Origin of the sequence: Campylobacter bilis (assembly GCF_016806695.1) — a bacterium.
Classification (GTDB): domain Bacteria; phylum Campylobacterota; class Campylobacteria; order Campylobacterales; family Campylobacteraceae; genus Campylobacter_D; species Campylobacter_D bilis.
In genome coordinates this window covers 1-57,671 of the sequence record NZ_WUED01000009.1, presented here as the reverse complement: position 1 = coordinate 57,671, position 57,671 = coordinate 1, and the positions used below count along the sequence as shown (strand labels likewise).

Sequence of the window (57,671 nt, the reverse complement as noted above, 5' to 3'; positions counted from 1 at the left end):
CTCACCCAAATCTATGCCTTTAATAGCACTTAAATAAGTTCTTGTGATATCTGTGGTTTTATTGGTATTTTTATACTTAGCATTAGAATAATACTCTAAACCTAATTCTAATTGATCTAACCAAAAATCATCAAAATGATAGCCAAGTCTAAGACCTGGTGCATAACGATTGGCTATATTAAAATCACTTTGAAAATAATTATAATTTAAGGTTGGAGTAATTTCAAATTTTACATTGTTATCAGCGCCAAATAAAACACTTGTTAAACCTAAACATAATAATAACTTTTTCATATAAAAAACCTTTCATTTTTTGATAAACTAAAAATTATAGTCTTGGAAGTATATCATAAATATAAAAATAAAACATGGAAACTATAAAAAAATACAAAGGTGGACAAAGCCACCTAAGAAATTAACGTTTGGAGAATTGTGGGCTTCTTCTTGCTTTGCGGCGTCCATATTTTTTACGCTCGACTGTCCTGCTGTCTCTAGTAAGAAGTCCTTTAGGTTTTAATAAAGCTCTAAAATCTGCATCCATAGCAGCTAAAGCTTTTGAAATTCCATGTCTTAAAGCTTCAGCTTGTGCACTATAGCCCCCACCTAAAGTTGTCGCTTTAATATCCATAGAAGCTTCTTGTTTAGTTACAAGCAAAGGCTGCACTACTTTAAGCTTGATCGCTTCATGTCCACCAAGCCAAGTGTTTAAATCAACACCATTAACACTAATTTTACCACTACCTGGTTTTATCCATACTTTTGCAATAGCAGTTTTTCTTTTACCTGTTGCGTATATTGTTGCCATGATCATTTTCCTTCTTTAGCAATTTGTGCAGTGTGTGGATGTTCACTACCCGCATAAATCTTTAATTTTTTAAGCATTGCCCTGCCCAAATTTGTTTTAGGAAGCATACCTCTAACTGCTAATTTATATAATTTTACAGGATTTTTTTCAAGCAAATCACCTAATTTCTCACTTTTTACACTTCCAAAATATCCTGAATGTCTATGATAAAGTTTATCTTCTGCCTTATTAGCTCCTGTAAAAACAGCTTTTGAAGCATTAATGATAATGACATAATCACCACAATCAACATTAGGGGTAAAACAAGGTTTGTTTTTACCTCTTAAAATTGTCGCTACTTCAGTTAAAAGACGACCGAAGCGTTTACCTTCTGCGTCTAAAACAATCCATTCTCGTTTTACTTCGTTTGGCTTTGTTATCTTCGTCATAATTTCTTACCTTTGCCAAAAATTTAAAATGTGATTGTATAAAAAACAATATTAATTTTTACTTAATTTAAGAAATTATAAAGTTTATACTTCTAAAATTTGAATTTCATTTTCCAAACAATAGATTATAAAAGCCTTTATTTTATCTTTTTTAAGAATTTCTTTAATAGCGTTTTTATAAGTTCTTACTTGTTCTTTATGCTTATCTTGCATAGCCAAACCTGTTTTATAGTCTACAACCAAGGCTTCATTTTTGCTTAAAACAAGCAAATCTAGATGTTTAATTTCTCCATTAAAACTTAAAGCTTGTTCTTTTAAAAGCTCTTTATCTTTAATCAATGCTTGAAATTGAGGATTATTAAGCAAAATTTGAATTCTTTTAAAAAGTTTTTCAAATTCATGTTCTTCTAAAAAATGTCTGAATTTATTCTTGCAACTTTGAGTGAGTATTTGGAAATTTTCAGCTTTGGGAAGTTTTAAATTTTGCATAAAAAAATGAAAAGCATTTCCAAAATATAATTCCTTACCATCGAGTTTTTCCTCGCTTTGGATCTCTTGAGGATCAATTTTTTCAAATTTCTGCAAATTCTCGATTAAAGGCTCTTTAAAAACAAAATTTTGCTCTTTATGACATAAAATTCCTCTTTCTTGCGAAGCCAAATTTAAGAATTCTCCCTTAAAATAACTAGGATAATTTTTATTAACATGTTCTTCATTTCTTTTTATAATAATCAAACTTTCTTTAGCCCTTGTAAAAGCCACATAAAGTTTATTAATATCATCTTCATGGTCTGCTTGCATAATACTTTGCATAAATGATGTATAAACAGGCTCTTTAGTCATTTGCCTGATTTTGTCTTTAATGTGAAGCTGCCAACCTTGATCTATATCGTATTCAAACATAATAGTTTGATCATTTCTATGATTTTTAGAAAGATTATCAAGCAAAATTACATGTTCAAATTCTAAGCCCTTAGATTTATGCACACTCATGATGCTAATGCCTCTACTTTGCTCGCTCATTATTGGCAAAATGCAAGGTTCAAATAAAAGTTGCAAAAAATTGTCTTTAGTTTTAGCATATTCTATGAACTGGATTAAAGCTATATCATTTAAATCAAGTTTTAATTCTTTTATCAAAAAAAGCACATTTTCCATGACATTTTTAGAAAAATCAAGCATAATTTTTCTTGGCTTAAAACCCAAAAGCTCTTTTAAAAATACTAAATAAAACTCATCCCCAAAAATACAATATTTAGCATATTCTAAAACAAGCTTTACGCTAGCTTTATTTTCAAGCAAAACATTACTTTGAGTAAAAGCAGGAATTTTTTGTTCTTTTAAACACTCTAAAACCCTATCTGCATCATTATTTTTCCAACACAAAATACAAATATCATCATAAGAAACATTTTTAGTCCTTAAAAAATCAATTTGTTGAAGCAAGACTTTTAAAGTTTGTTCTTTGATTTCTTTAAAGTCTTGCTCTTTAGTTTCTATAACACGTATAAAACCGCCTTTTTTACTTTCTAAAGCAAATTGTTCCTTATAGTCTTTAATTTTATGTTTAAAAGTCTCATTTACAAAGGCAACTAAAAGATCTTTAGAACGATAATTTGTATTTAAACTACCGCTTTGAATTTGAGAAAATTCTCTTTTTAGCAAATCAAATAATTCTTTTTTACCTTGACGAAAACGATAAATGCTTTGTTTTTTATCTCCTACGTAAAAAAAAGTACGATTTTTTTTCACTCCTTCACCTGAAACAAGCTCAGCGATTAAAGGACGTAAAATCTGATATTGAATGACGCTAGTATCTTGAAATTCATCAATCAACAAATGCGAAATAAAACCATCTAAGCGAAAATAAATCATATCTTTAAAATCACTAGTAATAAGATCATAAACCCTTTTTTTAACATCATCAAAATGCAAAATATTATTGTCTTTATGGAATATATTTTTAGCTTTATTATAATGATTTAAAAGATTCATTAAATTAGCAATTTTATAATTTTCAAGTTCTATAGCATAGCAATTTAAAGCATTTATAAGCTCCTTTCTTTTTTTACTAAAACAGGGATCTTGATTTTCTAAATCTTGCAAATATTTTGTGCTTTCAAATTTTTCCATTAAACTTGATTTTATAAATTCTCTTAAATCTAAATTTTCATTTTTAAAGTTTTTACATAAATTAGCATAATGCTTTACATGGGTTAAACTCAAACAATAAGTTCTTAACTCACTATAAGCTTTATTGATTTCATTTTTAGAAGGATTAGTAATTTTAGGGCAAATTTTAAAATAGGCATTTTGATAAAAACTTTCAAGCTCATTAAAAAAATTCTCTTGCTCATCCATTAAATTAACATAATAAGCCAAATCTTTTAATTCATCTTTATTTAAAAGCTTTAGAAAAATCTCTCTTATATCAAATTTTTCTTCATTCATAACAAAATCACTACTTAAACCGGAATTTAATGCAAAAACACGCAAAATCTTTCCAAAAAAAGCATCAAAGGTATTGATTCTAAGATCGGTTCTTAAAAATTCTTCTTTTTTAATATCTCTTAAATAAATCAGCTCTTTTTTATCCAAACTTAAAAGTCTACAAAGCTCTTCACATTCGCTCATCTTGCTTTCTTTTTCTAAATTTAAAAAGGTCTCAACAATCCTTTTTTGCATTTCATTAGCTGCTTTTTTAGAAAAAGTTAAAGCTAGAATTTCATTAATCTTAGCACCTTTTAACACAAGTGCTACAAAACGCACACTTAAAGCAAAAGTCTTTCCACTTCCTGCACTCGCTTCTAAAGCTAAAAAAGGCTCAAACACACTCATTTTAATTCCTTTTTATAAATGAGTTTATAAGGACAATATTGATCTTGTTCATTTTCAAATTCCATTGCTTGTTGACTTTGATTAATTAAGTCTTTTAATCTTTCTTTCAATTCTTCTAAACTTTTAGTCTTTTGATTAAATATTTGCATGTTTTTTAAATCATAAAAACGTGCATTAGCATGTTCATCATATAAGGCTTGATAAAAAGCAAGTTGATAAGAATCGCTTGAAATTGTCCCGGTTTTATAATCAATAATAAGATTACCTTGCTTAGAATTATCAATGCGATCAATAGTGCCCTTAAGTTTAATCACATCATCTCCAAGCTTTAAGGTTTTGCTTAATTCAAGCTCAGTACTTATGACACGATATCCTTGTGAAAAATGTTCTTTTTCATTTTTAGCAAAGTGCAAAAATTTTAGCTTAAAAACTTCAAGATCAAGCTCGCTGATATTATATTTTTGGTATTCTTGATCCAATAACTTTATAAAAATCTCTATATCAAAATCATTATTTTTATAATCTTTATAATAAATTTCAAGCACTTTATGGATGAAATTACCTTGATTTTTAGCCTTATTTTCCTTGCTTAAAACCCTAGGTTCAAGCAAATTTAAAATATAACGATAATAATAAGTCCTTTTTTGTTTATTTAATAGATTAAAACGACTAAAAGAAAGTGCTGATTCAAAAGGATTGTGCTTTAAAATAGGAGCTTTTAAAGGAGTTAAATCAGGTTTTATACCTTCATAATCAAGTTTTAAAGCATTAAGATAAGCTTTTTGACTAATATGAGTTTGTTCAAAAAAATCAAAATCAAGCTCATCTAAAAAACGCGATTTACTTTTTTCTTCATTTTGCACAAAACAAATACTTACTTCTAAAGCATTTTTAATCAAACTCTCATAATAAAACCTTTGTAAATTCTCTCTTTTATCATAACTAATAAGCCCTGCTTTTTTACGGACTTGATTATTTAAAAAAAGCTCATTTACACTTCTTTTTGGAATAAACTCTTCATTAAAATCTACCAAAACCACACCATCAAAACAAAGCCCGCGGCTTTCTAAAAGACCCATTACTGTGACTTTTCCACCACCTACATCACTAAGAGTAAGTTGCGAGATTTGCATGAAAAAAAGCTGCATAAGTTCTTTAAGCTTAAGGGTTTGATTCTTTAATAAATCTTTAATAAAATAAAGCTCTTTTTGCACCAAATAAATCAATTCTTGTTTTTCATCTTTTAAAAACAAAGCAAGCAATTTTTGAAAATATTCCAAATCACATTTTTCATTAAATTTATGTTTAAATTCTATAAAATCAAGTTTTAAAGCGTGCAAAAGCACATTATAATAATCAAAATTCATTTGCATGTCTTCAAAATAATTCTCTTGATTTTTATAGATAAAAGAAGGACTATTAGCACTTTCATAAAGAGCTTGAAGCTTTTGATAAAACAGAGTTTGTTTTATACTAATCCCATAAGCAAAATTAAGCATGCGATTTGTATCAAAAAGTCTTAAAAGTTCGCAAAAACTCTCATCAGGAGTTATAACTACAATATTTTCAGGTTTTAAACCTTTGCGAACAAAATGCGAGATTTCATCCATTACGAAAGCACATTGTAAACTTCTTAATTCAAAAGATTTAAGCTTAATTTGAGAATTTCTTGTTTTGAAAGATTGTTCTTTTAAAATTTCTTGCTTTGAAAGATTGATTTCATAATAAGTATCGACTTTCAAATTTAATTTTTTTAAAAAATCAAGCTTTAAAAGATAATCAAGATTAAATTTACTTGTCTTAAAACTTAAAATAACTTCTTTAAATTGAGAAATTTCACTGAGTAAATCTTCTTCGAATTTACTTAAAAAACCTTCTAAATTATAAATTATACTCTCATATTGATCTAAAAAATCTATATTAAGGCTATATTTTTGCACTAAAGATAAAGCATCATATAAAGAATTTTTTTCAAGTAAAGCAAGATAATTATTATACACTTCATCTAAAATTTCTAAATGCTCATTATAAGCAGCATAATAATCATTATTTTTAAGATCTTGTATGCTTTTTTTCTCTAAGCTCAATTCTTTAAAAAAAGAAAAAAGATACTCACTGTTTTTTAAAAAAACAAAAAATTCTGCTGAAATTCCTAATTTATTTTCTAAATCCTTACTCTTTAAACAAGCTTCTTGCATCAAAAGCAAGCTTTCATAAGAACTTGCTTTAGCCAAATTGCTTAAACAAACCTTATCTAAAAACTCGCTTATATTAATTGCACTATCTAATAAAGTATTATTGGATTTATTTTGATTAAAGTACTCTTTAATTTGCCTTGAAGAACTAAAAATTCTTAATTTCATTTAGCATTTAATTCATAGGTAAAAAATCCTATTGCTTCTTCATCTGCAGTGATTTTTAACTTAAGCTCCCACCTGCCTTGTTCTAATTGAGGCAAAGCTATGCTTAAAATCCCATTTTTGATTTGACCTTGTAAATTTTGGTCAAAATCTTTAGTAAAAGGTCTTGTAAGAAGGATTTGGACTTTTAAATCATCAGGATTTGAATTTTTTAATGCAAAAATTTCAAAATTTGCCACATAAGCATTTTTATCCACTTCGTAACCAAAAATTTGTCTTTCGCCTATAAGGATAATTTTATCATTTTGGAAATTCAACTTAAACAAGCTGTCAAAATTGGCTTGTTGTTTTTGTATAGCATTATAATTATTTTCAACATTTTGATAAGAATCAAAATAAAAATCATCCTCATATACAGGATGATGGCTCGCAATAAAAATAGTCACAATACAAGCAATAATAATAGCCAAAAGTGAAAGTAAAATACCATAAGGCCAAAAACTTTTTTTAACTTTTGTCATGCTTTTTCCCCTTCATTCTTCTTTGAACATAGTATAACAATGCAAAGCAAATAAATCCATAGATAAGTATTCTTAAAATATTTATAGTATCACGATTTGCATTACCTATAGAATGTTTTAATTGTATGGCTTTAGATTTTGCTACACGCTCTACTATATCAGCATAGCCATTTAATATAGCAGCATTGTAAATATCCCCTTTATTTGTAGCCAATATAGGCAAGATAGAACCTATACCAGGATAAGGATTAAGCACAGCTTCTTTATCAATTAAAGCTAAAGCACCTTTAGAACCTACAATATCTACTTTATGAGAATTTTTAGATAAAACAAGCAAAATATAGGATCTAGGAAGTTCTTTTTGCACATTCAATAAAGTTTCAATATCAGTTTTATCCCCTAATGCAACACCTACAAAAACACCACTTTTTTCATAAAGCTCTTTTCCTATAAGATTGATTTCATGGATGACTTTTTGATTTAAAATGTTTTCATTAACAAGTACAGCATCAAAAGCAAAAATTTTAGAAGATAATAAAAAAAATAAAAAGATGGCTAAAAAGCCACCTTGAGAACTTGCTTTCATCCTATATGAAGATGATTTACAGTTAAAACTGACCAAGCAGTAATTGCAGCAGTAGTGACCAAGCCAATAATGATTAAATATTCTAAAGCCTTATTCATTGTGCTTCCTTTATACTTTTATAATCTTGCTCTTTTGAACCAAACATCTTTACATTTTGTATATTTTTAAGACTATAAGGTTTTTGCATTACCTCTTGCTGAGATTTCACCCCCCAAATGGTTAATCCAACTAAAATCGCAAGCAATAAAATTGTAACGATTAACATACCCATAACACCTGAGAATACACTTCTATTTGCATTTTGCATCACTCACCTCTTGAAAGAGAAATTACATATTCGCCAACAGCTTCTTTTTGAATATCATTAAGTCCCGAAAAACTTGGCATAGTTCCTATAAAACCTGCTTTACCACTATGTAAAACATCCACTACAAAAGCTGCAGATCCATATTTTGTAAGATCAGGAAATAATCCATCTTGACCTTTCCCATCTTCGCCATGGCAAGCCGCACAAGCTCCATAAGCTTGTTTACCTCTAGCTACTAAATCTTCATTTGCAGTTTTTTTAATAGCTGAAAGCTCTTTAGCTACATAAGCTGCAATAGCAAGAATATCTTCTTCAGCTATGCCTAAATCAGAAGCACCAGGCATCTCTCCACCTGGAAAATTCATGCCCTTAGAACCTTTCTTAATCACTTCAACTAAGCCTTCTTCACTCCCCCAAAGATTTAAATTTTGAGCTTTTCCATTGATACCATCACCTGTAATCCCATGACAAACTGAACATTGAACCAAAAAAATATTTTGTCCCATTACTATTTTATCTTCTACAGATAAGTCTTTAAATTTTTCTTTAAACTTAGCATCATGAACTGCTACTTCTTCATTATATTGACCTATACTTGAAAAAGAATTTAAAGGATAGCCCCATAAAAAATACCAAATAACCCAAATGATAGTTAATAAAAATACTATTGCCCAACCAGTAGGAATAGGATTTTTATACTCTTCTATCCCATCCCAACTGTGATCACTAAGCTCTGATTTTTCTTTTTTTTCTTTCATTTCCTTAAACATTCTACTCACAATAACAAGAGTGATTAAAATGATAAGAATAGCTCCAATCAAAGATAAAAGATTAACATTATCTTCCAAATTTAACCATTGCATTAAGCACTCCTTTTACTTTCTAATACACTATCATCAATATCATCTTTTAAAACAAGATCAGCGTATTTTTCATAATTTCTCTCACCCTTTTTCTCAGATCTATATAAATGATACCAATAACAATACAATCCCAAAGACAAAAACACCACAAGTGCGAAAAATCCATAACCTTGAAAAATCTCCCACTCATGTCTTTGAACTTTTGCTAAATTTAATGTGATTAAATTTTTAACCACCTCAAAAACTATTGATAAATTTTCCATCATCTTACTTTAAACTATTTAAATAAGCTATCAAAGCAACAATTTGCTTGATCTCTCCTTTAGCAAAAGCATCTTTAACTTCTTGACTTTTCATTTGATCAATTATAGCTTGAGCTTCGGCTTTAACTTCAGCTTGTGCATCTTCCCAAGTTCCAAGTTTTGTCCCATCTTCAGTATCATAAGGCACATTAAAAACTTTCTTTACAGTTAAAGCTTCTGCATAAGCAGTTTCTATATCTGCATTTTTTCTAAACATATGCTTATAAGAAGGCATAATAGAATCTGGAACAACAGAAGTAGGTTCCCACATATGATACTCATGCCAATCAGTTGTTCTATAATTTCCTACACGAGCAAGATCAGGTCCTGTTCTTTTCGAACCCCAAAGAAAAGGTCTATCATAAGCAAATTCACCACTTACAGAATACATCCCATAACGATCTGTTTCGGATTTAAAAGGACGGATAAGCTGAGAATGACAAGCATTACAACTATCTTTAATATATATTGCACGTCCTGCAAGCTGTAAAACTGTATAAGGCTTTTTGCCTTCGATTGGTCTTGCATTTTCAGCAAAATTAGGCAAAACTTCGACAATACCAGCATAAGCAATCACAATAAAAACAACTACAGCAAAAAAGAATGGATTTTTTTCTAACCAACTAAACATATTTTCTCCTTTTATGCTGCCATAGGTGAAGCGCTTTTTGGTTCTTTAGTAAGCACTTTTCCGCAAGCAATTGATTTATAAATATTATAAGCAAACATAAAAAAACCAATAAGATACATCAATCCACCAATCGCTCTAATCCAATAATAAGGAACAATAGCTACAACAGTATCAATAAAACTATATAATAAATTACCATACTGATCTGTTGCTCTCCACATCATACCTTGAGTAATACCTGCAATCCACATAGAAGCAAAATACAAAACTATACCTGTGGTTTGAATCCAAAATTGAATTTCCATTAAAGATTTACTATAAAGCTCTCTTTTAAAAACCCTAGGAGTCATATGATAAAGTGCTGCCATAGTCATAAATCCTACCCAACCAAGTGTTCCATCATGAACATGCCCAGGAATCCAATCTGTAAAATGTGCTAAAGCATTAACGGATTTAATCGAAAGAATCGGTCCTTCAAGCGTTGAAAACATGTAAAAAGTTGATGCTAAAATCATGAATTTAATCAAAGGACTCTCACGAAGTTGACCCCACTCACCCTTCATAGTAAGCAAGATATTAATAGCTGATCCCCAAGAAGGCAAAATCAAGACTATAGAAAAAACAGAGCCCATAGTCTGCATCCAATCAGGCACGGTAGAATAAATCAAATGATGTCCTCCTGCCCAAAGATAAACAAACATCAAGCTCCAAAACGCAAATAAAGAAAGCTTATAAGAAAAAATAGGCTGACCGCTCTCTTTTGGTAAAAAATAATAAATTTGTGCAATAATACCTACAGTAAATATAAAAGCAACAGCATTATGCCCATACCACCATTGCACTAAAGCATCATTAGTTCCTGCATACATTGATACACTATGCCACCAATTCCCCATTCGCGCAACAAAATAAGTCGGCACCTCCATATTATTAAAAAGATACAACATAGAAATACCCAAAAATGTAGCTATATAATACCAAAGAGAAATATAAAGGGTTTTTTCACGGCGGATTCCAATAAGTCCAAAAATACTTACACCCCATAAAACCCAAACAATAACAACAAGAATATCTAAAGGCCATTCAAGTTCAGCATACTCTTTAGATGTAGTTATACCCATAAATAAGGATATAATAGCCAAAACCATAGTAAACATATAAAGCCAAAAATGTAATTTGCCTATAAACATTAAAAATCTTGATTCAGCCATACTCACTTTAAGTACACGCTGCCCTATATAATACCAAGTTGCCCAAATCCCTGAAAGCATAAAACCAAAAATAACACCTGAAGTATGAAGCGGTCTAAGTCTTGAAAAAGTAGTATATTCTCCTGCTAAATAATTTAGGTTAGGATACGCCATTTGAAAAGCTATAAGAGTACCTATAGCCATACCAACAATACCAAAAAATATAGTTGCAAACATAAAATATTTTGCAATAGTATAGTCATAATTTAATACATTGCCTGGGTGTATCAACTTTTTCTCCTTAAAATTTTAAAAATAAAAAAGCATTATAGAATATTAATCATACATTTTTTCTTAAAAATGGCAATTTTTAATTATCCATCATACTCGGTATTTTAAGGCTAAATCAGTCTTATTTATTAATATTTATCTTATATCCTAAACTAGGTACATTTTTGATAAATTCTTCACCCACTTTATCCCTTATTCTTTTAATAAAAGTCCTCACCGCTGTATCAGTTACATGCTCACCAATCCAAACATTTTTCTTAATATCTTCATGCAAAACCAAAACTCCAGGCTGTTTTAAAAGTAAAGAAATAAAGGCTAATTCTTTTTTAGTCAAAATAATCTCTTTACCATTATGAATCAAAGTTCTTTTGGTTTTATTAAATTGATATTCTTTAGAAATTTTTACAAGCATATTAACTTCAATCTTTTCATCAACTAAATAATCTAAAACTTTAAATAATTCTTCTATATCAACAGGCTTAATTAAATACTTATCTATACCTATGTCAATAGAACGTAAAAGCCTTTCTTTTTCAGAATATGCACTTAAAACAACAATTGGCACATCATCTGAAATCTCCTTAATCTCTCGTGCCATATCAAGCCCATCCATAATGGGCATAGCAATATCTGTAATCACTAAATCCGGCTTAAATTTTTTAAATTTTTTAAGTCCTTCATCTCCATTTTGAGCCCCTATAACCTTGCTAAAACGATTGCTTAACACATTTATTAATGATTCTCTAGCCTTAACTTCATCTTCGACTACTAATATTATTAAATCTTTGCGATCTTGTGACATTTTACTCCATCCTTTCTTTTAACTTTAAAAATATTTCAAAACAAGCTCCGTCTTTCTCATTTTTAACTTTGATTTTTCCTTGGAAACTTTCAATAATTTGCCTGCTTATATAAAGCCCCACCCCTATACCCTGACTGGGATGTTTTGTTGTGAAATAGGGTTGGAAAATTTTATCCAAATTTTTTTTATCAATGCCACCGGCATTATCTTTTAGTTTAATTTTTAAATAATTTTTTCCAAATTTTAAAAAAGCGATTGTAATGACTTTTCTTTTCTTGTTTTTCAAAGCCTCTATAGAATTGAAAATGAGATTAAGAAAAACTCTGATTAAACCATTCTCATATGCTAAAACTTCATAATCGCCTTTAGAAATAATATTAATATTTACATGATTTTTTTCTATGGTTTCAAAAACAATTTCTAAAGTTTTATTTAAAGTCTCTTCTATAAATACATAAGGTTGTGCTTCTTTATTATTAAACAAAGTTCTAAATACATCAATCGTTTTTGACATATTTTTAATCATAGATTTTGATTGAGAATAAATTTCAGCAAATCCTTTTTCATCTTTAAGATTTTGCTTCATTTGAAACATTGCAATACCTAACTCATTTAAAGGTTGCCTCCATTGATGGGCTATATCGCAAATCATTTGCTCTAATGAAGATCTTAAAATCTCTTCATAAACTATTTTAATATCTTTTTCATTTTTTTCTAAAGCAATTTGCAATTTCTTTTCAAATTTTTTGCCAAGTTGTATGAATTCTTTTTTATGATCCTTAACAGTATTTTCAAGATTTATACTCAACTCACGCAATTTAGCATGATTTAATGCAAGCTCTTCATTAAGTTTAAAAAAATTACTCACATCACGAGAAAATGCTACTATCTCTGTTAACTCATTATTCTTATTTAAAATAGGGATTAATAAAGTCTCAAGATAAAAAGTTTTGCCTAGTTTATCAATGTTTTTAAAAATAACTTCATAAGGTTTTTTACGCGAAAGCTTATTTAACAATTCTTCAATATAATATTCTTCAACATCTGGATGTCTAAAAATAGAATGTTTTTGTCCTATAAGCTCCTTTTTACTATAGCCGCTTATTTTGCAAAGTTTATCACTTACAAAAGTCAAAATTCCTTGCGGATTTGCTCTTGAAAAAATCGTATTTTTTTCAATTGCTTTAAAGAATTGATCTTTGAAAAAATCTCTCATTTAAAAGCCTTAAAACCCATATAAGCAAGATATATACCATAGCAAATAATGATGCTATATGATGCATAATTGAAAAAATTCTTCAAAAAATTATTAAAAAACTGCGAAATTTTTAAAAAAAACAACATCGCTGGTAAAGTCGACACTCCAAAAACCATCATTATTATAATACTTTCAAAAACATTTTGCTTACTCATAGCACTAGCAATAAAAAAATACACTAAGCCACAAGGCACAAAACCATTTGAAAATCCTAAAAATATAGCTGATTTTAATCCTTTAAAATTCGTAGCTTTTTTAATAATTTTTTTTGCAAAATGATTAAAAAAAACATTGCTTTCAATAAAAGACAGCATATTGCCTCTAAAAATTAAAGCAAAACCTAAAACCATCATAAATATGCCAAGAATAAAAAAAGATAAACTTTGGCTCTTAGCATTAATTGCTAAAATATTTCCAAAAACTCCAAAAATTATTCCTAATACAATATAAGCAAAAATTCTAAACAAATGATAAATAAAAGTTAATAAAAACAGGTTTTTAGATTTTGAATTTAAATTCATAAAAATTAGAGTAAAGCCACCACACATAGAATAACAATGCCCAAAACTTGATAGGAAAGCAACACTAATAATAGCTAGAAAATCTACACTCACATTAAATTCATAAATTCTTTAAAAATATACTTGCTTTCATGAGGACCCGAAGAAGCTTCTGGATGATGCTGCACTGAAATAATAGGATAGTTTTTATATCTTACACCCTCAACATTATCACCAAAAAGATTCCTATGAGTGATAATAGCTATTTGATCTAGTTCCTCAGGGACATTATAATTATGATTTTGTGCAGTAATTTCGACTGTTTTTGTATCAAGATTGATCACAGGATGATTTGCCCCATGCTGTCCAAATTTCATTTTATAAGTTTCATAACCAAAAGCATTACTTAAAAGCTGATGTCCTAAACAAATCCCAAGCATTGGAATTTTAGCTTGGGCTAGTTTTTTAATTTCTAGAATTTCTTGCTTTAAAATTTTTGGCTCACCTGGACCATTAGAAAGAAACACGCCTTGAATTTCTCCTTTTTTATACAAAGCAATTAATTCCTCTGCTTTAATATCATAAGGATAAACTTCAACCTCAAATCCTGCTTCTACAAGTTCATTTAAAATATTTATTTTGACACCATAGTCAATAACAGCGACCTTTTTCATGCTTCTTTTCGCATCATTAAATTTTTGCAAACTAGCATTCCAAACACCTTGTTTATGAGAATAAACCTCTTTAGTACTCACTTCTTTTATAAAATTGATCTCATCAATTTTTGCAGAATTTTGCAAAGCAAGTTTTAAATCCTCTTTATTTGAAATTTCAGTTGAAATCACAGCTCTTAAATTTCCATTTTTTCTTATCATTTTAACTAAATATCTAGTATCTAACTCATAAATACCTATTTTTTCATGTCTTTTTAAATATTTTTCCAAACTTTCTTCAGCACGAAAGTTAGAAAAACTTGAACTTAACTCACGCATTAAAATACCACTAGCAAAGATTCCTTTGCTTTCATTATCATTTTCATTAGTTCCTACTATACCAATCTCTGGCATAGAAAAAACAATAAATTGCCCAGCATAAGATGGATCAGAAATAATTTCTTGATAACCCGTTAAAGAAGTATTAAAAACAAGTTCTCCAAAAAAAGTACCTTGTTTTCCGCAAGCCTTAGCCGTTAAAAAAGTGTCATTTTCTAAATAAATATAAGCTTTCATTAAAACATACCCTTTTTTCTAAGCTCTTCTTGATAGAGTTTTTCAAATATAAGATCATATTCTTCACTACCTGGAACAGGCTTTGTTTTATAATTGCTAATTTTTTCATAAACCTCATCTTCAAGTTTTTCATAAATTTTAAGATAACCTTCTATACTTGAAAAAATCAAATTCTTAACTCTATTCTCACTCACCATAAAATTAATATAATCATTTTCTACAAGTTCTTTTAAAATTTGATGTGCTAAATGATTGTGATGTTCTTCAGAATCTAAAATCACACCCCACTCAGGGGCTAATTTTTTCTTTACAAGCCAAAACATATTTTTACGATCTACTTGCATCAACTCCATTTCATCTTCTTGTTGCTCTAAAAGCTCTTTTACCTTTTCATCCAATTTTCTTTCATTTAAAACGTCATTTTCTAAAACTTCTATTATAGAAATCTTAAGTTTTTCTAAGTGATCTTTGATTTCAACAAAAGAAGAATTTGCGATATCTAAGATCATTTTATTTGCAATATAAGGAACATGTGGCAATTTTATACGCATCTTAAAAAACCTTTTATTTAATCAATGTATAAAATAATAGCTTATTTTTGGTAAAAGAATGTTAAAAATGAAAAATTTAACCGTTTAATTGCTAATATTATTATCTAAATTTTTTAAAAGTAAAGTAAGCTCACTAGCCTTTTTAGGATCCATTTTAGATAAAACTCCAGAAATTTTACGCGATTCTAAAGACAACATGATTTTACTAGCATCTTCTGGATCCATTTGGGTTAAAACATCTGCAATAGCGCTATCTTTCATCTGAGAATAAATTTCTTTTACCCTGCCTTGAGTCTTATCGCGTATAGAATTTAAAATTTTTTCTTGTTCTTTTAAAAGTCTTGCATTTTCAAGTTTTAATTGCTCAATCTTTACTAAAGTCGCATTAACTTCTGCTTCTTTTTTCTCTAAACTTTCAAGTCTTTGTTTTTGTAAAACTTCAAAAGAAGCCTTATAAGCTTCTAAAGCTTGTCTTGCTTCATCAAATTCTCTTGTTTGAAGCTCAATTTGTGCTTTTTTAGATTCAAAATACTGCTCACAATCTTGCTCAGAACCAAAAAGCATGCTTGAAAGCAAAATCAAAAATACCAATTTATTGCCCATCTTTTTCTCCTTTGAAAAAACGGCTTATAGCGATTTCATCCAATAATTTCTCTTCAGCTTTAGCCAATTCTTTTTGCTTTTTCTTAAACTCTTCAGCTTCTAAAAATTTTATTTTTTCATAATCTAAATACGCTTTTTTATACAAAAACTGATAATGGTTTATCTCTTTTTGAGAAAGCTCCACTTTTTCCTTAGCTCTTGCTATAGCATCGCGCCCTACTTGCACCATGCTTAAAGTCGATCTTAATTGTGCAATGGTTCCTGATTTTGGTAAAGTATCTAAACTTTCATATTCCTTACGCGAAAGCTCATAAGACTTTTGATTTTGAAGCTGTCTTTGCCTAGCTTTGTGAAGATTATTTTCTACCTTATCAAGTTGTTGTTTTCTTACTTTTAAAACAGAATCGTATTTATTTTTCATAAAATAATAGTATCATCTCTTTCAGGACTGGTTGAAATGTATTTAATTTTAACCCCCACAAGTTCTTCAAGCCTTAAGATATATTTTTTAGCATTTTCTGGCAATAAATCATAATCTTTTATACCAAATACCTTATCCCAACCATCTAATTCTTCATAGATTGGCTTGACATTTTCTAAATCACTTGGCATATAATCAATTTGCATGCCCTTATACTCATAAGCGTAACAAATTTTAACTTTTTCAAACCCATCTAAAACATCTAATTTCATCAAAGATAAAGCATCAAGCCCATTAAGTCTTGCTGTGTATTTTGCCGCAACAGCGTCAAACCATCCACAGCGTCTTTTACGTCCTGTACTTACGCCAATTTCTTTACCAATTTGCATAATTCTTTCCCCATCTTCGCCTTTATCTTCAGTAGGAAAAGCTCCATTACCTACCCTTGTAACATAGGCTTTTACAATACCTATAATACTTCTTACTTCCTTAGGATTTAAACCAAGCCCTGTTAAAGCACCTGCTGAAACTGTACTTGAACTTGTTACATAAGGATAAGTTCCATGATCAATATCAAGCATAGAACCTTGAGCACCCTCTAAAAGCACTCTTTTATCTTCATCTAAAGCCTTCCAAAGTATTCTTGTCGTATCTGTAATAAAAGGGCTTAAAATTTCACTAAAACGCTTTAAATCATCAAGCATTTCCTCAGCACTAGGAATCGCAATTTCAAGCATTTCAAAAAAAGCCTTATTGGTTTGAAAATCTTTAATTAAAGCTTCGCACAATCTTTGAGGTTCTAAAAGTTCTCCGATTCTATGTCCTGTACGATTGATTTTATCCGCATAAGAAGGCCCTATGCCTTTTCCTGTTGTACCTATAGCATTTTTCCCTTTAAGCTTTTCTTTTGCAATATCCATTAAAGAATGATGTTTTAAATTCAAATGTGCCCTATCACTAATATACAATCTGCCTTTTAAATTTTCAAATTGTGCCATTTCAGCAATCAAAACTTCAGGAGAAACCACAACGCCATTTCCTATAATATTAATACATCTTGGATGCAAAACACCACTTGGCATAAGATGAAGCGCGTATCTTATACCATTTACCCAAATGGTATGGCCTGCATTGTGTCCGCCTGCACTTCTACAAACAAAATCATAATTTTCACATAATTTATCTACTATTTTGCCTTTGCCTTCATCGCCCCACTGAATGCCAACAATAATATCTGCTTTACTCATAAAATTCCCTTAATTTTACTTTTTGGCGAGAAGATGAGAGAATCGAACTCCCCAAAGAATAGTCAACTATCCTTTCATCTGATTTGAAGTCAGTGGCAATCACCAGATACGCTAATCTTCCAAAATTGCAATTATAACGATTTTTAATGAAAAACAAAATAAATTTTATAATTTTACCAAAAACAAAGTCTTTGACTTTATGTTAAATTTAAGTTATAATCTCACTCTTTTTTTATATCAAGTTAGGAACTTTTTTTGAATTCTTTTAAACAAAAATTTTTAATCAATTTTTGGGATAATTCTAAAGCTATGATTGTACTTGGAATTTTAAGTGCAGTGTATTTTGGAATTTTTGGTAATGTTTGGGCTATTACAGGAGAAATAACCCGTTGGGGTGGTGAATTTTTACAAGTTTTAGGTATGGATTTAAAAGAATATTCTTACTATAAAAAACAAAATTTAAATGGATCCATCTTAACAAGAGTTGATAGCATGATGCTTATAGGCATATGTTCATAGGCTGTTTCATCGCTGCTCTTTTAGCAAATAAAGTAAAATTTCGTTTCTTTGCTAATAAACTACGTATATTTCAAGCCATACTAGGTGGAATACTTTCAGGATATGTGCAAGGCTTGCTTTTGGATGCAATTTAGCAAATTTTTTCACAGGCTTGCCTTATTTTTCTTTGCACACTTGGTTTTTTACAGTTTTTATGATTTTAGGTATTTATTTGGGGATAAAAATTTGCAATACTTCATTTTTCAAACCTAAAATAATACTCAAGCGTATAGATAAAGAATATATAACTTTAAACAAACAAAAATCACGTGCAAGATTGCATTTTATTTTAGGAATTTTATTCTTCATAGCTTTTTTAACATGGGTATTTTATCTTGTACTTTGCAATGGAAATGTTAATATAAAAAATAAAGAAAGTCTTTTAGCCTTAGCACTTCTTTTTGGATTTAGCTTTGGTTTTATCATTTCTAGAGCACAAATTTGCTTTACTTCTTGTTTTAGAGATTTATTTTTATTTGGGAGAGATAATGCGATAAAAGGTGCTTTAATCGGCATGATTGGGGCTTGTTTGATTGCTTTTGCCTTTATTTTACAAGGCCATGATATTAAAGTTATAGAACTTTCCCCTGCACTAGCTATAGGAGCATTTTTATTCGGTTTTGGTATAGTTTTTGCCGGAGGATGCGAGTGTGGGTGGATTTACCGTACTTTTGAAAGTCAAAGCCATTTTATGATAGTGGGCATTGCAAATATAATAGGAATGATGATTTTAGCTTTAAGCTATGATTTTTTACCTAATACTTTCAAAGAAGGAATAAAAATCAATCTTTTAAATGATTAGGGAAATTTAATGGGATTTTTTATCAATTTAGGGCTTTTTATATTAATGTTTATTTTTGTTTTATCTTACAAAAAACTATTTATAAAATCTTTTCAAAGCAAATAAAATGAAAATCACTTATAGTTTAAATTTACAAGGCGAAGCCTGTCCCTACCCTGCTATAGCTACACTAGATGCTTTAACACAACTTAAAAGCAAAGAGATCTTAGAAGTGCTTTGTGATTGTCCACAAAGTATTAATTCTATACCTGAAGATGCGAAAAATCGTGGTTTTAAAATTCTTCAAATCGATCAAGACGGTCCCATACTAAGGTTTTTAATACAAAAACATTGAAAAGGTAAAATATAAATAATTTTATTTTTAAATAAATTATTAATTTATAAGAATTTCAATCAATCCATTTTGTTACTAAAATACACAAAAAAAATTAATTTTTTTTAATGTAAAAAAATATTAAAAAACACTTTAGTATAGTAATGGAATTAAAAAAAAGGAGAAATGATGTGGCAAGGAAGAAATGATGGCGAGGAAGCCTGTCATAAAAGATTATTTCAATGCTTAAATAAAAATTCAAATAACAAATTATTAGGTTTTTGTTCATCTTTAGGAGTGCAAAGAAATCACGGAAGAATAGGAAGCGAATTAGCTCCAAAAAAAATAAGAGAAAATATGGTAAATTTCGCTATCCATGATGATTTTGATTTTGATGATTTAGGAGATATTGAAAATTTCACTACATTAGAAATGGGTCAAGATTTACTTTATCACAAGTGTTTAGAACTTTTAAAAAACAATCATTATGCAGTGATCTTAGGAGGTGGACACGAAACTTCTTTAGGATCTATAAAAGCGCTTTTAGATCATAAAAAACAAATAGGAATAATCAATTTTGATGCACATTTTGACGTAAGAATACAGCAATTGCATAGTTCTGGAAACTCGTTTTATAAAGCTTATGAGTATGCACAAAAGAATCATTATAATTTTTCTTATTTGTGTTTAGGTGCAAGCAAAATATCTAATACCAAAGCTCTTTTTCAAACCATGCAAAACATGAAAGCACAATATGTACTTGATAATGAATTTGAAAAATCCCAAAAAATGATTGAAGAGTTTTTAGAACAAAATGAGTTTATTTATCTGAGTATAGATATAGATGTATTTTCGCAAAATATCGCACCTGCTGTAAGTGCCCCTGCAATTTTTGGCATTAGTTTAAAAGAAATTTTGCCCCTGCTCAAACTTATTTTTAACAGCAAGAAAGTTTTTCTAGCAGATATTTGCGAGTTTAACCCTAAGTTTGATATAGATAATCATACAGCAAAGCTTGTTGCTTATCTAACATATTTTTTATTAAGTAAAGGAAACTTATGAATTTTGAAAGTTTAAGTGCATTGACTATTAGCATTGGAGTTTTATTATTTGGAATGTTTTTAAAAAAACGTTTTTTAATCTTAGAAAAATTTTGTATCCCTTCTCCTGTTATAGGAGGTTTTTTAGTAAGTATGGTAATTTATGCTTTAAGCTTCATTGAAGTTAAAATTAATTTTGATACAAGCTTACAAACTCCACTCATGGCTGCGTTTTTTACCATAATAGGATTAAGTGGAAGCTTTAAACTCTTAAAAGTAGGTGGAAAAATACTTTTGATCTATCTTGGATGCTGTTGGTTTATGGCTTTGATGCAAAATTTTATCGGTATTTCTATGATGAGTTTTTTTGATTTAAATAAATTATATGGTATTTTATGCGGAGCTGTTTCTTTAGAAGGTGGACATGGCAATGCTATAGCCTTTGGTGGCATGGTTGAAGAATTAAGCGGTATGAACAATGCTAAAGTTTTAGCATTATCTGCAGCAACTTTTGGACTCATTTTTGGTTCTTTACTTGGAGGCCCTGTAGCAAGATATCTTATAAGCAAACACAATTTAAAAATCCAAACCAATCAAGACATCAAAGACACAGATCCTTTAAAACATGAAATTCATATTGCAAGCCATAAAGATTTTTTAAAATCTTTATTTTTAATATTATGCATTATGTGCATTGGATTTTATATAAGTTCTCAATTTACACAATTTAGCGGGTATTCTTTACCTAGTTATGTTGGATGTATGCTTATTGCTATTCTTGTAAGAAATTTCAATGATATTCTTAATATTTTTAAAATCAATCAGTATTCTTTAGATACTATAAGTGAATTGAGTTTAGGCATTTTTTTAACCATGGCTATGATGAGTCTAAAAATAAATGAATTAAGTACTGTTGCCATACCTCTTTTTATCACTTTAATTGTGCAAATTTTAGCCTTATTATTATTTGCGGTTTTCGTAGTCTTTTATTTATGCGGAAGAAATTATGATAGTGCTATCATGTGTGCAGGACTTATAGGACATGGCTTAGGTGCAACCCCTAATGCTGTAGCGAATATGAATGCAGTTTGTGCTAGATACGCTTTGATTTCTAAACAAGCGTTTTTAATTGTGCCTTTATGTGGGGCTGTTTTAATCGATATTGTAGCAATACCTCTAAATACTTATTTAATCAATCTTTTTGCCTAAATATTCTCGCAAATGCGAGAATATTTTAAAGTTCTTCTAGCATCCTTTCATAAGCAGTCTTAGTTCCAAGGCGAAGCTTGGTAAATAAACTTGCAATAATAATAACTAAAGAAGCAGCCAAAAATCCTGGGACTATCTCATAGATAGGCAAGTTAAAAATTTCAACCAAATAATTCTTCCAAAGAACCACTGTAAGCGCACCTGTTATCATGCCTAAAATCGCTCCTATTCTAGTCATCCTACTCCAGAATAAAGAAAAAAGCATAACAGAACCAAAACTTGCTCCAAAACCTGCCCACGCATAAGAAACTATGCTTAAAACACTTGAGTTTTTATCTGTAGAAATTAAAAACGCTATCACAGCTACTAGTAACACCCCTATCTTACCTAGATTAAGCACCACTTGTGCAGGGGCATCTTCTTTAAAAATTTTTTTATAAAAATCTTCTGCAATAGTAGAACTTGACACTAAAAGCTGAGAACTTGCAGTACTCATAATAGCGGCTAAAATAGCAGAAAGCAAAATACCTGCTATCCAAGGATTAAATAAAAGTTGAGACATCACAATAAAAATTTTCTCAGGATCAGCAAGGCTTAATTGGAATTTATACACATAAGCAATACCCAAAACTCCTATAAAACAAGCACTTAAAAGACAAATTACCATCCAAAAAATACCTATAAAAGTAGCACTTGGAATGTCTTTAACAGATCGAATAGACATGAAACGCACTAAAATATGAGGCTGTCCAAAATATCCAAGTCCCCAAGCAAGTGCGGAAATAATACTAATAGCCCCTACTCCTTCTCCTAAGGATAAAGCACTAGGTCTGATTTGTTTTACTATATGCATTGCCTCATTAAAACCCCCTAAATGAAACAGCATGACTAAAGGCACAATAATTAAAGCACCCATCATCAAAAGCCCTTGAATCATATCCGTCCAACAAACCGCCTTATAACCGCCTAAAAAAGTATAAGCCACTATAATAATAGTCCCTGTAGTAAGTGCATACTCATAAGCAATGCCAAAAGTACTTTCAAAAAGTTTTGCCCCACTTACAAGCCCTGAAGAAACATAAAAGGTAAAGAAAATTAAAATTACTATAGCACATACTACGCGCAATATATGCTTATCATCATCAAATCGTGTTTCAAAATAATCAGGAATAGTTAAAGAATTAGCAATAACACTAGTATAAATTCTAAGTCTTTTAGCTACAAAGATCCAATTTAAACTAGCCCCTACAGTTAAACCTATTGCAATATAAGAATCTACAAAACCACTTACATACAAAGCCCCAGGCAAACCCATTAAAAGCCAGCCACTCATATCAGAAGCTCCCGCACTAAGTGCAGAAATGACAGGCCCCATAGAACGACCCCCTAAGAAATAATCTTCTGCATTTTTATTTTGCTTATAAAAATAAAAACCTATATAAAGCATTAAAACAGCATATGCGACAAACATTATTGCTATTGGGGTATTAATTTGAACTATTTCCATTTTTACTCCTTAATTAATGATTTAATGCCCTAATGCCTAAATTTCCATAACGATGAAAAGAGATGCTTAAAGCTTTTTCATTATGATAAAATAAAAGCTCAAAACGGCCATTTAATAAAGGCTTATCTCTAATAATAATCTTAGCTTCTTTAGCAGCTTGTATATAAATTTCATCCTCTACACTAGCTTTTGCATGATAACGAATTCTTTCAAAATGTTTCAAACCCGAAACAAAATTTGCCTTGCTCTCATTAATAAAATCAGCCTTTAAATTCGCAGCCTTACAAAGCTCTTTTACTAAAGAAATTTTAGCATGCTGATCATAACTTAGACTAAGGCTAATATCTAAAATATTTGCCCCAACAATGACTCCTAAAATATCCTTTAAATCATCCTCTTCGCATATTCTAAAAGCTAAATTTTTAATTTTAGTATAAGAAAAAAGATTATTCTCTCCACGTATTTTTACATAATCTTTTGAAAGAGTAAATTCATTTTTATGATAATAAGCATAAGATTTTGCCATTAAAATCACATTGTCTAAAGCTTTTTTATCTTCTTCATTGCTGCATTGGATCTTTTCTAAAGCTTTAACAAGATCATTTTCAAGTAAATTCTCATCAGCTTGATCTACACTTATATTTAAAAATTGAGTAATATAATTATAAATCCCCACTTTCCTACCAAAACCTATGGCAGATTTTTTCACCCCGCCAAAGGGTTGACGAAGCACTATAGCTCCTGTGGTAGGTTTATTAATATAAATATTTCCAGCCTCTATATGAGTGTGAAAATACTCCCATTCTCTTTCATCTAAACTTTCAAAACCCGCAGTCAAGCCATAGCCTGTAGAATTTACTATCTCTATAGCTTCTTGAAGATCTTTTGCCTTCATTACGGTTAAAATAGGAACAAAAAGTTCATTCATATGAGTAAAATCACCTTTTTTAGTACCGTATTTTATGCCCGGGGTCATTAAATAAGGATTATTATCTAAAAATTGAGGTTTTAAAGCCCATTCTTCATAAGATTGCAATTGATTTAAAGCCTTTTGTACTTTAGCACCTGGTTTATCTGCTAAAGTGCCTAATTTGTTTTTAAATTCAAAAGGACTTCCTACTTGCATAGAAGCAGCAGCATCAACTAAAGTCTTTTTAAATTCTTCATCTTCATAAACTTCTTGTTCTAAAACAAGCAAAGAAGTAGCCGAACACTTCTGCCCACTATTACTAAAAGCAGAATGGACAATATTTTTAATCGCACTATCACGATCAGCAAATTTAGAAACTATAGTAGCGTTTTTTCCTCCTGTCTCAGCATTTAAAAGTAAAGTTGGATTGGCTTTTAACATCGCATAAGCGGTGTCTTCTCCTCCTGTAAGGATTGAAAATTTAATCGCTTCATCCACAAGCAAATATTTAGAAATATCACTTCCTTTAGAAGGCAAGAAAATCAAAGCGTCTTTACTAATCCCCGCATCCCAAAAACATTGACAAAGCATATAACCTGTTAGAGTTGAAAGCGAAGAGGGTTTATAAATCACTACATTACCCGCTGCTAAAGGTGCTGCTATGGTCCCTACTGAAATACCTATAGGAAAATTCCAAGGCGCTATAGTCACACCTATACCTTTAGGGCTAAATTGAGTATTTTTATTTTGTTCTTTTAAAACCTTCAAAGAATGCGGATAAAATTCGATAAAATCAATAGCTTCACTCACTTCAGGATCAATTTCTAAAAAAGTCTTACCTACTTCAAGTGCAGCTAAACCTATCAAATCTCCGCGACGCTCTCTCATTAAATCCGCAGCTTTAGCTAAAATAGCATGAATTTCATCAAAGCTTTTTTTACTATAAGATGAATTTTTAGCTACATCAAGGGCTTTTTTAATTTCTTTTTCTCCTGCTAAATAAACTTTACCTATAATTCTATCTTTGATTTTATCTTTAACTTCTAGAGTATTTAAAGTATCTTTATCTAATTGCAAATCCCCAATCACAGGCACAACATCATAATTTTGTAAATTTTCATATTTCATTTTTATATCTTTAGCCCATGATCTATTTTGTGCTAAAATAAAATCAGTATCGCTTTCATTATGAAAAACCCCGCTTTCGTAAGTGCTTATGACCTTTGAAATTTTATTTCTATCTTGGGTACGGTGCGTGGAATTATCAAGAGTTTTAATACCTTCTAAAGATTTTAAGAATAATTCTTTTTGTATATTCCAATTTTTATCTCCTATTTTAAGATTGAAAAAATATCTCATGAAATTATCTTCACTTGTATTTTCATCAAGACGTCTTACAAGATAAGCAATAGCATTGTTAAAATGAGCTTCATCACAAACTGGAGCATAAAGGATTAAATCATGCATTTTAGATAGTTCATAAGAACATTGTAAACTCATGCCTTCAAGCATTTCAAAAGTAAAAGAATCCAAAGCTTTCACCTCATTAATACGCGTATAAGCATAAGCAATTTCAAAAATATTATGGCTTGCAATCCCTACATTTATATACTTATAATTATCCCCTTCTAAAACAAAATCAAGCATTTTATTATAATTACTATCAGTGTCTATTTTCTTGTAAAAAGTAGGAAGTTCCCAGCCTCTTTGGCTTGCTATAGTTTCTTCACTTTCCATATTGGCACCTTTTACAAAACGAATTTTAATAGGCTTCATCCCTTTTAAAACTCTTTGTTTTGAAAAAGCAAAAAGCTTTTTAAGATACTCATAAGAATCAGGTATATAAGCTTGCAAAACAATACCAGCTTTGATATCAAATTTAGAAACACTCTCCATAAAAGCTGCAACAGTAAGCTCTAAATCTCTAAATTCTTCCATATCAAGATTGATAAATTTACTCACTCCTTGTTTTTTTTCTTCTTCTAATGCTAAAGCATAAAGATGATCAAGCCTTTTAACAATCTCATCTTTAGAATATTCAAAATCAATAATATTAATTTGCGAAAAAATAGTAGTGATTTTAATAGAAATATAAGTAATATAATTTGACTTTAAAGCTTCTTCATATTTGCGGATACGATATTTACTCTCAGCTTCACCTAAAACCTCTTCACCAATTAAATTTACATTTAAAGTGATATTGTCTTCTTCTTTTCTTTTACGTATATGAGGCTGTAAAACACTAGCATTTGCATCTAAAACCATAGCCTTAGTATCTTCTCTTAAATGTCTTATAAAAAACGGTACGCTTAAATTCGGTGCGAATTTGCCAAAATTTAAAAAACTAAAAAGCAAGAATTTTTCAAAAGTACTAAAAAAATCAGCTATACCATACTTATTTAAAGTATATTCTATAAGCTCAAAACTCGCTTTTTTATCATTACATCTAAAAGAACGATCAAGTAATTCAATAAGCATTATTTTGTTTTTGGGATTGTTTAGAAGTTTTTGCATTTTAGCATGGAATTCTTTTTCAGAATTTGAAATATTTGCTTCTATTTTACCTTGTAATTCTTCAGCCAAGGCTAGGGCTTTTTGTATCATTTATATCTCCTAATGATAAAGTTCTAAATAAAAATAGTATAAATAAAATAAAAATAACATTATTAAATTTAAAAATAAGAATAAATTAAAGTTTTTATGGGTATATAAGTAACAAAAATTAATAAAAAATAAACCTATCTTTTTGAAAGGCTATAGCTTGTGCGATAATCTTAGCTTGGATATTCTCATCTTCTAAATTCTTAAGACATTCCATAGCCTTTTTCTCATCCACAGCAATCAAAAGTCCGCCAGAAGTTTGAGGATCGCATAATAATAATCTTTCTTCACTTAAACTACTTTGGAATTCTTGTACAAATTCTAAATTTCGATAAGCACCCTGAGGAATCAAACCCTGATTAAAATACTCTTTTACCCCTTCTAAAAAAGGAAGTTCTCTTGTAAAAATGGTAAAAGAAATGCTATTATTTAACATTTCTTTTAAATGTCCTAAAAGCCCAAAACCTGTGACATCACTCATTGCTCTTACTCCAAATTTAAGTGCAATTTGACTGGCTTTATAATTTAAACTCATCATGCTTTTAAGCATATTGTTTAAATATTTCTCTTCTAAAATTTTAGCTTTTAAAGCCGTGCTTAAAATACCTGTACCCAAAGGCTTGCTTAAAAGGATTAAATCGCCTTCTTTAGCAGTATTATTAGCAATGAATTTTTTAGGATGCACCCTACCTGTAACACTCAATCCAAAAAAAATTTCATTACTTTTTATAGTATGCCCACCCACAATCAAAGCACCACATTCTCTTACCTTATCATTAGCACCTTGTAAAAGTTCTTCTAAAAGTTCTAAATCATGATCATGAGTATTAAAACCTACTATATTTAAAGCATTAATCACTTCTGCACCCATAGCAAATACATCGCTTAAAGCATTTGCCGCAGCAATAGCACCAAAATGATAGGCACTATCAACTATAGGCGTGATAAAATCCAAGGTTTGTACTAAAGCCAAATCAGGATTTATTTGAAAAACACTTGCGTCTTCATTATTGCCAATACTGCTTAATAAAGCTGGACTTGTTTGCATGAAATTTAAAATTGTTTTAAGGCCACCCGGGCTTAATTTCGCTGCTCAACCTGCCGCTTTTGTAAAATGGGTTAAATTTTGATTTTTATATTCCATATTTTCCTTCATAAACTAATGATTTTTGCTTTAGTACAAAGTTCATTTAAAATTTCATAAGCATTGCCAATACTTCCGATTTTAAGCTCATTACTCTTTTGAAAAAATTCCAAGCAAGCTCCACAACTAATAATCTCAACACCTAAATTTTCAAGTTCTTTCATAGCTGCATAAGCTGCATGCTGGGTATTGGTATTGATTAAAACACTTTCATTAACACAAAGTATTTTACTGGGCATATTTTGTATATTTTTTAAAGTATCTAAAAACCCTACAAGCAAAGTTTTTCCTAATTCACCCTCTCCTATTTTATCTGTTTTTAAAAACAAAACACTATAAGCATTACTCTTAGAAAACTCAAGCTCTTGTTTTTTCACTTTTATACAAATTTGCTTACCATTTTCCTCAATATTTGGACATAAATTTAAAGAATTTAAAAATTTTATAACATTATTTTTAGAAATAACAGAATCTAATAAAATCTCCAAAATTTCATTATTTTGAAGATTTTCAAGTGCTTTTTTTGTTTCAACAACAGGCTTAGGACACTCAAGATTTCTACAATCAATTCTCATTATTTCTCCTTAATTTATCTAAAAAATAATAATATTTTCTTGCTTTTTTTGTCTTTAAATCAAGGAGATATAAAAATTAAATTTTCTTCTTATTTACATCTTCTAAAATCGCACCTGCTATACGGTTAACCTCATTTGTAATACCATTAGTAGCGTGTGCAACTTCAACATTTTCTTTTGTCACACTTTCAAGTTTAGCAATAGCATCGTTAATTTGTGCTATTCCTGTTGTTTGTTCTTTTACTGATTCTGCCACTTCATTAACACTTTGCACAAGTATATTAATATTTGCTTCAATTTCAGATAAAGACTTGCCTGTTCTTTCTGCAAGCTGCCTTACCTCATCAGCTACGACTGCAAACCCTCTACCATGTTCTCCTGCACGTGCTGCTTCAATAGCTGCATTTAAAGCTAAGAGATTGGTTTGATCTGCTATATCTTTAATCACATTAACAATATTTTTAATATCATCAGCTTGTGAAGCAACCTCTACAGTTTTTCCACTCACACTTTGCATAGAAGAATTGATTTCTTCTACAGCCGCGGCTGATTGTTCTAAAGAACTTGCTTGTGCATTAGAACCATCGGTAAGCTTTTGCATAGAATTTTTCAATTCTTGTGATTGATTGGCTAAATCTTTAGCAAAATTTGATGAAGCAATAAGCATTTCTTTGATTTCTTTACCCAAAATATTTGTAGTGATTTCAACTTCCCCTTTAGCATCTTGTACTTCTGTACTAAAATCAAGAGCCTTATAGCTATTAAAAACCCTATTAATTTCATTCATATTAGAACCAATTTTATTTTGCAAAACATTAAGCATTCTATTGAGCACATTTTTAAGCTCTATGAGTTGTGGATTTGCAGGATTTTTGATAAATCTGACAGTAAAATTGCCTTTTTCGATCTCTTTAGCAGTTTGAACTGATTCATCCACAGCATCTTGATCTTGTTCTAAAGATTTTTGTATTCTTTCGATATTTTCATTTATAATTTTACCCATTGCACCTAATTCATCATTAGCACAGATTTCAATAGCCTTAGGTTCAACTTTTTCATGATTTAAAAAACGGAAAAACGATTCTAAAGAACTAAGAATAATAGGCAATCTTGATGCAACAATTTTTTTCACACAATAATAAACCACTCCTAAAACAATAAAAACAAAAATAAAAGATGCACTAATGATTATTAATTGTAATTTTTTCAAAGGTTCAAAAACAGAATATTTAGGTGCTGTTACTAACACAGTCCAAGAACTGTTTTGCACTTCAAAACTATTTATTGCTGCATAAGAATCATCCCCATCAAAAGCTATATAATTAAAAACTCCATTTTTACCTGCATTCATAGCTTGATAAGTTTGCTGAGCACCTTTATTTGGATTAAGATTTTTTAAATTCTTTAAAACCAAATCCTTATTAGGATGAATCGCTATAAGACCATCAGATTGCAAAAGCACCCTTAATTCTCCATCATATTTTAAACTCTTAGGATCAAGAAGGTAGGTAGCAACTGCTGAAAAATCCAAAGTCATACCTACAACACCTACAACTTGATTTTTTCTATCAAAAATCGGCATTGCCATGTTTACAGCATCAAAACTCTCCCCTTCTAAATGCATTCTTATAGGACGGCCGATATATACTTTATTTTCTCCATATTTGGCTTGTTTTATTATATCTTGAATGACCTGTAAATTAGCTATTTCATCTGTAGCTTGTATGACTTTGATTCCACCTTTATTGTCTTTTTCACTATCAGTATAAAGCATAATGAAATTACCGCTTTGAGTGTTAAAAAATTTGCTTTCTTCTCTAAAGTATTCTGGAGGATTGACAAGATACAAATAAGTAAAATTAGAATAAAGACTGTTATCAAAAGTATTGATTATAATATTAGTAATATTATCTATATCTAAATCTTCTTTAGAAGTTGATCTAAACATTTCTGTTAAAGTACCTGAAAGACTTTTATTTAAAACAATCATTTCTCCAAAGATTCCTTGAGTTTGTGTAGCATACTCTTTGGCAATAGAAGCAAGAATATCTTCTGTATTTTCAGTAATATTTTGACTCACCTGCTTAGTAATTAAGGAAATTAGAATAACCAGTCCAATAACAACAACTGTTGCCACAGAAAAAATAAGTTTTAAACCTATATTTAAAGATTTAAACATCCATAACTCCTAAATAATAAAAATTTTTTTAATTCTAACATGCGTTTCAAGAAAATAATATTAATTATAAAAAATATATTTAGTATTTATTAAGTAAGGATTATTTTTTTTCTTTTAAAAACAATTCTTTAAAGCGTTTATCGGCATATTCTTCAATATCTTTTTGTAAAATAGAATAACTTTCCATTAATTCTAAGGCTCTAGGAGTGAGTTTTGTACCCGATTCTTTAGATCGCCCTTGCCTTGTACTAACTAAAATTTCTTGGGAATTTTTTTGCAAGGTTTGTAAATGCATCCAGGCTTTTTTATAATTAATTCCCATGAGTTTTGAAGCATGAAGCAAGCTTCCTGTTTGCCCTATAAGTTCTAAAAGTTCTGTTTTGCCTTTTCCAAAAAGCAAATCCCCATCAGCATTTTCTATCCAAGTTTTTGTCCTTACTATAAATTGCTTTCCTTTTTTTTCTTTAAAACAACCTAATTGACAATACTTTACATCAACCTTGTAGCTTTTTAAAGCTGAACGCATACTTTTAAGCCCGCAAGTTTGTTTTGCTATATCTCTAGCATCTTTACAAAAAATCCTACGCTTTTGATCTAAACTAGCTTCTATGCTTTTAAACACTTCAATCTTTGCTTTTTCAAAATCTAAATGTCCAAATTGTCCTAATTCACAATTATCAATTTTTATATTATTTTCATCAGCTAATGTTCCTATCTTTTCTATATTTACATTAAATTTTTTCGCTATTTTAAAAGCCGTACCACAGTCTAATTTTTCATTGCTATTTAGGAATTCTTTCATATAAGCAATAATTTTTTTTTCTTGATTTTTATCCATAGATTCTAAATCCCCCGCTATAAATATTTATCTTATCTTCTCTAGCAAAACCACAAAGTGTTAAATCAAATTTTCTAGCTATCATTACGCCTAAACAAGTAGGAGCTGTACGTGAAACAAGCACAGGAATTTTATGCATAATTGCTTTAGCCACCATTTCTGAACTCAATCTTCCACTTACCATTAAAAAACATTGATCTAAACTCACCCCTGCTAAATGGGCTTTTCCTAAAGCCTTATCTATAGTATTATGCTGCGCAATGTCTTCGCCTATAAAAAAAGTCTTTTCATCAACAAAAAGTTTAGCTGTGTGCACACAACCTGTTTTTTCATAAAGCTCACACTGGGTATAAAAAGTTCTCATTTGAGTTAAAATTTCATCTTTATTAAATGCAACTTTAGAAACAATTTTACTCGCTTCAATAGCATCAGGATCAATATTTGCTGTATGTGCTCTACCACAACCACTAATTACTACACCTTGGGCATTAAGTTTTGCTAGATTTTTCTTATCAATTTTTGCTTTGATATGAACACTCATACCATCATCTTTACTTTCTATACTCTTAACATCACTCGCTTTTGCAATAATATTCTCACTCATTAAATACCCTAAAGCTAAAGCTTGTTCATCCACAGGGGTTGCCATTAAAGCACCTACTTTTTTATCATTAATGTAAATTTCAAGTTTGATTTCACGCACTAAAGTATCATCGCATTTAAAACAATGTTCCCCTTTATATTTTAAAATTTCAGTAGTAAATAGCGCTTCCATATTTATCCTCACAAAAATCTTTAATATTATATCAAAAAAACATAAATAACAAAATCCCAAGAATAAAGAGTTTTGAAGTCCTGATGGAAAATTAATCTGATAAAAAATTTGAAATTACTGCTATAAAAATTTATAGCAGTAAAAATTAAATTTTTATATTTGGATCGTAAGAAAAGCTTGGTTTAATTTGTTTTTTAGCACTTAATTCTTTATACCAATAAGAATGCAGGATATAAACCTCTTCTTCTTCCTTATAACCGCTAATCATAGAATGTATACTGCCTTTAATCGCAAATACTGCCATATAAATATGTATGCCAAAAAATACTGTACAAACTATACCTAAAAAATTATGCACAATGGCTGCAATTCTTAAAAGTTCAATTTGACTCAAACCAAAAAAACTTTGCACTATAGTAGAATCAAAATCAAGAAAATACATAAATGCTCCTGTAACAATCATCAAAAATCCCCCAAAAACAGCAATATAATACCAAGACTTTTGACCAAAGTTAAACTTACCAGCAGGTATTGGACGCTTTATTCTACTTAAATAACCTCCAACAATCATCATCCATCTAATATCATAGCTTGCAGGAAGCATTCTTTTAATCCACCATAAAAACATAGGTATTATAGAAATGATAAATAAAACCGTTGCAAAAGCATGTAAATTTTTACACACTCTGACAAAAACCCCTCCCCCAAAAGTCGATCCAAACATCATAATAAAACCCGTTGGTACTAAAATCACCCAAGAAATCGCCGCAATGAAATGAAAAATTCTTTCAAATAAAGTAAAAGTATAAATTTTCTTTCCTTTATGGGAAAATTGCTTAGGACCTATTACCATATAGTGTAAAGCAAAAGCAGCCAATACACAAATAACAGCTATTAAAGCTATAGTGGCTATATATTGGCCTTGCAAGCTTGTCCAAAGCTTACCAAAGGTATCATAATTTGGAATATTACTAATACGGTGAAAATCCCAAATTTGCGTATCTTGTCCCATTCTTTCATTACCATAAGCAAACAAATTCATAAAATTTGCTAAAAGCATAATAAAAATTTTCTTCACAAACGCTCCTTTTGTGTATAAGCTATCTTCCATTCCAAGCTTTGTGAAGGGCTTGAAATACCATAATTTCTACTCATAAGTCTGCTATGATAAATTTCTTCGATTTTAAAGCTTTCACCCACTAAAAGTGCTTTTGTTGAACACATTGCTGCACATACAGGTACCTTACCCTCTGCAATACGATTTTGTCCATAAAGTTTTCTTTCTTTTTCTGAATTAGTCGCCTCAGGACCACCCGCACACATAGTACATTTATCCATAATGCCCTTATTTACAAAAACACTATCTTTTGGAAACTGAGGTGCACCAAAAGGACATGCATACAAACAATACCCACAACCTATGCAAATCTCTTTATCATGCAAAACAATACCATCAGCACGAATATAAAAACAATCCACAGGACAAACAATAGAACAAGGCGCATCATCACAATGCATACAAGAAATAGAAGTAGAAAGCTCTTTTCCTTTAATCCCTTCATTTAAAGTAATCACACGACGGCGACGGATATTAATAGGAAGCTCATGCGCCTCATCGCAAGCTACTGCACAACCATTACAATCAATACAACGCTCATTATCACAAAAAAATTTCAAGCGTTCTTTCTCTAAATTTTTAAAATTCACCTGACTCATTTTCCATCCTTACTAATCCTACAAAGCCCACCTTTAGTTTCGGGAATCTGACACATGATATCATAGCCATAATTTGTTATAGTATTAGCACTTTCTCCACTCGCATAAGGTTTAGTGCCTTTAGGAAAATTATGTGTTAAATCCACACCTTGCATTACACCCGTAAAATGAAAAGGTAAAAAAATCATATCTTTAGCCACACCTGGATTTATCTTAGCTCTGACATAAATTTTAGTCCCTTCTGGAGAATGTAACCAAATCATATCCCCTGCTTTAATATTTTGTTCTTTGGCTAATTGAGGATGGATTTCACAAAACATTTCAGGCGTCAAACGTGCCAAATACATAGAAGCTCTATTTTCCATACCAGCACCATTTAAATTCACAAGTCTTGCTGTGACTAAATTTAAAGGAAATTCTTTAGAATAATCCTTAGCCTGCTGCACGGAAATAAATCGCGTATCCACACGATAAAGTGCTTTTTGATCCTCAAAACTAGGATATTTTTGAACTAGATCATTTCTTGGAGAATGAAGGGGTTCGCGATGGAGTGGAATTTTATCTTTAAAAGTCCAAACAACAGCCCTAGCCTTTGCATTTCCATAAGGAACAATACCTTTTTGCATGCATTTATTTACTATAATATTACTATCATCATAAGACCAAATAGCCCCCATTTTAGCTTTTTCTTCTGCACTTAAAGTTATACCTAAAACTTTTTCTATATTATCTTTAGTAATTTGGGGATAACCTGTATCAATGAATGAATTTAATGGGGCATTTTTAGCTAATAAACTCTCACCCTCATACTCAAGTCCAAAATTATTCCTAAATCCCATGCCACCTTTTGCTACTTCAATATCTGTATTATAAAGCACAGGAGAACCTGGATGCTTATCATTCCAACAAGGCCAAGGAAGCCCATAATATTCTCCTGCAACCTCATCTTTTCCCTCTAAACTCACTTCATCAAATTTATCCCAATGTAAAGCATGTTTTTTAAGCCTTTCAGGACTCCATCCATTAAGCCCTATACTTCTAATAGCTCTTGCAAATTCTCTTGTAGCGTTTTCAGGCCAAACAATTTCATTTTTTTCATCACGCAAAGTTTTAGTAAAATCTTCATAAAAACCAAGTCTTTTAGCAAGTTCAAATAAAATCTCTTGATCTTCTATACTCTCATAAAGAGGATCTATAACCTTAAATCTCCATTGCCCGCTACGATTTGTAGCAGTTACACTTCCACTGCTTTCAAACTGTGTCGCTGCTGGCAAAAGATAAATTCCATCTTCTTTTTCTGAAATAATGCCTGCTTCATTTACAAAAGGATCGGCTAAAACAAGAAGTTCTAAAGCTTCTAAACCTTCTTTGACTTTAACTTGCTGTGCAGTTGAAGTAATGCCATTACCCATAACCACTAAAGCTTTTAAAGGCGTTCCTGCATTATCTACTGCATCATTTCCACCTTTACCATCTAAAGCTGCTGCCCACCATCTAGCAAGAGTTAAGCCTGTTTTATGCATCCAATCCTTGCTAAGAAAATTCCCCAAAAGCCAATCATAATCCACACCCCAAATCTTAGCATAATACCTCCAAGTCGCCTCATTTAAAGGATAATAACCGGGCAAATTTTCACTCAAACATGCCATATCTGAAGCTCCTTGGACATTATCATGCCCACGCAAAATATTAACACCACCCCCAAATTTGCCTATATTTCCAAGTACCATTTGCACAATAGGCGCTAAACGCGTGTTTGAAGTACCTACAGTATGCTGAGTTAAACCCATGGCCCAAATGAGTGTGGCGGGCTTGTTTTTAGCTACTTCATGAGTGATTTGTACCAAAAGCTCCTTAGAAATACCTGTGACATTTTCTACTTCTTCTGCTGTCCATTTTGCAGCTTCTTCACGGATTTTATCTATCCCAAAAACCCTTTCATCAAGGTATTTAACATCTTCTAAACCCTCATCAAAAATGATTTTTAACATTCCATACATAAAGGCAATATCTGTTCCTGGACGTATTCTTGCATAAATATCTGCCTTTGCCGCACTCTTTGTAAATCTAGGATCTACAACAATAAGCTTAGCACCTTTTTCCTTGGCTTTTAAAAAATGTCTAAAGCCTACAGGGTGGTTTACAGCTGGATTTGCCCCAATGATAATAATGCATTTAGTTCTTTGAATATCTCCAAGATGGTTTGTCATAGCGCCATAACCAAATGTATTCGCCACACCGGCGACTGTTGCGCTGTGTCAAATTCTAGCTTGATGATCTATATTATTAGTACCAAAAAATGCTGCAAATTTCCGTACATAATAAGCTTGCTCATTACTCATTTTTGCCGATCCTAAAAACATCACGCTTTCAGGATTTTCTTTGCGGTAATTAGCAAGCTTTTCTCCAATTTCATCTAAGGCTTGCTCATAGCTTATGCGTTTCCACACTCCTTTTTCTTTTTTCATAGGATATTTCAAACGCACATGTGAACGCACCATATCAATCATATCAGAACCCTTGCAACAATGTCCGCCTAAACTTATAGGATGATCCTGGGCAATTTCTTGACGCACCCAAACCCCATTTTGCACCTCTGCAATAATCCCACAACCAACAGAACAAGCCGTGCAGACTGTTTTTACCTTTTTACTGCCTTCATAAGCTTCTTTAAGTTCCTCAGCACTAGCTTCTCGTAAAGTCTCATTTCTAGCAAGCAAAGGGCTTGCCAAGCTAGAAAGCATTGCCATTTTAAGAAAAGAACGCCGCGTAAGTTTAATATTTTCATTCACATTTAACATCATTGAGCCTTTGTATAATAATTTTCCCAATTAGCACTTCTTTGAAAAAGTACTTCTTTTTTCTTGCTTTTACCCTTTAATAAATCTTTTCTTTCCTCATTTTTAGCCAAAGCTAAACTTGTACTACCAAGCATGCTAGCAGCCCCTAAGGCAAGAGCGGATTTTTTAAGAAATTCTCTGCGATTTTTCAAGAGTCCTCCTTTGTTTATTTGCCTCTCTTCTTAAAAATTCTGAACGTGAGAGATCATTTTGCACTTTTTTAGAATTTGTTTTTATTGATTTTTCTGTATTAAAACAAATTCTTTCAAATTGCATAAAAGCCATTGCAATTTTGGCAACTTCTTTGTATAAATTAGCATTTTCATGATTTAAAATATCGCCTAAAAACTCCTCTATATTTTTATTGATCACTTTTTCAAAAAGTTCTTTAGCTAAATCCTCTTCACCCTGTCTTAAAAATTCACTCATTAATAATAAACAAAACCCCACATTGTCTTCTCCTTCTTTGAAAAATTTCTCATTAGCTCTTATTTTACTTTTAGCTAAAATTTGACGCACACAAAGTAAAGGAGTAGAGTTTTCAAAACCTTCTTCAATATAAGAAAAAGTCATTGCGATATTATTTTTAAGACCTAAAAATAATAAATCATATTCTTTGAAAAACATTTCAATAGAATTTTCACCCTCTAAATGCTTGAGTAAAATATTAAAATTTAATTTTAAACTTTCATCAAATAAACATTCTTGCATTGTCTTTAAATACTCTTGTAATTTTGACAATCTCTTCTTAGAAAACGAAAAGATAAAAAGCTCTCCTAGACATTGATAATAAAGACTTCTAGCCAATCTTAATTTTTCTAAATCCATTCCAATTTCCCAAGTATTGCAAATTTTCAAAAACAACTTTAATCAATGAAAATAATATTATGCAAAATATGCCTAAATATCCGTTAAAATTGATTTTTGAATCGATTTATCTTAGTACTATTTAATTTAAAAATTACTGAATTTAAATAAAATTTTTACAATAGTTAAGATATAAAAAACTAATATTAAATAATTAAAAATAGGATTTTAATAATCCTTTAATGTCTTAAAAAATCCAAGCTTTATATCTTATAATTGTTTTTATGCTCTTATGAACTCATAGCATTATTTTATGCAAATTAAAATAATATTAATTCCTTAAAGCATAATCTTTATAAGAAAATTCTCTTATCATTTGAAGCTCATTTTTAGTATTTAAAAGCATTAAATTAGGAAGTTTTACCCCATTAAAAGTCGTGTTTTTGACAATGGTATAATGAATTTGATCTAAAAAAACGATTTTATCTCCGATTTGAAGTTTTTTACTAAAGGCATATTCTCCCATCACATCTCCTGCTAAACAAGTGTTTCCTGTAAGCAAATAAGCAAATTCATTGTCTTTTAATTCTGAAATTTTTTCATTGTCTCTTGTGGTTAAATTCCTTGCATTTAAAACCTCGCTCATATAAGGCATGATAATAGTATCTGGCATATGTGCCTCGCTTGAAGTATCTAAAATAGCAATTTGTTTTTCATTTTCTATGATGTCTATAACACTAGCGACTAAATTTCCTGTTTGCCATCCTACTGCTTCACCAGGTTCAAGATAAACCTGCACCCCATATTTATCACTAAAATTTTGACATAAAGCTATAAGTTTTTCTACATCATAGCCTTTTTTTGTAATATGGTGCCCTCCGCCAAAATTCACCCATTGCATTTGCTTAATCCATTTACCAAATTTTAATTCAAAAACTTTTAAAACCTGTTCTAAAGACTGTGCACTCTCTTCACAAAGGGCATGAAAATGAAGTCCTTTTACACAACTTAAATCTGCATTTTCTAAATCCTTAGCACGAATTCCTAATCTTGAATATTTCCCACAAGGATTATAAAGCTCTTTTGGAGCGATAGAAAATTCAAGATTACAACGAAGCCCTATGGAATTCTCTTGGGTTTTGTCTTTAAATTTATAAAATTGATTTAAAGAATTAAACACAATATGATGGGATAAATTTGCTATTTGTTCTATCTCATCTTCTTTAAAAGCAGGAGAATAAGTATGAATTTCTTTATCCATGTATTCTTTAGCGAATTTTGCTTCCCAAAGCCCACTACAAGTTGAACCCTCTAAATATTGTGCTACAATTTTCATCGCTCCTGAAAAAGCAAAACCCTTTAAAGCTAAAAGCACTTTTGCACCGCTTTTTTCACCTACTTTGGCCAAAATTTCACAATTTTTTCTTAATTTATCCTCTTCTAAGATATAAACCGGTGTTTGAACATTTTGATAAAACATTATTTTTCCTTAATTTAATTCTTAAAATCATAACAAAATTAAAGTCAATTTTCAAAGCAAATATTTACTAAAATTAAATAAGTAATAACTATAATATTAAAAAATCAATATTAAAAAGGAGAATAATAAAATATAATGAATAGAAGAAATTTTTTAAAATTAAATGCACTAAGTTTAGCTAGTATAGGTATAGCTTATGCAAATCCTATGCATCATCACGGACACGACACTCACAATAATACTGACATAGATACATCTTTTATAGAATTTGCTCCAAAAAATCTAAAACTTTTAGATCCACAAGCTTTTCCTAAAAATCAAATTTTAAAGCCCTTACCTTTACTTAAAAACGAAAGCAATGAAAAAAATATTTTTCGTGCAACATTAGAAATTAAAGAAAGCTATATAGAACTCATTAAAGGCAAAAAAACAAAATTTTATACCTACAATGGCTTAATACCTGGTCCAAAAATAGAAGTTTTTGAAGGGGATAAACTTGAAATTTTAGTTAAAAACAAACTCAAAGAACCCACAACTATACATTGGCATGGTGTGCTCGTACCCGCTGATCAAGATGGCAGCCCTCATGATCCTATCTTAGCAGGCGAAGAAAAAACATATCGCTTTAAAATCCCGCAAAATAGTGCTGGAACTTATTGGTACCATCCACATCCTCATTTTATCACTTCCAAGCAAGTTTTCATGGGTTTAGCAGGAACTTTTGTCATCAAAGCTAAAGAAGATGCTTTAAGCCATCTTAAAGAAAAAGATCTAATGATAAGCGATTTACGTCTTGATCAAAACGCCCAAATTCCTAATAATACTTTAAATGATTGGCTCAATGGCAGAGAAGGTGAATTCGTACTCATTAATGGACAATATCAACCTCAAATAGAACTTGCTACAAACCAACGCATACGCATTTATAATGCAACTGCGGCTAGATATTTGAATTTACGCATAAAAGGCGCACAATTTATACTTGTTGGTACAGATGGAGGGCTTATAGAAAAACCAATTTTTAAAGAAGAAATTTTTTTAAATCCTGCTTCACGTGTCGAACTTCTAATCCATGCTCCAAAAGGCGGAAAATTTAAACTTCAAAGTACTTATTATGATAGAGATAAAATGCTTGTAAAAGAAGATCCAAACACACTCTTTTTAGCCGATATTAACCTTAAAAAAGAAGAATTAAAACTTCCAAATAAATTAAGAACTTTCAAGCCTTTAGAAGAACCTAATGATTTTAAAGAAATCATTATGAGTGAAGATCACGCACAAATGCACGGCATAATGAATAAAAATGAAAAAGAATTAAAAAACGCCCTTGCCTCTATGTTTTTAATCAATGGTAAAACTTATGATTTACAACGCATTGATTTACACTCTAAAGTAGGAGTTATTGAAGATTGGATAGTGATTAATAAATCACATATGGATCATCCTTTCCATATACATGGTACGCATTTTGAACTGATTTCTTCAAAATTTAAAGGCGAAGTTAAAAAGGCTGAATTTAGAGCCTTAAGAGACACTATTAACGTACGTCCTAATGAAGAATTAAGACTTAGAATGAAACAAGATTTTCCAGGCCTTAGAATGTATCATTGTCATATTTTAGAACATGAGAATTTAGGCATGATGGGGAATTTAGAAGTCAAGGAATAAAATGGTAAAGGTTGAGTTTTTAGGTCCTATAAATAAAGACAATTTAGAACTTGATATAAATAATTTAAAAGAATTAAAAGAAATTTTATCAAAAGATCCAAGCTTAAAAGAGTGGCTAGAACTTTGTGCTGTAGCTTTAAATGATGAAATTATTTTTGATGAAAATACCCTTTTAAAAGACGGTGATAAAATTGCTCTTTTACCACCAGTTTGTGGAGGTTAAAATGTCTTATTTTAAACTTTATCAAGGGGCTTTAGAAATTCCTAAAATTTACGCACAATGGTATGAATTGGCTAAAAATAAAAATTGCGGTGCTTTAGTGAGTTTTTGTGGCATAGTACGCGAAGAAAATGGGGTTGAAGCACTTAGCTTTGACATTTATGAATCGCTTTTAAAAAAATGGTTTGAAGAATGGCAAGAAAGGGTAAAATCAGATGAGATTACCTTGCTTTTTGCACATTCTATAGGGGATGTAAGCGTGCATGAAAGTTCCTATCTAGCAGGAGTTATAAGCAAGCAAAGAAAATTAGGACTTAAATTGATTAATAAATTTGTCCAAGATTTTAAAATCAACGCCCCTATTTGGAAATATGATATCATCCATCAAAAAAGAATTTATGCTAAAGAAAGATCAAGTAAACTTTGCGGTGCAGGAATTTTAAAAGGATAAAAAATGCTAATGTCTTATGAACAAAGTTTAAAAATCTTACATTCTCATATAAATACCTATGAGAAGATTGAAAAAATAGCCATTACACAATGCCTAGGACGTATTTTAGCTGTTGATATAAAAGCACCTAAAAACCAACCTGAATTTCTTACTTCAGCTATGGATGGCTATGCAATCCAATTTCAAGATCAAGACAAAGCCTTAGAAATCTTAGGCTTAACCCCTGCAGGAACCATGCCTGAATTTAAAGTAAAAGCTGGCACTTGTGTGAAAACTTTTACAGGATCTTTAATGAGTCAAGGAAGCGATACTTTAGTACCTATAGAAAATGTGCAAGTGAAAAACAACACCCTTTTTATCAAAAAAAAGGTTGCTAAAGGTTTTGCTGTACGCCAAGTAGGAGAAAATTATAAAAAAGATGAGATTTTACTTCAAAAAGGCACTAAGCTAAGTTATAGTGAAATAGCACTTTTAGCCGAACTTGGATTTTTCCATATTAGCGTTTTTGTTAAACCTATTATAGGTGTTTTAAGCAGTGGCAGTGAAATCAAAGATCTAGGAGAATGTCTAGATCACCCTGCACAAATACACTCTTCAAATCACATTGCCATAGCAAGTTTGGCTAAAATGTTATCTTCTCAAGCAAGAATTTTTCCACTCTTAAAAGATGATAAAAAAGCTAGCTTATCTATGATTGAAAATGCTTTATGTAGTTGTGATATTTTAATTACAACAGGAGGGGTTTCTATGGGAGATTTTGACTTTTTAAAACAAGCTATCAAAGAATACACCCTTATCATTGATAAAGTCGATATAAAACCGGGACGCCATATTAAAATAGCCAAGTCAAATGAAAAATTCATTATCGCCTTACCCGGTTTTCCTTACTCAGCTATGGTGATGTTTAACCTTTATGCAAGAGAAATTTTAAATTCTTGGCTTTTGCAGTCAAAAGACTATATTTGCAAGGCCTTTTTGCAAGGTACTTATCAGAAAAAAACGCCGCATTTAGAATTTGTAACTTGTAATATAAAATTTAAAAATGGACGTATTTTAGCCAATTTAGAAGGCAAAAAAGAAGGATCAAGTGCGATCATTAACAATCTTAATAACAAAGCTGCACTCATGATGGTCCCAAAAGAATGCGAAATCTTAGAAAATGAAAGTTTAATAGATATTATTTTTATGCCTTAAAAACGCTTTTACTTCATATTTGATATTTAGAAAAAGCGTTTAAAAACAAAATTCTTAAAACTAAAATACACCCAAAATAATCATTCTAAAACAATGCCTTCATTAAGAACAATTTCACCTATTATAAAAGCATCGCTTAATTCTAAAACCTTGCTTACATCATTAGGATCAACAGCCATCACTAAACCCACGCCCATATTAAAACTTCTATACATTTCACTCTCTTGTACAGCCTGTGCTATGGTATAAAAAATTTCAGGAGTTTTAAGATGATGCTTGCGTATAATTGCTCCCATACCATAAGGCAAAACGCGTGCTAAATTTTCAGCCAAACCTCCCCCTGTAATGTGTGCTAAAGCATGAATATAAGGTTTTAAAACAAGAAAATCATGCACATAAATTCTTGTGGGTTCTAATAAAATATCGATTAAGTTTTTTCCTTCTATTTTATCCTCAAATTTCATTTTTAAAATTTCAAAAAGCACCTTCCTAGCTAAAGAATAGCCATTAGAATGCAGTCCTGAACTTCCAAGTGCTAGTAAAATATCACCATTTTTTACCCTTTTAGTCCTATCAATTTCATCTTCTTCAGCCATACCCACTGCAAAGCCTCCTAGATCAAAATCACTTTTTGCGTACATTCCAGGCATTTCAGCAGTTTCTCCCCCGATTAAAGCACAATTTGCTAACTTACACCCCTTAACAATACCTGTTATAACAGCTTTAGCCACTTCTATATCAAGTTTAGCTGTGGCATAATAATCTAAAAAAAACAAAGGTGTAGCGAAATTACAAATCAAATCATTTACACACATAGCCACTAAATCTTGTCCTATAGTATCATACTTTTTTGCATCAATAGCCAAGCGCAGCTTAGTTCCAACCCCATCTGTAGCTCCTAAAATCACAGGCTTTTTAAAACCTTGTGGCATTTTAAAAGCACCTGCAAAAGATCCTATACCGCCTAAAACATGATCATTAAAAGTTTCTTTAACTAAAGGTTTTATTGCCTCAACAAAAGCATTGCCATTATCTATGCTTACACCAGCATCTTCATATGAAATTTTCATTTATTTTCCTTTAAGAACTAAAAAGGTATTTTAACGAAAAAAATTTTAATAAGGCATAAGATGAAAAACGCTTTTTTTGTAACCGCCTCAATAGCATGTGGCAAAAGCAGCTTTATAAAAATAGCAAATTCTCTCGACTTTGAAAGCATTAGTGCTGATGAAATCTCTCATGAAGTCTTAAACGCCCACACTCTTGAATTAAGCCAAATTTTCTCTGCATTTTGTCCAAAAAACTCATTAATACAAGATCAAAAAATCAATAAAAAAGCCCTTGGTAGGCTTATCTTCAACAATAAAGAAGCCAAAAAAATCTTAGAAAATTTCATCCATCCTAAAATCCGATCCAAAATCTTAGGAAAAATGGAGCTTTTAGATCAAAAAAACAAAGCTTTTTTCGTAGAACTTCCACTATTTTTTGAAAGCGGAGCTTATGATAATTTAGGAAAAGTTATCTTAATTTATGCCCCTAAAGAATTAAGTCTAAAAAGAATCATGCAAAGAGATCATTTAAGCTTTAAAGAGGCAAAAGCAAGACTTGATTCTCAAATAGATATTGAAGAAAAACTTAAAAAAGCAGATTTTATTATCAAAAATACAGGATCTTATGCTGATTTTAGGCAAGAATGTGTTAAAGTAATAAAAAATATTGCTAAAGGAATAAAGTGAAATTTTACAAATACTGTGCTAGTGGAAATGATTTTATTATAATGAATGCCAATGAAAAAAAAGATAGAAGCCTTTTAGCTAAAGAACTTTGCAAACGCCATGAAGGTATAGGTGCTGATGGATTTATAGTGATATTACCTCATGAAAAATATGATTTTCAATGGGAATTTTACAACAATGATGGTTCAAAAGCACCCATGTGTGGTAATGGTTCAAGGGCTGCAGCGCATTTTGCACATCATATTAATAAAATAAAACCTAATATGAGTTTTTTAACAGAAGCAGGTGTTATTAAAGCAAGGGTTTATAATGATAATATTGAATTATCTTTAGGCAAGGTTAAAAGTGTGCAAAATACTTTCAAAGATCTAGGAAAAACTTGGCAGCTTTGTGATACTGGGGTGCCTCATTTGGTTCATTTTTGCGAAAATTTAGATGAATTTGATATCATACTTTGTCAAAAAATGAGGCAAAAATACAATGCTAATGTCAATTTTGCTACAATAATTGATTATAATTTTTTAAAAGTCCGCACCTATGAACGCGGTGTTGAAGATGAAACTTTAGCCTGTGGTACGGGCATAGGGGCTTGTTTTTATCTGGCTTTACAAGATAAAAAAGTACACAATGAAGTTAAAGTCGTGCCAAAAAGCACTCAAGAACTTTATTTTAAATTTGAAAACGAAGAATTATTTTTTAAAGGGAAGGTGAAGTATTGTTTTGAAGCAAATTATAATTTTTCTTAGTTTTTTTTTATTTTCACTACTTGCTAATGATGATTTAAAAGATGGATTTGGGGAGAATTATTACAAGCTTGATATCAATCAAAAAAGGCAAATTTTCTTTATGAAAATGAATGCTATGTTTGATAAAAGTTTTGAAGAAATCAAAAAAGAAAGGGCTTTTATAGAGGCTTTCTTTGAAAATGCCTATAAAACAGGTTTTAGAATCTCAAACCAAACAGAACTTAAAAAACTTATCTTGCTAAAAAATAAATATCGCATTGAAAATCTTTATGATTTTGCAGAATACAAAAAACGCATTCAAAAAATTCCAAAGTCTATGGGCATAGCTCAAGCTTTAGTAGAAAGCGCTACAGGAACAAGCCGTTTTGCCAAAGAAGCCAATAATCTTTTTGGAGAATGGACTTGGGGAGAAAAGGGTTTAATTCCTGATCTAAGACATCCAGATAAAAAACATAAAATTAAAATTTTTGATAGCTTACAAAACAGTGTAGATTCTTATATTCTTAATTTAAATCGCCATTTTGCTTATGAAAAATTCCGCGATGCAAGGGCTGAGTATGAAAATAAAGGCAAAGAAATTACAGGCTTAGAAGCTATTAAAACTTTAGATTCTTATTCAGAACTCAAAGAACACTACATAAGTCTTATTATTAAAATCATCAAACGCTATAAACTAGAACAATATGATGTTTATAATACTCAAAATCCAAGCGAAAATTTATCAAAAGGTATAACTTCAAATTTCACTCCTTGTTCAAAAAAGCTATCTTCATTTGAAAGAGTGATGAAAATCACATGAAAAATTCCAAGTTCTAAAGCCTTAAAAAGGATTTTCTTAGCCCTCAATTTAATCAAATCTATATCCAGAGTCGGAGTTGAAATATAAGCGATTTTAGATATTTTAGTATAAAAATTAAAATATTTATTATAAAACAATTCTTGCTTGAATTTAAAAAGCTCGCTTAAAACTAAATTCTCAAACAAATAAACAAAATTCTTAGAAATACAAAGATTATTCCTTAGACCAAAATCTCTAAAATAAATCTTTTGAAGTTTTTTCTCATCGTGTTTTAAAGTATAAATGATATAAGTATTTTCTAATTCTTTTATAGCACAATAAACACTGTCTTTTGAAGTTTTTAATCTTTTTTTAAGTTCTTTAAACATTTTAGAAATACTAATTTGCTGACCTAAATTTAAAGCTAAATATTTTAAAATTTCTAGCTCAAGTATGGTAAAATTTTGCCTTAAAAGGGCATTTTTTTCTCCTAATTGACTGCGACCACTTTGTAAAAAAAGCCCGACTAAATGATTTATAGGTAAGTTTTTTCTATTAATGCTAATAAATTCTTCAAAATCAAAATAATCAAGCTCAAGCTCGTCAAAGCCCTCTACAGTTAAATCTTTTTTATTAGTACTTAAAAGTATAGGAATGCTGATATTTTTTAAATCAGGAATAAAATCAAGATTATAAAGACAAAGGATTTTAATTTGAAGATTTTCTTTTAAAAAATCTGAAAGATGATTTAAACTTTGCTTTTCAAAACGAGTATCATATAAATTTAAAAATAAAATTTCACTCGCCTTAAATTGGGATAAATAATTAAAAATTAAAGTTTTTTTACCACAAAATTTAGGCCCTTTTAAAAGGATATTAGGATTTGAAATTTTAATCTTTCTTTCATAAGTGATTTCAAACTTAGGGTGGTTTTCATAAAAAAAATTTAATATTTTCAAATTTTATCTTTTTAAAAAGAATATTTATGATTTTAATAATTATAAAATTAGGGGTAAAACCCCTAAAATTACATTTTACAAGTATCTTCTAAAGTGGCTTCTATCATCCAAAGATTTTTTTCATATTTTGCAATATTTTCTTGTGCAAAAGCTGCTGTTGTAGTATCATTTTCTTTTTCAGCTGCAGCATTAAGCTTTTTAAATTCTGCCAAAAGATACTCATAATCTTGTTTGATAAACTCTATCACCTCAAGCGGAGTAAAATAGTCTTTTTGCACTTGGGGAGCTTTTGCATTTTCTATTAAAACTTTTGGGCAAACAATAGCTTTTTCTCTAAGTTGCAAAACTCTTTCAGCACAACTATCAAAAAGATCTGCCATTTCTTCATAAGCTTTTTCTGTATACTCATGTATAGAAAAAAACTGTAAGCCTTTAACATTCCAATGATAATTATGAAATTTCACCCATAATTGATGAGCATCGGCTTGCATTTGCAATAATTGTTTTATAACTGACATATTATAACTCCTTCATATTGGTTTTTAAAATTATAACATAAAATTATTAAATAATAATTTTTATTAATTAAAAACCTAATTTTTAATTTAATTTATTATACTCTTTTTTAATAAATTTTTATCAAGAATTTAATATATTTTTTAAAATTAATTTCCCCACTTCCACTCCTGGCTGATCATAAGCATTAATTCCAAGCATCATCGCACAAGTAGAAGTAAAAAGCTCATAATAATACATCAAATATCCTGCATGCCATGCATCAAGTTTTTCAAGTTCTATTAAATCAACACTTAAATTTTCAGCAATTAAAGCATGCATAGTTGCATCACATTGTGCATTTAAAAGTTCATGAAGATTTATTTTATTGCTAAAAGAATCTAAAAATTTAAAATGGATATCAGGAATAATAGGGGCTTTTTGACTGTCTTTGATCTTTAAAAAAGTCACAGTTTTGTTTTTAGGACCATCCATGATAAGTTGTAAAAAACTATGCTGATCTCTTGCACCGATTAAAGCAATAGGGGTTAAACCTATACGCTTATAGCCTTGTTTTTTACCCAAACTTTCAGCAATAAGCTGGATATACCATTCATTAAAGCCTTTAAAAGCATCGCTATAAGAAAAAAGTATATTCATATTTGCATTTTTATGAGTGCAATAATGATAAGCTTTTTGCAAGATTTCATCTTTTTTATGGATAAAAAAGTCTTCAAAACAAGCTTTAGCACCTTCTAAAAGAGCTTTGACATTATAGCCACAAAAACAAAGCGGCACTACGCCAACAGCTGAAAGTATACTAAAACGTCCCCCTACATTTGCAGGGATAAAAAAACATTTAATACCTAAATCTTGACCTTCTTGATGCAATTTAGAATCTTTATCCGTGATAAAAACAAAATACTTTTTAAGTTCTTGCATACTGAGTTTAAAATGATCAATAAAAAGCTTAAAAAGCGATATCACTTCTATGGTATTGCCTGTTTTACTAATGATTAAAAACAAGCTTTCTTTGAGTGTGATTTCTTGTAAAACCGTGTTAAAAGAATGCGTGCTTGTATTATCAAGTATAAAAAGTTTTCTTTGATTGCTTTTTTCATTAAAAAGCATACCATGCAAAGCTTTAACACCACAACTTGACCCTCCCATACCCACTAAAACAATATTTTTTATATGATCTTTATTAAGAATAAAACTCAAACTTTCATCAATCAGTCCTAAACTCGTATCAATAAGATGATAATATCCTATATCTCCACTTTTTACCTCATCATTAATACGGTTTGCATAAGAACTTATAGTATAAAGTGTGCTTTTTTTGAAAAAAAGGGTGTTATTTAACATTTATTTTTCTCATAAAAATAATTTGTAGCTTGTACAAAGCCCTCCACACTTCCACAATCAAAGCGTTTACCTTGAAATTTATAGGCTAAAACCATGCCATTGGTTGCTTGGGTTAAAAGAGCATCTGTGAGTTGGATTTCTCCGTTTTTACCTGCCTTAGTATTTTCTAAAATTCCAAAAATATCAGGGGCTAAAATATACCTTCCTATAATGACTAAATTGCTTGGTGCTTCTTGGGGATTGGGTTTTTCTATCATAGAATTAACCATAATAAGATTATCTTCTACTAAATTTCCTGAAACCACTCCATAGCTTGAAACCTGGTCTTTAGGTACTTCCATTACAGCTATAATAGTACAACGGTATTTTTCATAAATTTTAACCATTTGTGCCATTACATTTAAACCCTCTTCATTAACACACAAATCATCAGCTAAAATCACCCCAAAGGCCTCATCACCTACTAAAGGTCTGCCCTTTAAAACCGCATCACCTAAACCTTTCATTTGATTTTGTCTTGTAAAAGTAAAAGTACAACGATCAATTAAAGATCGGATTTCATCAAGCAAGTATTCTTTTTTAGTGCCTGAAATTTGATGCTCAAGCTCATAAGAAATATCAAAATAATCCTCCAAAGCTCTTTTTCCACGCCCTGTTACAAAGCCCATGTTTTCCATCCCTGCTTCTAAAGCCTCATCCACGCCATAATGGATTAAAGGTTTGGTTAAAATAGGCAACATTTCTTTAGGTAAAGTCTTTGTCGCGGGCAAAAATCTCGTCCCATAACCTGCCGCAGGGAAAATACAAGTTTGAAGCATAAAAATTTCCTTAATAGTTTTTTAATATTATAACTTATTTTTTGAATTTTTATGCAACAAGGCAAAGTTATTTGCCTTGTCAATCAAGCTCAGCTTTAGCTAATTTTACAATAGTTTCTACCACTGTAGAATCCTCAAGAGTGGAGATATCTTGCTTGATTTCTTCGCCTCTTGCTATAGTTCTTAAAATTCTTCTCATTATTTTACCGCTTCTAGTTTTTGGCAAATTAGGGGTATAAAGAATTTTTTCAATCTTAACTATCATTCCAATCTCTGTTTTTAAAATATCATTTAATTCTTTTAAAGTTTCTATAGCCATACCCAAATCACAACTTGAAGTAGGATTTAAAACTACAAAGGCAAACAAAGACTCGCCTTTAATCGCATCTAAAAACACTCACTATAGCTGATTCTGCCACGCTAGGATGTTTAGCTATAGCACTTTCTATTTCAGCTGTTCCTATACGATGACCTGCAATATTAACCACATCATCTGTCCTTCCTGTGATAGTAATATAACCATATTTTATCATAAAAGGCTCCATCGCCGCTAAAATATACAGGCTTACCTTCTTTTTTAACTTGAGAAAAATAGCTTTGTATATAGCGTTCTTCACTGCCTCAAATTCCGCGAATCATAGAAGGCCAAGGCTTAGTAATACATAATAAACCTTCTTCTCCTTCATTTTTCAAATTCCCTTCTTCATCAACAATTTCTACAAAAATTCCTGGTAAAGGTAAAGTAGCACAACCTGGCTTTAAAGGTGTAGCTCCTGGCAAAGGAGTGATCATATGCCCTCCTGTTTCAGTTTGCCACCAAGTATCAACTATAGGACTTTTTATTCCCCCTATCTTATCATAAAACCACTGCCAAGCACTTGGATTTATAGGTTCTCCAACAGTACCTAAAATTTCTAAAGTGCTAAGATCATATTTATTTGGCTCTTCAGGGACATCTGCATGAAGCATTCTTATAGCAGTTGGAGAAGTGTAAAATTTACTCACTTGATACTCTTCTATCATCCTCCACCAACGCCCCCAATTAGGATAATTAGGCGTACCTTCATACATAATAGTAGCTGCCCCGCATGCTAAAGGACCATAAATAACATAAGTATGACCTGTAATCCAACCCACATCCGCACTACACCAATAATTATCATGATCTTTTATATCAAACACCCATTCCATAGTCATCTGTGCCCAAAGTATGTAGCCTGCACTTGCATGCATTACTCCTTTTGGTTTTCCTGTTGAACCTGAGGTATAAAGCAAAAACAACAAATCTTCACTGTTCATAATTTCAGGTTCATACTTATAAAACTCCTCTTTTACAAGTTCTTATAGACATAATCTCTTCCTTTAACATATTCTATAGGCTCATTATTACGTATAACTATAAGTACTTTTAACACTTTCACAACCCTCACTTAAAGCCTTATCTACTGCGGGTTTTAACATATAAGCCTTACCACGACGAAAAGCCCCATCAGCAGTGACAACAAGCTTGGCTTTTGCATCCTCTATTCTCTCTCTTAAAGCTTCAGGAGAAAAACCTCCAAATACCACACTATGGATAGCACCCATTCTTGCACATGCTAACATTACAATAGCAGTTTGAGGAATCATAGGCATATAAATTATAATCCTATCGCCCTTTTTTACTCCTAATTTTTTAAGTAAATTAGCAGTTTTACAAGTTTCATGTAATAATTTTCTATAAGTATAAACTTCATAATCTCCCCTTTCTCCTTCAAAAATCAAAGCAGCTTTATTGCGTTTTGTTTTTATATGGCGATCAAGACATTGATAACTTACGTTTAAAGTCCCACCTTCAAACCACTTATAAAAAGGTGCTTGATCTTCATTTAAAACCCTAGAAAAAGGCGAAAACCAATCAATCTTTTCAAGAGCTTGCTTTTTCCAAAAACCTTCAAAATCCTCTCTTGCTTCATCGCATAAATCATAGTATTCGCATAAATTTTTTATGCGAGCATTGCCAGAAAATTCTTTATTGGGTTTAAAAAGTCCTTGAGTATTTTGATAATGCATAAACACTCCTTAATTAATTATTTTTAAACATTATATAGAACTTTATTTGCATTCAACACAACTTAAAAAAATAATTAAAATAAATTTTAGAAATAATGGGAATATTTGTAATGTTTTATAAAAATATTATGATATATGCTACTTTAAGAAACATATTGCATCTTCATAAAAATAAAGATTAAGCTCTTTATATAATCTTAAGTCTGATTTCAAAAATTCTTGTTTTTCTAATGCAAATTCTAAAATTTTATCCGCACAATCCACCCTAACAAACACATCCTCTTTTCGGCTTCTAAGGGCTATAATATAGCATTTATATAAAACGAATTTCGCATTGTTTTTTAAAGAATGATTAGGATTGAAAAAATAAATTTTATAAGGATTAATAGCGATCTTATTAGGAGGATTTTGCACAAAGGCTTTGTATTTTTGACATTGACTAAAATCTATAAAATTACTAAATTTCACACCTTTATTTTCTAAATCAAAAACATTAGTATTTTCAAATTCTAAAATTTCCCCGCTATGTAAATACAATTTCTTTTGGGCTAAAGCATCTAAAAAATGCTTATCATGACTAGCTATTAAAAATCCTGTATTAAACCTTTCATGCATTTTAACAATAGCATTTTTAAATAAAATTGCCGTATTTTTATCCAAAAAAGCACTAGGTTCATCTAATAAATAATATTTTGCACGTGTGCTTAAAGCCATGGCAAAAGCAAGCTTTTGACTTTGTCCTGAGGAAAGTTCATTAAAAGATTTATCTAAAATACTTTCATCTAATTTTAAGCATGCAAGACTTTCTTTTATACGGTTTTGGATATTATCTTTAATGCCATAAGTTTTTAAAGTAAATAAAAAATTTGATCTCACACTGCGATTTAATAAAACAGGCTCTGGAAAAAGCAAATAAATTGCACGTTTTTGTTTATTTGTAAGTTTATAATTTCCAAAATAAGAAATATTTTTGGAAAAATCCCCCTCTAAAAATTTTAATATCCTTAAAAAAGTAGATTTTCCACTCCCATTAGCACCCATTAAAATAGTGATTTTACTTGTATCAAGCTCTAAATGCTTGATTTTTAAAATCTCTTTATTTTGATATTTAAAACAAAGATTGTTAATTTCTATCATTCATGTTCTTTTGAGTTTATGCGTAATAAAATTAAGGCAAAAAGCAATGAAAACTAAAACCAAAGCCAAGGCTATACCACTAGCAAATTCACCCTTGTTAGTTTCTAAAGAAATAGCTGTAGTTATGGTTCTTGTATCGTATTTAATATTCCCTCCTACTATCATAGCCACTCCAACTTCTGCAATAATACGCCCATAAGCAAGTGCGACAATACTGATTAAAGCAAAACGCAATTCATAAACCATAGTCAAAATAAGCTTTAAAAAATTCAAATGAAAGGATTTTATCAACAAAAAATGATTTTTATTCATATTTTCTATCAAATTAGAAAAAAGTGCTATGACTATAGGAAGTGCTAAAATAAATTGCCCTAAAATCAAAGCTTTTATAGTAAAAAGCAAAGCCCATTCGCCAAAAGGCCCTCGGGCTGAAATGAAAGCATAAATTACTAGCCCAACAGCAACCGTTGGAAAAGAAAGGCTTGTATCTACAATAAGCTTTATAAAAGCCTTGAGTTTAAAATCAAAAAAACCTAAAGCAAAGCCTAAAGGAAAACCTACAAATAAAGCCAAAATAATAGAAATACTCGAACTTAAAAGAGTGGTTTTTATAGCTGAAATCACACTTTCATCGGCATTAAAAAGCAAAAATAAAGCCTGCTTAAAACCTTCTAAAATATAGTCCAAAGATTATCCTCTTACAGAAAATAAGTAATTTTAGCATAATTATGCTAAAATATTTTCATATCAATTTTCTAAAGGAGAAAAAATGAGAAAAATCATTCCTCTAACCCTTGCTTTAGCTTTAAGCTTAGGTGCAGCAGAACTTAGAATGGCAACTACAACAAGCACCGATAATACAGGACTTTTAGATGCCTTAAAACTCCTTTATGAAAAAGAAAGCGGCAATACTTTAAAATGGATTGCAGTAGGTACGGGTGCGGCTTTAAAAATGGGCGAAGATTGCAATGCTGATGTGATTTTTGTCCATTCTCCAAAAATAGAAAAAGAATTTATAAATAAAAAATTCGGTGTGGATAGAACTCCAATAATGTACAATGATTTTATTCTTATTGCGGATAAATCTTTAGCTCCTTTATTTGAAGGTAAAAATTTAAAACAAAGCCTAGAGCTTATCAAAAGCAAAAAACTTACCTTTATTTCAAGAGGCGATAAATCAGGCACTGATAACAAAGAAAAAAGCCTTTGGAAAAATTTAGGCACCGTCCCTGAAAAAGAGAGTTGGTACCAACAAAGCGGACAAGGCATGCTAGCAAGCATTAAAATCGCTGAAGAAAAAAAAGGTGTAATTTTAACTGATCGTGGCACTTATATCAAATACGAAGCCAATGAAAAAGCAAAGCCTAGTTTAGTCATCGTAAGCGAGGGTGATGAGAGTCTTAAAAACTTCTATTCTATAATTGCTACAAATCCTAAACATTGTAAAAACGTAAACTACACAGAAGCTAGCAAATTCATTAAATGGCTTACAAGCGATGAAACTTTAAATTTCATAGCAAATTTTAAACTTCTTAATCAGCCCTTATTTATAGTCGATGCTAAAACAAGAAAAGATTAAAAGCAGGATAAATCCTGCTTAAAAAATAATTTATTTCATCTTAAAATTTCAAAATCAAATTTGAGGAAAGATATTTTTCAAATGCAAAGTATAATTATTTAAATAATAAGGCACTTGAGGGTTTTTAACCACATCATTACACATAAAGGTTGGCAAAGGCTTCATCCCTACAAACTCATGTGCTTTATGCAAATGCCAACAAACCCCATCCACTCCCTTGCCTTCAAAAAATTCATCTTTATCATTAAAAGCATCAATAGGTGCATTCCAAGTAAGGCTTAGCATATATTTTTTACCATGATTTAACCCACCTTTACCATAATTTTTACTAGGATTTTCATGATTCCTGCCATCATTTGCAAAAAGCACTCCAACACCCAAACCAAACACTTCATCAATATACTTTTTAACTATCCAAGGCTCACCCATCCACCAAGCTGGCATTTGATAGATCACAACATCAGCTTTGATGATTTTATCTATCTCTTCTTTAGGATTATATCCTTGATCAATATGGGTTTGAGTTGTTTCATATCCTAAATTTTTTAAAACATCTAAAGCATGATTATGCAAAGTTAAATTAAGCCTTCCTTTTGAACTTCCAAATTCTTTCGCACCATTAAGTAAAAGTATGTTTTTCATCAATTCATCCTTATTTAAAATAAAATATATTTTTATAAACTATCATTTTAAAAACCCTAAATTAAGCTTTCAATTTTATAAAAACAGGCAAATTTTCAAACACCGCTAAAACTTAAAATCAGCAATGTTATCTCACTCCTTTGTCATATCAATAACATAACGAAATTTTGCCTTACCTGAGGTAAGATTTTTATAAGCTTTATCGATTTCTTGTGGGGTGATTAACTCAATTTCTGGATAAATTTGATGTCTAAGAGAAAAATCAAGCATCTCTTGAGTTTGAGCGATTCCACCAATTAAAGAACCATAAACTTTTTTGCCTGCTTTATATACTAGGTCTTTTATATTAATATTTACCTCATTTTTTAAAGGTGGAAGTCCCACAATAGCCATTTCTCCCCCAAATTTAAGCAAATCTAAATAAACAATAGGATCATAAAAAGTAGGTATGGTTGAAATAATAAAATCAAAGCTTTGTTTAACTTCACTTTTATCTGTACTTGTATAAAAACAACTCGCCCCCATTGCTAAAGCATCTGCTTTTTTGTTTTCATTCCTAGCAAAAACACTCACTCTTGCACCCATTTTAACAGCATACTTAACCGCCATCATACCAAGCCCACCAAAGCCTGCAACCGCGATATTTGATCCTTGTTTTACCTTAGAGAATTTCAAAGGAGAATAAGTTGTAATGCCTGCACAAAGCAAAGGCGCGACCTTATCCAAAGCTGCATCTTTAGGGACACAAATAGCAAAATTTTCATTTACAACAATATTATTAGAATACCCACCATAAGTGTTTTCATTATCATGAAAAACGTCTTTACTATTATAAGTAAAAACTGTCTTTGAATTCTCACAAAATTGTTCTTGTGAATTTTTACAAGCTTCACACTCTCCACAGGAATTTACCATACAACCAACCCCTGCATAATCACCCACTTTAAACTTGCTTACATTTTTACCTACAGCTAAAACTTCTCCAGCTATTTCATGCCCAGGCACACAAGGATAAGTAGCCTCTCCCCATTCGCTTTTTGCAGTATGGATATCACTATGACAAATGCCTGCATATAAAATTTTAATCAAAACATCATTATCGCCCACAGCATGACGAGTGAATTCAAAAGGAGTGAATTTAGCATCTTTACTCAACATAGCATAGCCCTTACTCGCAATGCGATTATTTTCTAAAACAGTATATTTCATTGCTTTCCTTTCTTGATTTTAAACAATTATAAAATTTCAAAACTAATCATTTTCTATAATTTTCATAATTTATTTATATTCTTAATTTATCAAAATGCGAATTTAAGCTATAAATTCATACTTTTATACTTATTAAATCTTTATAATTTAAATTACTAATTTTTCCCTAAGAAACATTTATCTATAAAAAGCATATTTTACACATAAAAATTTTACTCACTATATAAATAAGACAAAGCTAAATCAATTTATAAATTTTATATAATTTTTTAATTTTTTTTTGATAAAATACCAATTCAAAGTTAGTTTTTAAACTAAAATTTATTCAAAGTTAAGAAAGGAACCCCATGAACAGTATTAAAATGAAGCTTTCTATTATTGCAAATTTAATTGCAATTCTTGCCCTAAGCATTCTAGGTATTGTAAGTTTTTATTTCACAAAATCTTCATTATATGAAGCCACACTCAGGAGTGAGACAGAATTACTCAAAGTCACACAACTTGCTGTAGAAGACCGCCGATCTACAGATTTATCTTTTGTTGCTAACCTAGCAAGAGATATCACTAATCTACCTTACTCTTATGTCAATACCAAACAAGGTATCATCAATAATATCGGACCAATGTTAAAACTGTATCGTCAAAGTGCAAATGTATTAAACGCCTATATAGGCTTAGAAAATGGCGAACTTTTAATCAGTCAGCAAAGTGATGACAATGATACAATATCTAGCATTATAGACAATTTAGATATAAGAAGCAGAGCATGGTATCAAGAAGCTTTAAAATCAAACCAATCTTTTGCCTCTCCAGCTTATATGGATACAATAACTAAAAAATATATCGTTACTTATTCTAAAGCGATTTATAAAGATAATAAATTTATAGGCGTTATAGGTATTGATGTATCATTAGAAGATTTACAAGATTTAATCGCAAAGACGCCAGGAAATACTTTTTTATTTGATAGTAAAAACAGAATTTTTGCTGCAACTAATAAAGAATTATTAAATCCTTCTCTTGATCATTCACCTGTTTTAAACGCATATAAAAAACATGGGGATTATAACTTTTTTTCTTACATGCTTAATGAAGAAGAAAGACTAGGAACTTGTGCTAAAATCTTTTCTTATACAGCTTGTATTACTGAAAGTGCTGATATTATTAACGAACCTATCATGAAAGCGGCTTTTGTCCAAATCATATCAGTGATTATTACAGTGATATTAAGTGTAGTTTTACTTTATTTTATAGTATCGCGTTATCTTTCTCCACTTGGGGCTATCCAACAAGGACTTAACTCCTTCTTCGACTTCATCAACCATAAAACCCAAAATGTCTCTACTATAGAAATCAAAAGCAAAGATGAATTTGGTCAAATCTCAAGTGCTATTAATGAGAATATCTTACAAACTAAAAAAGGTTTAGAACAAGACAATCAAGCTGTTAAAGAATCTGTACAAACAGTATCTATAGTAGAAGGGGGTAATTTAACAGCAAGAATTACAGCCAATCCAAGAAATCCTCAACTCATAGAACTTAAAAATGTTCTTAATAAATTGCTTGATGTTTTACAAGCTAGAGTGGGATCTGAT

The 57,671-nt window shown here is 30.4% G+C and carries 54 protein-coding genes, 1 tRNA gene and 3 pseudogenes (1 of these 58 running past the window's edge); 13 read left to right on the top strand and 45 right to left on the bottom strand.

Annotated features, from left to right (window positions below; translation table 11 throughout):
* The 22 genes from cadF to GRQ01_RS05480 form a co-directional block, all read right to left on the bottom strand.
* A protein-coding gene (gene cadF / locus GRQ01_RS05585) for a fibronectin-binding outer membrane protein CadF (RefSeq protein WP_158334822.1) crosses the window boundary here: on the bottom strand, positions 1–294 show its beginning. Its footprint begins 663 nt before the window's first position; only the first 294 of its 957 coding nucleotides appear in the window; its start codon is at positions 292–294; the stop codon falls past the left edge of the window.
* A gap of 121 nt (positions 295–415) precedes the next feature.
* On the bottom strand, positions 416–805 hold the full coding sequence (rpsI, locus tag GRQ01_RS05580; protein WP_158334821.1) for a 30S ribosomal protein S9: 390 nt from the start codon (positions 803–805) through the stop codon (positions 416–418).
* Between the two features lie 2 nt (positions 806–807).
* Positions 808–1,233, bottom strand: a complete 426-nt coding sequence (rplM, locus tag GRQ01_RS05575) for a 50S ribosomal protein L13 (RefSeq protein ID WP_158334820.1) — start codon at positions 1,231–1,233, stop codon at positions 808–810.
* An 84-nt stretch (positions 1,234–1,317) separates the two neighbouring features.
* Positions 1,318–4,071, bottom strand: coding sequence for a RecB-like helicase (locus tag GRQ01_RS05570; RefSeq protein WP_158334819.1), 2,754 nt, complete (start codon positions 4,069–4,071; stop codon positions 1,318–1,320).
* Positions 4,068–6,434, bottom strand: coding sequence for a PD-(D/E)XK nuclease family protein (locus GRQ01_RS05565; protein WP_158334818.1), 2,367 nt, complete (start codon positions 6,432–6,434; stop codon positions 4,068–4,070). The genes GRQ01_RS05570 and GRQ01_RS05565 overlap by 4 nt, the downstream gene beginning before the upstream one ends.
* Positions 6,431–6,952 (bottom strand): FixH family protein, encoded by a 522-nt coding sequence (locus GRQ01_RS05560; RefSeq protein ID WP_158334817.1) that lies wholly within the window; start codon positions 6,950–6,952, stop codon positions 6,431–6,433. Before GRQ01_RS05560 ends, GRQ01_RS05565 begins: the two co-directional genes overlap by 4 nt.
* On the bottom strand, positions 6,939–7,538 hold the full coding sequence (locus GRQ01_RS05555; protein ID WP_158334816.1) for a hypothetical protein: 600 nt from the start codon (positions 7,536–7,538) through the stop codon (positions 6,939–6,941). The genes GRQ01_RS05560 and GRQ01_RS05555 overlap by 14 nt, the downstream gene beginning before the upstream one ends.
* Complete coding sequence (locus tag GRQ01_RS05550) at positions 7,535–7,636, bottom strand: hypothetical protein (RefSeq protein ID WP_158334815.1); 102 nt, start codon at positions 7,634–7,636, stop codon at positions 7,535–7,537. The genes GRQ01_RS05555 and GRQ01_RS05550 overlap by 4 nt, the downstream gene beginning before the upstream one ends.
* On the bottom strand, positions 7,633–7,848 hold the full coding sequence (locus tag GRQ01_RS05545; RefSeq protein WP_203121245.1) for a DUF4006 family protein: 216 nt from the start codon (positions 7,846–7,848) through the stop codon (positions 7,633–7,635). Before GRQ01_RS05545 ends, GRQ01_RS05550 begins: the two co-directional genes overlap by 4 nt.
* Positions 7,845–8,708, bottom strand: coding sequence for a cbb3-type cytochrome c oxidase N-terminal domain-containing protein (locus GRQ01_RS05540; protein WP_158334813.1), 864 nt, complete (start codon positions 8,706–8,708; stop codon positions 7,845–7,847). The genes GRQ01_RS05545 and GRQ01_RS05540 overlap by 4 nt, the downstream gene beginning before the upstream one ends.
* Entirely contained in the window at positions 8,708–8,971 is a 264-nt protein-coding gene (locus tag GRQ01_RS05535) for a cytochrome c oxidase, cbb3-type, CcoQ subunit (RefSeq protein WP_158334812.1), read from the bottom strand. Before GRQ01_RS05535 ends, GRQ01_RS05540 begins: the two co-directional genes overlap by 1 nt.
* A gap of 4 nt (positions 8,972–8,975) precedes the next feature.
* Positions 8,976–9,641, bottom strand: coding sequence for a cytochrome-c oxidase, cbb3-type subunit II (gene ccoO, locus GRQ01_RS05530; protein ID WP_158334811.1), 666 nt, complete (start codon positions 9,639–9,641; stop codon positions 8,976–8,978).
* Positions 9,642–9,652: 11 nt separating this feature from the next.
* On the bottom strand, positions 9,653–11,119 hold the full coding sequence (gene ccoN, locus GRQ01_RS05525) for a cytochrome-c oxidase, cbb3-type subunit I (RefSeq protein ID WP_203121251.1): 1,467 nt from the start codon (positions 11,117–11,119) through the stop codon (positions 9,653–9,655).
* 124 nt (positions 11,120–11,243) lie between these two features.
* On the bottom strand, positions 11,244–11,924 hold the full coding sequence (gene bumR / locus GRQ01_RS05520) for a butyrate response regulator transcription factor BumR (RefSeq protein ID WP_158334809.1): 681 nt from the start codon (positions 11,922–11,924) through the stop codon (positions 11,244–11,246).
* 1 nt (position 11,925) lies between these two features.
* Complete coding sequence (gene bumS, locus GRQ01_RS05515; protein WP_158334808.1) at positions 11,926–13,140, bottom strand: butyrate sensor histidiine kinase-like phosphatase BumS; 1,215 nt, start codon at positions 13,138–13,140, stop codon at positions 11,926–11,928.
* Positions 13,137–13,796: a sulfite exporter TauE/SafE family protein gene (locus GRQ01_RS05510; RefSeq protein WP_203121243.1), complete on the bottom strand. Its 660-nt coding sequence runs from the start codon at positions 13,794–13,796 to the stop codon at positions 13,137–13,139. Before GRQ01_RS05510 ends, bumS begins: the two co-directional genes overlap by 4 nt.
* Complete coding sequence (gene carA / locus GRQ01_RS05505; protein WP_158334807.1) at positions 13,793–14,911, bottom strand: glutamine-hydrolyzing carbamoyl-phosphate synthase small subunit; 1,119 nt, start codon at positions 14,909–14,911, stop codon at positions 13,793–13,795. The genes GRQ01_RS05510 and carA overlap by 4 nt, the downstream gene beginning before the upstream one ends.
* A complete protein-coding gene (locus GRQ01_RS05500) occupies positions 14,911–15,462 on the bottom strand; it encodes a DUF507 family protein (protein ID WP_158334806.1) in 552 nt (183 codons plus the stop codon). The genes carA and GRQ01_RS05500 overlap by 1 nt, the downstream gene beginning before the upstream one ends.
* 84 nt (positions 15,463–15,546) lie before the next feature.
* Positions 15,547–16,065, bottom strand: coding sequence for a MotE family protein (locus tag GRQ01_RS05495; RefSeq protein ID WP_158334805.1), 519 nt, complete (start codon positions 16,063–16,065; stop codon positions 15,547–15,549).
* The gene (locus tag GRQ01_RS05490) at positions 16,055–16,486 is read right to left on the bottom strand and encodes a flagellar export protein FliJ (RefSeq protein ID WP_158334804.1); all 432 of its coding nucleotides are present in this window, start codon (positions 16,484–16,486) and stop codon (positions 16,055–16,057) included. Before GRQ01_RS05490 ends, GRQ01_RS05495 begins: the two co-directional genes overlap by 11 nt.
* Positions 16,483–17,733 carry an adenylosuccinate synthase gene (locus GRQ01_RS05485; RefSeq protein WP_158334803.1) on the bottom strand — a complete coding sequence of 417 codons (1,251 nt, stop codon included), beginning with the start codon at positions 17,731–17,733 and terminating at the stop codon, positions 16,483–16,485. The genes GRQ01_RS05490 and GRQ01_RS05485 overlap by 4 nt, the downstream gene beginning before the upstream one ends.
* Positions 17,734–17,756: 23 nt before the next feature.
* Positions 17,757–17,854, bottom strand: a tRNA-Sec gene (locus tag GRQ01_RS05480).
* A gap of 134 nt (positions 17,855–17,988) precedes the next feature.
* Between GRQ01_RS05480 and yedE the strand changes: the two are divergent.
* From yedE to gltS, 4 genes and pseudogenes are all read left to right on the top strand, one after another.
* Positions 17,989–19,198: pseudogene (yedE, locus tag GRQ01_RS05475) on the top strand (selenium metabolism membrane protein YedE/FdhT).
* Position 19,199: 1 nt separating this feature from the next.
* Positions 19,200–19,427 (top strand): sulfurtransferase-like selenium metabolism protein YedF, encoded by a 228-nt coding sequence (yedF, locus tag GRQ01_RS05470; RefSeq protein WP_158334802.1) that lies wholly within the window; start codon positions 19,200–19,202, stop codon positions 19,425–19,427.
* A gap of 168 nt (positions 19,428–19,595) precedes the next feature.
* On the top strand, positions 19,596–20,468 hold the full coding sequence (locus GRQ01_RS05465) for a formimidoylglutamase (protein WP_193699225.1): 873 nt from the start codon (positions 19,596–19,598) through the stop codon (positions 20,466–20,468).
* A complete protein-coding gene (gene gltS, locus GRQ01_RS05460; protein WP_158334800.1) occupies positions 20,465–21,655 on the top strand; it encodes a sodium/glutamate symporter in 1,191 nt (396 codons plus the stop codon). The genes GRQ01_RS05465 and gltS overlap by 4 nt, the downstream gene beginning before the upstream one ends.
* A 25-nt stretch (positions 21,656–21,680) precedes the next feature.
* On the opposite strand, the gene putP is transcribed toward gltS, so the two are convergent.
* The 13 genes from putP to nspC form a co-directional block, all read right to left on the bottom strand.
* Positions 21,681–23,162, bottom strand: coding sequence for a sodium/proline symporter PutP (gene putP, locus GRQ01_RS05455; RefSeq protein ID WP_158334799.1), 1,482 nt, complete (start codon positions 23,160–23,162; stop codon positions 21,681–21,683).
* 13 nt (positions 23,163–23,175) lie between these two features.
* Positions 23,176–26,676 (bottom strand): bifunctional proline dehydrogenase/L-glutamate gamma-semialdehyde dehydrogenase, encoded by a 3,501-nt coding sequence (locus tag GRQ01_RS05450; RefSeq protein WP_158334798.1) that lies wholly within the window; start codon positions 26,674–26,676, stop codon positions 23,176–23,178.
* 118 nt (positions 26,677–26,794) lie between these two features.
* Positions 26,795–27,817, bottom strand: coding sequence for a selenide, water dikinase SelD (gene selD / locus GRQ01_RS05445; protein WP_158334797.1), 1,023 nt, complete (start codon positions 27,815–27,817; stop codon positions 26,795–26,797).
* Positions 27,818–27,825: 8 nt separating this feature from the next.
* Positions 27,826–28,392, bottom strand: a complete 567-nt coding sequence (gene yedF / locus GRQ01_RS05440; protein ID WP_158334796.1) for a sulfurtransferase-like selenium metabolism protein YedF — start codon at positions 28,390–28,392, stop codon at positions 27,826–27,828.
* Between the two features lie 76 nt (positions 28,393–28,468).
* Entirely contained in the window at positions 28,469–30,571 is a 2,103-nt protein-coding gene (gene ccaA / locus GRQ01_RS05435; RefSeq protein ID WP_158334795.1) for an aspartate chemotaxis receptor CcaA, read from the bottom strand.
* A gap of 100 nt (positions 30,572–30,671) precedes the next feature.
* Positions 30,672–31,409, bottom strand: a complete 738-nt coding sequence (locus GRQ01_RS05430; protein WP_158334794.1) for a winged helix-turn-helix domain-containing protein — start codon at positions 31,407–31,409, stop codon at positions 30,672–30,674.
* Entirely contained in the window at positions 31,402–32,184 is a 783-nt protein-coding gene (gene fdhD / locus GRQ01_RS05425) for a formate dehydrogenase accessory sulfurtransferase FdhD (protein ID WP_158334793.1), read from the bottom strand. Before fdhD ends, GRQ01_RS05430 begins: the two co-directional genes overlap by 8 nt.
* Before the next feature lie 145 nt (positions 32,185–32,329).
* Positions 32,330–33,244: a formate dehydrogenase subunit gamma gene (locus GRQ01_RS05420; RefSeq protein WP_373447876.1), complete on the bottom strand. Its 915-nt coding sequence runs from the start codon at positions 33,242–33,244 to the stop codon at positions 32,330–32,332.
* 14 nt (positions 33,245–33,258) lie between these two features.
* Entirely contained in the window at positions 33,259–33,900 is a 642-nt protein-coding gene (fdh3B, locus tag GRQ01_RS05415) for a formate dehydrogenase FDH3 subunit beta (protein ID WP_158334791.1), read from the bottom strand.
* Positions 33,897–36,701 carry a formate dehydrogenase subunit alpha gene (locus tag GRQ01_RS05410; RefSeq protein ID WP_227656239.1) on the bottom strand — a complete coding sequence of 935 codons (2,805 nt, stop codon included), beginning with the start codon at positions 36,699–36,701 and terminating at the stop codon, positions 33,897–33,899. Before GRQ01_RS05410 ends, fdh3B begins: the two co-directional genes overlap by 4 nt.
* Positions 36,701–36,892, bottom strand: coding sequence for a twin-arginine translocation signal domain-containing protein (locus GRQ01_RS05400; RefSeq protein ID WP_158334789.1), 192 nt, complete (start codon positions 36,890–36,892; stop codon positions 36,701–36,703). Before GRQ01_RS05400 ends, GRQ01_RS05410 begins: the two co-directional genes overlap by 1 nt.
* Positions 36,867–37,568, bottom strand: a complete 702-nt coding sequence (locus tag GRQ01_RS05395) for a TorD/DmsD family molecular chaperone (protein WP_158334788.1) — start codon at positions 37,566–37,568, stop codon at positions 36,867–36,869. Before GRQ01_RS05395 ends, GRQ01_RS05400 begins: the two co-directional genes overlap by 26 nt.
* A 310-nt stretch (positions 37,569–37,878) precedes the next feature.
* Positions 37,879–39,027, bottom strand: coding sequence for a carboxynorspermidine decarboxylase (nspC, locus tag GRQ01_RS05390; protein WP_158334787.1), 1,149 nt, complete (start codon positions 39,025–39,027; stop codon positions 37,879–37,881).
* A gap of 135 nt (positions 39,028–39,162) precedes the next feature.
* Here nspC and cueO point away from each other — a divergent pair, with 135 nt between their 5' ends.
* Genes cueO through GRQ01_RS05370 form a run of 4 tightly spaced genes read left to right on the top strand, consistent with a single transcriptional unit; the run spans position 39,163 to position 42,560 of the window.
* Positions 39,163–40,695, top strand: coding sequence for a multicopper oxidase CueO (gene cueO / locus GRQ01_RS05385; protein ID WP_158334786.1), 1,533 nt, complete (start codon positions 39,163–39,165; stop codon positions 40,693–40,695).
* Position 40,696: 1 nt separating this feature from the next.
* Complete coding sequence (locus GRQ01_RS05380) at positions 40,697–40,918, top strand: MoaD/ThiS family protein (RefSeq protein ID WP_158334785.1); 222 nt, start codon at positions 40,697–40,699, stop codon at positions 40,916–40,918.
* Position 40,919: 1 nt separating this feature from the next.
* Complete coding sequence (locus tag GRQ01_RS05375) at positions 40,920–41,366, top strand: molybdopterin synthase catalytic subunit (RefSeq protein ID WP_158334784.1); 447 nt, start codon at positions 40,920–40,922, stop codon at positions 41,364–41,366.
* 3 nt (positions 41,367–41,369) lie between these two features.
* Complete coding sequence (locus GRQ01_RS05370; protein WP_158334783.1) at positions 41,370–42,560, top strand: molybdopterin molybdotransferase MoeA; 1,191 nt, start codon at positions 41,370–41,372, stop codon at positions 42,558–42,560.
* Between the two features lie 80 nt (positions 42,561–42,640).
* Here GRQ01_RS05370 and purM read toward each other — a convergent pair whose 3' ends face one another.
* Entirely contained in the window at positions 42,641–43,630 is a 990-nt protein-coding gene (gene purM, locus GRQ01_RS05365) for a phosphoribosylformylglycinamidine cyclo-ligase (RefSeq protein WP_158334782.1), read from the bottom strand.
* Between the two features lie 60 nt (positions 43,631–43,690).
* On the opposite strand from purM, the gene coaE reads away from it, so the two are divergent.
* From coaE to GRQ01_RS05350, 3 genes and pseudogenes are all read left to right on the top strand, one after another.
* On the top strand, positions 43,691–44,296 hold the full coding sequence (gene coaE, locus GRQ01_RS05360; RefSeq protein WP_158334781.1) for a dephospho-CoA kinase: 606 nt from the start codon (positions 43,691–43,693) through the stop codon (positions 44,294–44,296).
* Positions 44,293–45,042, top strand: coding sequence for a diaminopimelate epimerase (gene dapF / locus GRQ01_RS05355; protein WP_203121239.1), 750 nt, complete (start codon positions 44,293–44,295; stop codon positions 45,040–45,042). The genes coaE and dapF overlap by 4 nt, the downstream gene beginning before the upstream one ends.
* A pseudogene (locus GRQ01_RS05350) lies at positions 45,017–45,748 on the top strand (glucosaminidase domain-containing protein); the annotation flags it as partial. The gene dapF and the pseudogene GRQ01_RS05350, both read left to right, overlap by 26 nt.
* On the opposite strand, the gene GRQ01_RS05345 reads toward GRQ01_RS05350, so the two are convergent.
* The 7 genes and pseudogenes from GRQ01_RS05345 to tupB all read right to left on the bottom strand — a co-directional run bounded on the left by GRQ01_RS05345 (position 45,742) and on the right by tupB (position 53,333).
* On the bottom strand, positions 45,742–46,779 hold the full coding sequence (locus GRQ01_RS05345) for an ATP-binding protein (RefSeq protein WP_158334779.1): 1,038 nt from the start codon (positions 46,777–46,779) through the stop codon (positions 45,742–45,744). The pseudogene GRQ01_RS05350 and the gene GRQ01_RS05345 overlap by 7 nt on opposite strands.
* A 68-nt stretch (positions 46,780–46,847) precedes the next feature.
* A complete protein-coding gene (locus GRQ01_RS05340) occupies positions 46,848–47,297 on the bottom strand; it encodes a Dps family protein (RefSeq protein ID WP_158334778.1) in 450 nt (149 codons plus the stop codon).
* Positions 47,298–47,418: 121 nt separating this feature from the next.
* On the bottom strand, positions 47,419–48,639 hold the full coding sequence (locus GRQ01_RS05335) for a glucose-6-phosphate isomerase (RefSeq protein ID WP_158334777.1): 1,221 nt from the start codon (positions 48,637–48,639) through the stop codon (positions 47,419–47,421).
* Positions 48,633–49,457: a UTP--glucose-1-phosphate uridylyltransferase GalU gene (gene galU / locus GRQ01_RS05330; protein WP_158334776.1), complete on the bottom strand. Its 825-nt coding sequence runs from the start codon at positions 49,455–49,457 to the stop codon at positions 48,633–48,635. Before galU ends, GRQ01_RS05335 begins: the two co-directional genes overlap by 7 nt.
* Before the next feature lie 79 nt (positions 49,458–49,536).
* Positions 49,537–51,509: pseudogene (gene acs / locus GRQ01_RS05325) on the bottom strand (acetate--CoA ligase).
* 138 nt (positions 51,510–51,647) lie between these two features.
* Complete coding sequence (tupC, locus tag GRQ01_RS05320; protein ID WP_158334775.1) at positions 51,648–52,646, bottom strand: tungstate ABC transporter ATP-binding protein TupC; 999 nt, start codon at positions 52,644–52,646, stop codon at positions 51,648–51,650.
* On the bottom strand, positions 52,647–53,333 hold the full coding sequence (tupB, locus tag GRQ01_RS05315; RefSeq protein ID WP_158334774.1) for a tungstate ABC transporter permease TupB: 687 nt from the start codon (positions 53,331–53,333) through the stop codon (positions 52,647–52,649).
* An 82-nt stretch (positions 53,334–53,415) separates the two neighbouring features.
* Here tupB and tupA point away from each other — a divergent pair, with 82 nt between their 5' ends.
* Positions 53,416–54,225 (top strand): tungstate ABC transporter substrate-binding protein TupA, encoded by an 810-nt coding sequence (tupA, locus tag GRQ01_RS05310; RefSeq protein ID WP_158334773.1) that lies wholly within the window; start codon positions 53,416–53,418, stop codon positions 54,223–54,225.
* A 54-nt stretch (positions 54,226–54,279) separates the two neighbouring features.
* On the opposite strand, the gene GRQ01_RS05305 is transcribed toward tupA, so the two are convergent.
* Positions 54,280–54,867, bottom strand: coding sequence for an NAD(P)H-dependent oxidoreductase (locus GRQ01_RS05305; protein ID WP_158334772.1), 588 nt, complete (start codon positions 54,865–54,867; stop codon positions 54,280–54,282).
* 132 nt (positions 54,868–54,999) lie between these two features.
* A complete protein-coding gene (locus GRQ01_RS05300; RefSeq protein WP_158334771.1) occupies positions 55,000–56,076 on the bottom strand; it encodes an NAD(P)-dependent alcohol dehydrogenase in 1,077 nt (358 codons plus the stop codon).
* Between the two features lie 347 nt (positions 56,077–56,423).
* Between GRQ01_RS05300 and GRQ01_RS05295 the strand changes: the two genes are divergently transcribed.
* Positions 56,424–57,671 (top strand): cache domain-containing protein (locus GRQ01_RS05295; protein WP_193699223.1); only part of this gene is annotated, 1,248 nt, incomplete at its 3' end.

Bases quoted from the DNA above. Each gene is read 5' to 3' on its own strand.
- rpsI (WP_158334821.1), bottom strand. From the start codon at position 805: ATGGCAACAATATACGCAACAGGTAAAAGAAAAACTGCTATTGCAAAA.
- rplM (WP_158334820.1), bottom strand. From the start codon at position 1,233: ATGACGAAGATAACAAAGCCAAACGAAGTAAAACGAGAATGGATTGTT.
- GRQ01_RS05570 (WP_158334819.1), bottom strand. From the start codon at position 4,071: ATGAGTGTGTTTGAGCCTTTTTTAGCTTTAGAAGCGAGTGCAGGAAGT.
- GRQ01_RS05565 (WP_158334818.1), bottom strand. From the start codon at position 6,434: ATGAAATTAAGAATTTTTAGTTCTTCAAGGCAAATTAAAGAGTACTTT.
- GRQ01_RS05560 (WP_158334817.1), bottom strand. From the start codon at position 6,952: ATGACAAAAGTTAAAAAAAGTTTTTGGCCTTATGGTATTTTACTTTCA.
- GRQ01_RS05555 (WP_158334816.1), bottom strand. From the start codon at position 7,538: ATGAAAGCAAGTTCTCAAGGTGGCTTTTTAGCCATCTTTTTATTTTTT.
- GRQ01_RS05550 (WP_158334815.1), bottom strand. From the start codon at position 7,636: ATGAATAAGGCTTTAGAATATTTAATCATTATTGGCTTGGTCACTACT.
- GRQ01_RS05540 (WP_158334813.1), bottom strand. From the start codon at position 8,708: ATGCAATGGTTAAATTTGGAAGATAATGTTAATCTTTTATCTTTGATT.
- GRQ01_RS05535 (WP_158334812.1), bottom strand. From the start codon at position 8,971: ATGGAAAATTTATCAATAGTTTTTGAGGTGGTTAAAAATTTAATCACA.
- ccoO (WP_158334811.1), bottom strand. From the start codon at position 9,641: ATGTTTAGTTGGTTAGAAAAAAATCCATTCTTTTTTGCTGTAGTTGTT.
- bumR (WP_158334809.1), bottom strand. From the start codon at position 11,924: ATGTCACAAGATCGCAAAGATTTAATAATATTAGTAGTCGAAGATGAA.
- bumS (WP_158334808.1), bottom strand. From the start codon at position 13,140: ATGAGAGATTTTTTCAAAGATCAATTCTTTAAAGCAATTGAAAAAAAT.
- carA (WP_158334807.1), bottom strand. From the start codon at position 14,911: ATGAAAGCTTATATTTATTTAGAAAATGACACTTTTTTAACGGCTAAG.
- GRQ01_RS05500 (WP_158334806.1), bottom strand. From the start codon at position 15,462: ATGCGTATAAAATTGCCACATGTTCCTTATATTGCAAATAAAATGATC.
- GRQ01_RS05495 (WP_158334805.1), bottom strand. From the start codon at position 16,065: ATGGGCAATAAATTGGTATTTTTGATTTTGCTTTCAAGCATGCTTTTT.
- GRQ01_RS05490 (WP_158334804.1), bottom strand. From the start codon at position 16,486: ATGAAAAATAAATACGATTCTGTTTTAAAAGTAAGAAAACAACAACTT.
- GRQ01_RS05485 (WP_158334803.1), bottom strand. From the start codon at position 17,733: ATGAGTAAAGCAGATATTATTGTTGGCATTCAGTGGGGCGATGAAGGC.
- yedF (WP_158334802.1), top strand. From the start codon at position 19,200: ATGAAAATCACTTATAGTTTAAATTTACAAGGCGAAGCCTGTCCCTAC.
- GRQ01_RS05465 (WP_193699225.1), top strand. From the start codon at position 19,596: ATGTGGCAAGGAAGAAATGATGGCGAGGAAGCCTGTCATAAAAGATTA.
- gltS (WP_158334800.1), top strand. From the start codon at position 20,465: ATGAATTTTGAAAGTTTAAGTGCATTGACTATTAGCATTGGAGTTTTA.
- putP (WP_158334799.1), bottom strand. From the start codon at position 23,162: ATGGAAATAGTTCAAATTAATACCCCAATAGCAATAATGTTTGTCGCA.
- GRQ01_RS05450 (WP_158334798.1), bottom strand. From the start codon at position 26,676: ATGATACAAAAAGCCCTAGCCTTGGCTGAAGAATTACAAGGTAAAATA.
- yedF (WP_158334796.1), bottom strand. From the start codon at position 28,392: ATGAGAATTGATTGTAGAAATCTTGAGTGTCCTAAGCCTGTTGTTGAA.
- ccaA (WP_158334795.1), bottom strand. From the start codon at position 30,571: ATGTTTAAATCTTTAAATATAGGTTTAAAACTTATTTTTTCTGTGGCA.
- GRQ01_RS05430 (WP_158334794.1), bottom strand. From the start codon at position 31,409: ATGGATAAAAATCAAGAAAAAAAAATTATTGCTTATATGAAAGAATTC.
- fdhD (WP_158334793.1), bottom strand. From the start codon at position 32,184: ATGGAAGCGCTATTTACTACTGAAATTTTAAAATATAAAGGGGAACAT.
- GRQ01_RS05420 (WP_373447876.1), bottom strand. From the start codon at position 33,244: ATGCTTTTAGCAAATTTTATGAATTTGTTTGCTTATGGTAATGAAAGA.
- fdh3B (WP_158334791.1), bottom strand. From the start codon at position 33,900: ATGAGTCAGGTGAATTTTAAAAATTTAGAGAAAGAACGCTTGAAATTT.
- GRQ01_RS05395 (WP_158334788.1), bottom strand. From the start codon at position 37,568: ATGGATTTAGAAAAATTAAGATTGGCTAGAAGTCTTTATTATCAATGT.
- nspC (WP_158334787.1), bottom strand. From the start codon at position 39,027: ATGTTTTATCAAAATGTTCAAACACCGGTTTATATCTTAGAAGAGGAT.
- cueO (WP_158334786.1), top strand. From the start codon at position 39,163: ATGAATAGAAGAAATTTTTTAAAATTAAATGCACTAAGTTTAGCTAGT.
- GRQ01_RS05380 (WP_158334785.1), top strand. From the start codon at position 40,697: ATGGTAAAGGTTGAGTTTTTAGGTCCTATAAATAAAGACAATTTAGAA.
- GRQ01_RS05375 (WP_158334784.1), top strand. From the start codon at position 40,920: ATGTCTTATTTTAAACTTTATCAAGGGGCTTTAGAAATTCCTAAAATT.
- GRQ01_RS05370 (WP_158334783.1), top strand. From the start codon at position 41,370: ATGCTAATGTCTTATGAACAAAGTTTAAAAATCTTACATTCTCATATA.
- purM (WP_158334782.1), bottom strand. From the start codon at position 43,630: ATGAAAATTTCATATGAAGATGCTGGTGTAAGCATAGATAATGGCAAT.
- coaE (WP_158334781.1), top strand. From the start codon at position 43,691: ATGAAAAACGCTTTTTTTGTAACCGCCTCAATAGCATGTGGCAAAAGC.
- GRQ01_RS05340 (WP_158334778.1), bottom strand. From the start codon at position 47,297: ATGTCAGTTATAAAACAATTATTGCAAATGCAAGCCGATGCTCATCAA.
- GRQ01_RS05335 (WP_158334777.1), bottom strand. From the start codon at position 48,639: ATGTTAAATAACACCCTTTTTTTCAAAAAAAGCACACTTTATACTATA.
- galU (WP_158334776.1), bottom strand. From the start codon at position 49,457: ATGCTTCAAACTTGTATTTTCCCTGCGGCAGGTTATGGGACGAGATTT.
- tupC (WP_158334775.1), bottom strand. From the start codon at position 52,646: ATGATAGAAATTAACAATCTTTGTTTTAAATATCAAAATAAAGAGATT.
- tupA (WP_158334773.1), top strand. From the start codon at position 53,416: ATGAGAAAAATCATTCCTCTAACCCTTGCTTTAGCTTTAAGCTTAGGT.
- GRQ01_RS05305 (WP_158334772.1), bottom strand. From the start codon at position 54,867: ATGAAAAACATACTTTTACTTAATGGTGCGAAAGAATTTGGAAGTTCA.
- GRQ01_RS05300 (WP_158334771.1), bottom strand. From the start codon at position 56,076: ATGAAATATACTGTTTTAGAAAATAATCGCATTGCGAGTAAGGGCTAT.